Here is a 57671-nt window from a genome sequence, read left to right on the forward strand (position 1 = left end):
CAACCGGATCTCGCGCTGGCGCGACCCCGTCGCGGCCGTGCCCGGCGCACGCCTGGCCAACAGCTTCTACGATCTGGCCGATCCGCTGCACGGGGCCGGCACGCCTGCCGACGCAATGATGCTGGCCGACTTTGTCAGCTACCTGCCCGACGATCTGCTGTGCAAGGTTGACCGTACCTCGATGGCGGTAAGTCTGGAAGCACGCGCCCCGCTGCTGGACTGGCGTGTGGCCGAGTTCGCCTGGTCACTGCCGATGGCGTTCAAACGCGAGCATGAGACCAGCAAGGTGCTGCTCAAGCGCGTGCTCGGCCGCTATGTGCCGCAGGGCATGGTGCACCGGCCCAAGCGTGGTTTCGGTGCGCCGGTCAGCGACTGGCTCAAGGGCGATCTGCGGCCGTGGGCCGAAGACCTGCTGCAGCCGGCGCGGCTGGAGCGCGAAGGCGTGCTCTCGGCCGCCGCGGTGCAGCCCCTGTGGCGGCAGTTCATCGGGGGCCAGCGCAAGTGGCATACCCATCTGTGGAATGTGCTGATGTTCCAAGCCTGGCACGCACATTGGCGGGACGTCCGTGCCACAGTGGCCGGTTGACCTTCACTGCCTGCCACGCGCTGGTCGCCTAGGCTGATCCCTTCCCCCTGAAAGGAGAAGGTGATGGCGCAGTACACCATTGCAGTGCTGGTAGGCAGCCTGCGCAAGGGATCCTGCAACCGCAGGCTGGCCCGCGCGCTGGAAAAGCTCGCCGAGGGCAGGGCACGCTTCGACTATGTGGAGATCGGCGACCTGCCGCTGTACAACCAGGACAACGACGGCGACTACCCGGCCGAGGGCCTGCGGCTCAAGCAGCAGATCCGTGACGCCGACGCGGTGCTGTTTGCCACCCCCGAGTACAACCGCTCGGTGCCCGGCGTGCTCAAGAACGCCATTGACCTGGGGTCGCGTCCCTACGGCGACAGCGCCTTCGCCGGCAAGCCGGCGGCGGTGGTCGGCGCCTCGATCGGCGCCATCGGCAGCGCGCTGGCCCAGCAGCATCTGCGCAACATCCTGGCGTACCTGGACATGCAGGTACTGAGTCAACCGGAAGTGTTCATTCACTTCAAGGATGGCCTGATCGACGAGGACGGGAGCGTCTCCAACGCGGACACGGCAAAGTTCCTGCAGAGCTTTGTCGAGCGCTTCCTGGCGCTGATCAAGGTTTACGGCCAGCGGGACTGACCCGGGCAGGGCAGGGCGCCATCTGCGATAATCAGCCGGTGGCGCCTGCCGCCCCATGGCGTGAGCCGGCTCTGTTCCGGCCTGCATGGGCCTGCCTTACCTGTCAGGTGGGCTGGGCAGGCCATCGCCCGCTCCATCGCCCCAACCAGGAAACAGCGCAGCATGCCCGCCCGTTCCGGCTTCCGTTCCGACCGTAAAGACCGTGGTGACCGTGATCGTTTTGATCGCGACGAGGCGCGCATCGACCAGCTGCGCGTGCCGCCGCATTCGGTGGAAGCCGAGCAGGCCGTGCTTGGCGGCCTGATGCTGGCACCGGAGGCGTTCGACCGGGTCAACGACCAGCTCAACGACGTCGACTTCTACCGCCGCGATCACCAGATGATCTACCGGGCGATCCGCGAGCTGTCCGAGCGCGACCGTCCATTTGATGCGGTGACCCTCGGCGAGTGGTTCGAGTCGCAGGGGAAGCTGGAGCTGGTCGGCGACGGCGCCTATCTGATCGAACTGGCCAGTACCACGCCGTCGGCGGCCAATATCGTGGCCTACGCCGAGATCGTGCGTGACAAGGCTGTGCTGCGCCAGTTGATCCAGGTGGGCACGGACATCGTCAATGACGGTTTCCAGCCCGAAGGCCGAGAGAGCAGCGAACTGTTGTCGCTGGCCGAAAAGAGCGTGTTCGCCATTGCCGAGCAGGGCGCGCGCGGCCGCACGGACTTCGTGGCGATGCCCGGCGCGCTGAAGGACGCCTTTGAGGAGCTGCGCAACCGCTTCGAGAACGGCGGCAACATCACGGGGCTGCCAACCGGCTACAGCGATTTCGACGCGATGACCGCCGGGCTGCAGCCGACCGACCTGATCATCCTTGCCGCGCGCCCGGCGATGGGCAAGACCACCTTCGCCCTGAACATCGCCGAGTACGCTGCAATCAAGTCGAAGAAGGGCGTAGCGGTGTTCTCGATGGAAATGTCCGCCTCGCAGCTGGCCATGCGTCTGATTTCCTCCAACGGTCGCATCAATGCCTCGCGGCTGCGTACAGGCCAGCTGGAGGACGAGGACTGGAGCCGGGTGACCAGTGCGATCCGGATGCTCAAGGAGACCAAGATCTTCATTGACGACACCCCCGGTGTTTCGCCGGAGGTGTTGCGCTCCAAGTGTCGCCGCCTCAAGCGTGAGCACGACCTTGGCCTGATTGTCATCGACTACCTGCAGCTGATGAGCGTGCCGGGCAACAGCGAGAACCGCGCAACCGAAATCTCGGAGATCTCGCGTTCGCTCAAGGGTCTGGCCAAGGAACTGAACGTGCCGGTGATCGCGCTCTCCCAGCTCAACCGCTCGCTGGAGACGCGTACCGACAAACGGCCGGTGATGGCCGACCTTCGCGAATCGGGCGCTATCGAGCAGGATGCGGACATGATCGTGTTCATCTACCGCGACGACTATTACAACAAGGAAAACTCGCCGGACAAGGGTCTGGCGGAGATCATCATCGGCAAGCACCGTGGTGGCCCGACCGGCTCGTGCAAGCTGAAGTTCTTTGGTGAGTACACCCGGTTTGACAACCTGTCGCACGACTCGGTGGGCTCGTTCGAGTAAGCGGCATCGAGGCCGGCGTGCGCACCCGGCAGGTGACGACCGTTGCCTGGCCTTGGGTAGGTGACGACCGTTGGTCGTCACGCCGTTGCTCCGGCCTTGGGTAGGTGACGACCGTTGGTCGTCACGCCGTCGCCCCGGCCTTGGTAGGTGACGACCGTTGGTCGTCACGCCGTTGCTCCGGCCTTGGTAGGTGACGACCGTTGGTCGTCACGCTGTCGCCCCGGCCTTGGTAGGTGACGACCGTTGGTCGTCACGCTGTCGCTCGTGATCAAGAGCGGGACGACCAACGGTCGTCACCTACCGGAGCCAGTTGGGCAGCGCTCCTGGCACCAACAAAAAACCCCGCCGAAGCGGGGCTTTCTGCTGCAGCGCCTCTGCGATCAGTTCGCCTTGTGGATCGCGCGCTTGCTCACGGCCATTGCCGCGTCATGCACCACCTCGGACAGCGACGGATGCGCATGGCAGATGCGGGCCAGGTCGTCGGCCGAGCCGCTGAACTCCATGGTCAGCACGCCTTCGTGCACCAGCTCGGAGACGTTGGCGCCGACCAGGTGCATGCCCAGGATGCGATCGGTTTCGGCGTGTGCCAGTACCTTCACAAAACCGGTCGGCTCGATCATCGCTACTGCACGACCGTTGGCGGCGAACGGGAAGCTGCCAGCCTTGTACGGAATGCCCTCGGCCTTGAGCTGCGCTTCGGTCTTGCCGACCCAGGCCAGTTCCGGCTCGGTGTAGATCACCCACGGAATGGTGTCGAAGTTGACGTGACCCGGCAGGCCAGCAATCAGTTCGGCCACGGCGATGCCTTCCTCGAAACCCTTGTGCGCCAGCATCGGGCCGCGCACGCAGTCACCCACCGCCCAGACACCGTTGACCCCGGTGTGGCAGTGCGCATCGACCTCGATCTGGCCGCGCTCGTTGATCTTGACGCCGGTGCCTTCGGCCAGCAGGCCCTTGGTCGCGGCGCGACGGCCCACGGCCACCAGCAGCTTGTCCACCACCAGCGACTTCTCGCCTTCGCTGTCGGTGTAGGTCAGGGCAACTTCCTTCTTCTTGCCCTTGCCGGTCACTTCGGCCTTGGAGACCTTGGCGCCGAGCTGGATGTCCAGCCCCTGCTTCCTGAACTCCTTCAGCGCGACCTTGGACACCTCGGCGTCAGCGGCGGCCAGGAACTCCGGCATGGCTTCCAGGATCGTCACTTCCGCGCCCAGGCGCTTCCACACGCTGCCCAGTTCCAGACCGATGACACCGGCGCCGATCACGGCCAGACGCTTGGGCACTTCGGTGAAGTCCAGGCCGCCGACGTTGTCGACGATGGTCTCGCCGTCGAACTTTGCAAACGGCAGTTCGATCGAATCCGAACCGGCGGCGATGATGACATTGGTGCCCTTGAGCTGGACCACGCTGCCGTCATGCTGGGTGACCTTGACCACGTTCTCTGGCTGCAGTTCGCCGAAACCGTAGTAGGCGGCAACCTTGTTGGCCTTGAACAGCATGCCGATGCCACCGGTGAACTGCTTGACGATCTTGTCCTTGCGGCCAACCATCGCTTCGACGTCGATGTTGGCATCCTTGAAGCTGATGCCATGGTCGCCAAAGATGTGGCCCATGTTCCAGTACTGGCGCGAGGAATCCAGCAGCGCCTTGGACGGGATGCAGCCCACGCGCAGGCAGGTGCCGCCCAGGGCCGGCTTGCCATCCTTGCCGAGGGCGGCATCGATGCAGGCGGTCTTCAGGCCCAGCTGGGCAGCGCGGATGGCGGCGTGGTAACCGGCCGGGCCGGCACCGATGACGACGACGTCGAATTGTTCAGCCATTGAAATAGTCCTTAATGCAATACCAGAACCCCTCCGCGCAGGCGCGGAGGGGCGGGAGGTCTGTTACAGGCCGAACAGCATGCGGCCCGGGTTTTCCAGCTGGTTCTTGATGTCCACCAGGAACTGCACCGAGTCCTTGCCGTCGATGATGCGGTGGTCGTAGGACAGCGCCAGATACATCATCGGCGCGATCACGACCTGGCCGTTCTGGGCGATCGGACGCTCCTTGATGGCATGCATGCCCAGGATGGCGCTCTGCGGCGGGTTGATGATCGGGGTCGACAGCAGCGAGCCGAAGGTACCGCCGTTGGTCACGGTGAAGGTGCCGCCCTGCAGTTCGTCCAGACCCAGCTTGCCGTCACGGGCCTTCTTGGCGTACTCGGCGATGGTCTTTTCGATATCGGCGAAGGACATGCGCTCGACGTTGCGCAGCACCGGGGTCACCAGACCCTTTTCGGTCGAGACCGCGATGGAGACGTCGGCGTAACCGTGGTAGATGATGTCGTCGCCGTCGATGGAGGCGTTGACCAGCGGGAAGCGCTGCAGCGCGTTGGCGGCGGCCTTGACGAAGAAGCTCATGAAGCCGAGCTTGATGCCGTGCGCCTTGACGAACTCATCCTGCAGTTCCTTGCGCGCGGCCGAGACCTTGGACAGGTCGACTTCGTTGAAGGTGGTCAGCATGGCGGTCGAGTTCTTCGACTCCATCAGACGCTCGGCGATGCGCTTGCGGATGCGGGTCATCGGCACGCGTTCTTCCGGACGTGCGCCACCGGCCTTGCCGGCGCCGCCGTTGCGGGCGAAGTTGACAATGTCTTCCTTGGTCACCGCACCACGGCGGCCGGTGCCATCAACGTCGGCCGGGTTCACGCCTTCGGTGATGGCGGTGAAGCGGGCGCCCGGGGGCAGCGCGTCGGCCGACGATTTGGCGGCCGGGGCCGGCGCAGCAGCGGCAGCCGGCGCAGCCGCCGCGGCCGGAGCCGCAGCGGCTTCCTTCTTCTCTTCAGCAGCCGGTGCCGGGGCGTCGGCCACGGCGCCTTCTTCGATGATCGCCACGACCTGGCTGGAGGTCACGGTGTCGCCTTCCTTGAACTTCAGTTCCTTCAGCACGCCATCGACCGGCGAGGGCACTTCCAGAACGACCTTGTCGGTTTCCAGGTCAAGCAGGTTTTCATCGCGCTTGACGGCGTCGCCGACCTTCTTGTGCCAGGTGGCGATGGTGCCGTCAGCGACGGATTCGGGCAGTACCGGGGCTTTGACTTCGGTGGCCATGCAGAAGCTTCCTGATTTGTCTTTCTTGAATAGGGGGGGGAGTTATTCAGCGACCACGTCGTTGAACGGATTGACCAGCGCATCGGCAACCAGCTGCTGCTGCTCGCGGATGTGGTCAGCCATGTGTCCAGCGGCCGGCGATGCCGAACGTGCGCGACCGGCGTAGTGCAGGTTCTGGCCATCGGCCAGGCAGAACTGCAGATGGTGGCGGATCTGGTACCAGGCCCCCTGGTTCTGCGGTTCTTCCTGCGTCCACACCACGTCGGTGGCCTTGCCATACTTCTTCAGTTCGGCGGCCAGCAGCGCACGCGGGAACGGATACAGCTGCTCCACACGGATGATCGCCACGTCGTCCTGGCCACGCTTGGTCTGCTCTTCAAGCAGGTCGTAGTAGACCTTGCCCGAGCACAGCACCACGCGCTTGACCTTGCCGGCATCTGCGTTGGCATCACCGATCAGGTGCTGGAACTCACCGTTGGCCAGCTCGTCCAGGGTCGAGACGGCCAGCTTGTGGCGCAGCAGCGACTTGGGCGACATCACCACCAGCGGCTTGCGGGTGGTCAGGTGCTGCTGGCGGCGCAGCATGTGGAACGCCTGTGCGGGGGTGGAGGGCACCACTACCAGCATGTTCTCCAGCGCGCACAGCTGCAGGAAGCGCTCCAGACGCGCCGAGCTGTGTTCCGGGCCCTGGCCTTCGTAGCCATGCGGCAGCAGCAGGGTCAGACCGGAGATGCGGCCCCACTTGGCTTCGCCGGCGGCGATGAACTGGTCGATCACCACCTGTGCGCCGTTGGCGAAGTCGCCGAACTGACCCTCCCAGATGCACAGGGTGTTGGGGTCGGTGGTGGAGAAGCCGTACTCATAGGCCATCACCGCTTCTTCGCTGAGCAGCGAATCGATGACGGTGGCCTTCTCCGGCGAATCCACCAGCTGCCGCAGCGGCATGTAGTAGTTGTCGGTCTTCTGGTCGTGCAGGATCGCGTGACGGTGGGTGAACGTACCGCGGCCCACGTCCTGGCCGACCAGACGCAGCGCGCTGCCCTCATCGAGCAGGGTGGCGTAGGCCAGATTCTCGGCAAAACCCCAGTCGCCCGGGATCTCGCCGGCAGCCATGCGACGGCGGTCGTCGTACACCTTGGCCACGCGGGAATGCAGTTGCACTTCCTCGGGGATGGTGTTGATCAGCCTGGCCAGTTCGACCAGCTTGTCCTTGGGCACCTGGGTGGAGACCGGGTCGGACAGCTTGCCTTCCAGCAGCTTGGGCCAGTTGACGAACAGCGGGCTGTCCGGCGGGGTCTTCTCGACCTGGGCCAGTTCGGTGGTCACTTCGCCACCGTCGAGCTTTTCGCGGTACGCATCGACCATCGCCCGGCCAGCGCCGGCCTCGATGACACCGGCTTTTTCCAGCTGCTCGGCGTACATCTCACGGGTGGTCTGGTGCTTGCGGATGACCTGGTACATCAGCGGCTGGGTGATCGCCGGCTCGTCGGCCTCATTGTGGCCCCAGCGGCGGTAGCACATCAGGTCGATGACCACATCCTTGGCGAACTGCTGGCGGAACTCGAAGGCCAGCCGGGCAGCGAACACCACCGCTTCCGGATCGTCGCCGTTCACGTGCAGCACCGGAGCGGCAATCATCTTGGCCACGTCGGTGGCATAGCGCGTGGACCGCGTATCCAGCGGGTTGGAGGTGGTGAAACCGACCTGGTTGTTGACCACGATGTGCACGGTGCCGCCAACGGCGAAGCCGCGGGCCTGCGACATCTGGAACAGCTCCATCACCACGCCCTGGCCGGAGAAGGCCGCATCGCCGTGGATCAGAATCGGCATCACCTGCTTGCGCGCGGTGTCCTTGCGGCGCTCCTGGCGCGAACGCACGGAGCCGGCCACCACCGGGTCGGCGATTTCCAGGTGCGAGGGGTTGAAGGCCAGTGCCAGGTGCACCGGGCCGCCCTCGGTGGCTACGTCCGCCGAGAAGCCCATGTGATACTTCACGTCGCCGGCCGAGGCGTGCTCGTCGTGCTCGAACTTGCCTTCGAACTCGTCAAACAGCTTGCGCGGGTTCTTGCCCAGCGTGTTGACCAGCACGTTCAGACGGCCACGGTGGGCCATGCCGATCACCACGTCCTTGACGCCGTCCTTGCCGGCATCGCGGATGATGGTGTCCATCATCGGGATCAGCGAATCGCCGCCTTCCAGCGAGAAGCGCTTCTGGCCCACATACTTGGTATGCAGATAACGCTCCAGGCCTTCAGCGGCGGTCAGGCGCTCCAGGGTGCGGCGCTGGGTGGCCGCGTCCAGCTGGTAGTTGCCGCCGGCCGCTTCCAGACGCTTGTAGATCCACTGGCGCTGCTCGACCTCGGAGATGTGCATGAACTCCGCACCGATCGAACCGGTGTAGGTCGACTTCAGACGCGCCAGCAGGTCGCGCAGCTTCATGCGTGGCTGACCGCCCACGCCTCCGGTGCTGAACTCATCGTTCAGGTCACCCTCGGAGAGGCTGTGGAACGGCAGGCCCAGGTCCGGCGTTTCGACCGGCGGGGCCAGGCCCAGCGGGTCCAGGCGGGCGGCCAGGTGGCCGCGCGAGCGGTAGGCGGTGATCAAGCGACCGACATTGCGCTCGCGCTCGTCGCCCGCACCGTCGCCGGTGCCGGCCTTGAGCGCGCCCTTGGCGGCGTCGGCGATGTGCGCGATGACGGCCGAGTGCGGGATGTCGCCTGCTTCACGGCCCTTGAAGCCGTCGAAGTAGGTCTTCCATTTGGAATCGACACTGTCCGGAGAAACGAGGTACTGCTCGTACAGATCCTCGACGTAGGAGGCGTTGCCGCCGGCGAGTTGCGATGATTGCGCAAACTGCTTCAGTAGATTGTCCACGATGGAGAGTGTTATTCGCTTGTGGGGGTAGGTCTTCATGAAGGCCGCGCGACGTGAAGGATCGGGCCGCAGCGGGCGTGTTAAACACCTGAATTGTACCCCTAACCGGCGGCGAAGGGGCGCCGGGACGGGCATTGGGCGGCACCCGGGACCGGTTGTGGACAGGTTCGGCCGACCGGCGTGTTTACAGGCCGAGGGCACGCAGTTCGCTGCAATCGCGCGAACGGTCCCAGACGCGCTGCAATCCTGCGGTGAACGCCTGCGAACGTGGAGGCAGCGCGATGCCGGCGTTTCCGTCCAGGCGCTCGTGATGCATACGAAAGTAGTAGTCGCCGTTGTCATTGACAAAGCAGGCACTGGTCAGCGCACGGTCGGCCGGGTCGGCCACTTCACGCATGCGCACCACGCTGGGCAACCGCTGCATCAGGCCCAGCAATGGGCTGCCGGCCCGTGCGATGGCGGCCGCATCGTGCACCAGGACGCGCAGCAGGGTGTGCTGGCGCTGCGTGCAGAAGCGCCGCAGCGCCTGCTGCACCGGCGCGTGCTGCAGCAGGGCAGGGTCGAGCAGGGGGCTGTGCAGCCACAGCTGGCGGCGTGCACGATGGGCCACCGCCACGGTGATGGCCTGCGCGGCGGCCAAGCCGTTCACCGCAACGGGGCCCTGCAGGTCCAGGGCCATCTGCTGGTGAGCGATGTCCGCCTCGATGAATTCCGGACCTTCGGGCAGGAAGCCCTGGCGGGCGTAGAAGTCGCGCGCTGGCAGCTGTGCATGCAGCACCACCTGTGCGAGCCCGGCCGCGCGGGCGGCGCCGACCAGCGCCTCCAGCACTGCCTGGCCGACCTGCTGGTTGCGGGCCTCGGCCAGCACGGCCATGCGGCCGATGCGGCCTTCGGGTGTCAGCCGCCCGGTGCCGACCGGCCGACCCTGCTCACCCCACGCCAGCACGTGCGTGCAGGCCGGGTCGAGCGCATCGTGTTCCAGCTCGACCGGCACGCCCTGCTCGAGCACGAACACCGCGTCACGTACCGCGTGGATGGCGGCGTGCCACTGCGCGTAGGCGGCAGGCTCGACCCGGAGCGTCGGCATGCTCAGCCGCGGGCCTTGCCGACCGGCACCACCGGCGCAGCGGGCACCGCCCCGTCGCCCGCGTCCTGGTCCTCGTCCTCGTCGCGCTCGTCGTGCTCGAAGCTGACCACGACCTCGACGCCTTCCTCGTGCACGGTCACCTCATGGACGCCGTCGTCGAACGCATCGTCGATCTGCTGGACCTGATCCACGGCGGCGACCACCTCGACAGGGTCCTGCTCGTCCTCCGGCTCCTCGTAGTCCGGGTCGATCACCTGGTAGTAGCCCTGCTGCATGAGGGCGTGCAGGCCCTGCTGGCCCTTGGCCGAGAGCCCGCGCCAGGCGGCGGCATCAAGCCGCTCATGCGCGGCCAGGCGCTGGGCGTCCTTGACCGGCATGGCGATATCCAGGCCGCTGCAGTACAGGCGGGCACCGCGCGTGGCGCGGCGCCAGGCCAGACGGGCCCACGGATGCCGTTCGAGCAGCATGCCCTCGGCCAGGGCCGTGGTGATCTCTTCGGGCGAGGGCGCCGGGCCGCTGGGCATCACTTCACCGGCGGCACGGTAGGTGGTGATGAAGCGGCCGAACCAGTCACCCAGCCGGTCCGGGTCGTTCATGCGGATGGCGTTGAGCGCGGTGACCACACGGTTCATCGCCAGGGTGTCGATCTCATTGGGATCGGCCGGCAGCTTCAGGTCGGGGTCCTGATAACGGATGTTCTCGTCGGCGTCGACGATCAAAGCGTCCAGATAATCGCTGATCAGTTCGGCCGAGGAGGGCGCGCGCATGCCGAAGGAAAAGGTCAGGCAGGGATCTTCGGCCACGCCGTTGTGCGGCACGTTCGGTGGCAGGTACAGCATGTCACCCGGTGCCAGCACCCAGTCGTGGGTGGCCTTGAAGCGCTGCAGCAGCTTCAGTTCCACGTCGGGACGGAAGTCCAGCGGCGGGCGCTTGCCACGCACGGCTTCGCTGGCGTCGATCTGCCAGCGGCGGTGGCCATGGGCCTGCAGCAGGAATACATCGTACTGGTCGACATGGGCGCCGACCGAGCCGCCGGTGGCGGCGAAGCTGATCATCACATCGTCCATCCGCCAGCGCGGCAGGAAGTCGAAGTGACCGATCATTGCGCGTACGTCGGGGTCCCACTTGTCCACGTCCTGGACGAGCAGGGTCCAGTCATGGTCGGGCAGGCCGGGGAAGTCGCTTTCCTGGAACGGGCCGCTGCGCACGCTCCAGCCATCGGTGGCGCGGTCGTGGCGGATCAGGCGGGCGAGCACGCCGTTCTCGCATGCCAGTCCGGCCAGGTCGTCCGGCATCACCGGGGTCTGGAAGTCGGCGAAGGCATTGCGGATCAGCAGCGGACGCTTCTGCCAGTAGTCGCGCAGGAAGGCGGCCGGGGACATGCCGAGCGGTTTGCCGGGGCGGGCATGGACTTCGAGCGGAAAGGCAACGGGCTTGCGGGCGGCCATGGGGAATCCTTGCAGCGGGAATCTGGACAGATGGCGGTATTGTCCGCCGTTCGGCGCGGAATCGCACGTGGTGTGGTCTGCGGCCAACGGCAGGGCCCCTCGTGGCTGGTGCAACGCGGGGCTGTGCGGAGGTCGGGCGGGTTGGGTCTGCGGGGGACGCCGCAAGTACCCCACCGGGGACCGGCCCAGCCGCATAGCGGCTGTGCGTTCGGGCGCTTGCGAAGCTGTGCTTCGCAAGCAAAGCGCCCTCACCCATGTAGGCTTGTGTCCGCCCATCCAGGGCTCCCACACCCCCGCACTGGCGGCCAACGGCAGAGCCCCTCGTGGCAGGTGCACTGAGATCATGCGAAGGTCGGGCGGGTTGGGTCTGCGGGGGACGCCGCAAGTACGTCCATGTAGGCTTGTGTCCGCCCATCCAGGGCTCCCACACCCCCGCAGACCCAACCCGCCCGACCTGGGACAGTTTTCGTGCGCGCCAGCCACGGAAAAAGAAAAAAGTAGAGCGGGGCTCTGCCCCGCTCCCAAGCAAAAGCCGAAAACCCAAAGCCAAAACCCAAAGCCAAAAGCCAAAAGCCAAAAGCCAAAAGCTGTTAGATCCGTCCGTCCACCGGGACGTGTCGGGGGCGGGGCGGTGTGGGTTTGCGGGGGTGTCGAGCGCCAGGGATGGCGCGAAACAAGGCACGCAGGACGCAGTTTTTGCCGTCCCCCGCAGGCCCACACCGCCCCGCCAAGCGCAGGACAGCGCAGAGCCGATGCTCTACGCTGTTGCTGTTGCTGTTGCTGTTGCCCTTGCTGTTGGCTTGAAGCCCGCCGCAGGCGCGGGGGGCCGGGGCAGAGCCCCGGCCGTCAACCTCAGATCTGCCTGGCCAGGCGTTCGGCCAGTCCGGTGTAGCTGCCCGGGGTCATCTCTCGCAGCGACTGCTTCGCCTCGTCCGGCAGGTCCAGACCTTCAACGAACGCGTGCATCGACTCGGCGGTGATGCCCTGGCCGCGAGTCAGCGCCTTGAGCTGCTCGTAAGGGTTGGGCAGGCCGTGGCGACGCATCACCGTCTGCACTGCTTCGGCGAGCACTTCCCAGGCCGCATCCAGATCGGCATCCAGACGCTGCGGGTTGACCTCCAGTTTGCCGATGCCCTTGGCCAGCGAATCCAGCGCCACCTGGGTGTGGCCAAACGCGGTGCCCAGCGCGCGCAGCACGGTGGAGTCGGTCAGGTCGCGCTGCCAGCGGCTGATCGGCAGCTTGGCGCTGAAATGCTCGAACAGCGCATTGGCGATGCCGAAGTTGCCTTCGGCATTTTCAAAGTCGATCGGGTTGACCTTGTGCGGCATCGTCGACGAGCCGACTTCGCCTTCCTTGAGCTTCTGCTTGAAGTAGCCCAGCGAGATGTAGCCCCACACGTCGCGTGCCAGGTCGATCAGGATGGTGTTGGCGCGGCGTGCCGCATCGCCGATCTCGGCCACGTTGTCATGCGGCTCGATCTGCGTGGTGTACGGATTGAACACCAGCCCCAGGCTGGTGACGAAGCGTTCGGCGAATGCCGGCCAGTCCACATCCGGGTAGCTGGCCACGTGCGCGTTGTAGTTGCCCACTGCACCGTTGATCTTGCCGGTCAGTTCCACTGCGGCGATCTGCCGGCGCTGGCGCTCCAGCCGTGCCACCACGTTGGCCAGTTCCTTGCCCAGCGTGGTCGGCGAGGCGGTCTGGCCGTGGGTACGCGACAGCATCGGCTGGGCGGCCTGGGCATGGGCCAGAGCACGCAGGCTGGCGACGATGCCGTCCAGGCTGGGCAGCAGCACCTCGCGGCGGCCCTGCTCGAGCATCACACCGTAGCTGAGGTTGTTGATGTCCTCGCTGGTGCAGGCGAAATGCACGAACTCCAGTGCCGGTGCCAGCTCGGCATCATCCTTGAGCTGCTCCTTGATGAAGTACTCCACCGCCTTGACATCATGGTTGGTGGTGCGCTCGATCTCCTTGACCCGCGCGGCCTGTGCCGGGCTGAAGCCGTCGGCCAGCGCCCGCAGGCGCTGGGTGGCGCCGGCGGAAAACGCGGCCAGCTCGACAATGCCCGGCTCGGCGGCCAATGCCAGCAGCCATTCCACCTCGACCTTGATGCGGGCCTTGATCAGGCCGAACTCGGAAAAGATCGGTCGCAGGGCATCAACCTTGCTGGCATAACGGCCATCGAGCGGGGACAGGGCAAGCAGCGCGTATTCGGACATGTCGGCAGGGGCAGGCAGAAGCGGCGGGGACAACATTCTAACGCCGCGCAAGCGCAATCGCGCTTACGCCCCACGATTTGCTCTGCAAACTGCGGGTCTCGGCTCATGACCCTCCAGGCCCCCGCGCCTGTCTGAGCGCCCCCTTACCAAGGGGGGCTCTGCTTCGTCCAACAATGCTCATGCCGGATGGGCGAGCGTGACGACCAACGGTCGTCACCTGCCAGAAGCAAGAGCTGGGGCAGGGGCAGGGGCAGGGGCAGAGATGCTGGCCGTCCATGGGGAAGTGTCGAAGGCGGGGCGGGGCGGGGTTGTGGGGACGTCGAGCGCCTGGATGGCGCTCGCCGAGGCACGCAGGAGCAGCTCTTGCCGATCCCCACAACCGCGCACCGCCCCGCCCACCGCAAACCGATGCGCAGCCGACGCTTCGGCAGTTGCTGTGGCTGTGGCTTGCAGCCCGCCGCAGGCGCGGGTGCCGGGCAGCGCCCGGCAATAACGAGTATCGTGAGGGTCTGCCGCCAGCCCGGGAAGCGACACCCTGCCAGCCGCCGCTTCCCTTCCCAAACACGAAGTAGTGCGGAGTCGATGCAATGAGCAAAGCAGCAAGTGAAGGCGTCCGGATCGAACATGACAGCATGGGGGAACTGCAGGTGCCTGCCGGTGCCCTGTGGGGCGCACAGACCCAGCGTGCCGTTGAGAACTTCCCGGTCTCGGGCCAGCGCATGCCGCGCGGTTTCATCCGCGCTCTCGGTCTGGTCAAGGGCGCCGCCGCCGGCGTGAACGCCGAACTCGGCCACCTGCCCGGCAACATCGCCAAGGCCGTGCAGCGTGCTGCCGCCGAGGTCGCGCAGGGGCACTGGGACGATCAGTTCCCCATCGATGTCTACCAGACCGGCTCGGGCACGTCCTCGAACATGAATGCCAACGAGGTCATTGCCACGCTGGCAAACCGTGCTGGAAAAGCGGGGAAAACGCCAGTTCACCCCAACGATCATGTCAATCAGGGGCAAAGCTCCAACGATGTGATTCCCACGGCGCTGCGCGTGTCGGCCGCGCTCGCCGCGCATGAGCAGCTGCTGCCGGCACTGAAACACCTGCGCAAGGTCATCGACCGCAAGGGCCGCAGCCTGCGCAAGGTGGTCAAGACCGGCCGCACCCATCTGATGGACGCCATGCCGCTGACCTTCGAGCAGGAGTTCGGTGCCTGGTCGGCACAGCTGGCCTCGGCCCAGCAGCGCATCGAGGACAGCCTCAGGCGCCTGCAGCGCCTGCCACTGGGCGGCACCGCCATCGGCACCGGCATCAATGCCGACCCGCGCTTTGGCACGCGCGTGGCCAGATCGCTGAAGGCGCAGACCGGCGTGCGTTTTGAAAGTGCGGCCAACAAGTTCGAGGGGCTTGCCGCGCAGGACGATGCGGTGGAGATGTCCGGTCAGCTCAACGCGCTGGCCGTGGCATTGATCAAGATCGCCAATGATCTGCGCTGGATGAACGCCGGTCCGTTGGCCGGGCTCGGTGAAATCGAGCTTCCCGCGCTGCAGCCGGGAAGCTCGATCATGCCCGGCAAGGTCAATCCGGTGATCCCCGAGGCCACGGTGATGGCCTGTGCGCAGGTCATCGGCCACCACACCGCCATCACCGTTGCGGGCCAGACCGGCAACTTCCAGCTCAATGTGACCCTGCCGTTGATTGCCGTTAACCTGCTTGATGGCATCGGCCTGCTGGCCAATGTCTCGCGGTTGCTGGCCGACAGCGCCATCGCCGGCCTGAAGGTGCGCCACGACCGGGTGGCCGAAGCGCTGGCGCGCAATCCGATCCTGGTCACCGCGCTGAATCCGATCATCGGTTACGAGAAAGCGGCTGCCATCGCCAAGCGGGCCTACAAGGAGCAGCGCGCGGTGATCGAGGTAGCGATCGAGGACAGTGGCCTGAGCGAGGCCGAACTGCGCCGGCTGCTCGATCCGAAGGCGCTGACTGCCGGTGGCATTCAAGCCGGTGGCGGCGGTGCGGGCGGCTGACGCAGCGCTGCGACGCACCCCGTAGAGCGGGGCTCTGCCCCGCTGAAAGCGTGCCGCCGCCGCGTACATCCCGGCCCTGGACGCGCGTAAAAAAGAAGGCCCGCGGTCATCCGACCGCGGGCCTCCAGCGCTTGCAGGGCGAGGACACCCTGCTCACACCAACGCTTTACAACGTCATCGGCTTACCAGCCGAAGCCTGCGCCGAAACCGGCCGAGGCTTCGCTGCCGCTGAACGAACCACCCAGGGTAATGGTGGCGCGATCGCTCAGAGCACGCTGGTAGCCCACCGACAGCGCGGACTTGCCGTTCTGGAAGCCGACACCGGCACCTACGCGGTTGGTGGTGTGCACACCGGCGGCGCTGACCGCCATGTTGACCATGGCCGCGTTCATCGCACCCATGCGGTCCATGCGCTTGTCCACGGCCTGGAAGCGGCCGTTGGCCCAGTCACGCTCGGCGGCAAAACGGTCTTCCATCTGGCCCAGGTTCACCGCATCGGTCGGACGGGTGCCGCGGCCCACGTTGCTGACCACGCGCTCGTTGCCTTCCGAACCCACCGAGTACTCGTTGTCACGGTCTGCCGTGGAGCCCTTGCCGATGGCCACCGAATTGTCACCGGTCGCCGAAGCGCCGTCACCGATGGCCACCGAGCCGGCGCCGCCAGCGTCAGCGCCGTTGCCGATGCCGACCGCGCCGGTGCCGTCGGCTGCAGCGCCGTCGCCGATGGCGGTCGAACCGTCACCGACACCACGCCAGTCACCGCCGGTGCCCGGCAGGCCGCCACCCGGGCCGCCGATGCTGCCATCGGCGATGCCCTGCTCGATGGTGCCGACGCGGCCGTCCATCTGGTTCCACTTGGCTTCCCAGTCAGCGTTCATCTGCCACAGCTGACCACCGTTGACCGCTTCGCGGCTGCCAGCGGCAATCAGGCCGTTGCCCAGGTTGGCAATGACGGTGCCGTTGGTGCCGCCCAGGGTGGCACGGTCCAGCGACAGGTCGTCGTACACCAGTGCACCCAGGGCGCGGCCGGTGTTCGGATCAACCAGACCCGAGGCCTTGAGCTGGGCGATGGTGGCCACATCGGTGTCGGCCACGCCGTTGGCCACGCCGCCCAGGCGACGCGCACCGGCGGTGCCGCTCATGTTGACCACATCGCCGCCGACGTTGGCGCCGATGGCAACGCTGCCGGTGGCTGCGTCGTAGGTGACCATGCCGGCCGAACCGCTGCTCAGATCGTTGAACTGCTGGGTCAGGTTGCTGATGTCGCCTTCATTGACGGTCACGCGGCCATCGAGGTTGGCGATGCTGGTTTCATTGGCGCTCACGCGCTCATTGGTGGCGTTGAGCTGCGAGCCGTTGACAGCCTCGTCGCTGGTGGCCGAGACGTCACCGTCAGCCACGCCGGCGATGGTGCGGTTGCCGGCGGTTCCGGCCACATTGACCACGCTGCCCGCCTGGCCGGCGGCCACGTTGACGCTGCCTGCCACCGCATCATAGGTGACGATGCCGGCGGTGCCATTGCTCAGGTCGTTGAACTGCTGGGTCAGGTTGCTGATGTTGCCTTCGTTGACGGTCATGCGGCCGTCCAGGTTGGTCAGCGAGCCGTCGACTGCAGTGAACGCATCACCGGCGTTGTCATAGCTGGTGCCGCCGATGCTGTAGCTCGGCGCGGTGATGCTGCCGTCCGGGTTGACGGCAGCGCCGCCGCCCAGGCCGGCCACCACATCCTTGACCTGGCCGATGTTGGCCGCGTCGTTGTCGGCAGCGCCACGGGCCACGCCGGTCAGGGTACGGTCCACCGCGGTGCCGCTGGCGTCGATGCCGGCGAAGTTGACCGAGGTGCCGCCCTTGTCGCCGCCCACGGTGATTTCACCGGTGGTGGCGTCCTGCTGGACCAGACCGATGCTGCCGTTGCCGATCTGGTTCTGCAGGTCGGTGATGTTGGTTTCGGCGGTCGTCACACGGCCATCGAGGTTGGTGACCGAGGTGTTCAGGTTGGTCACATCGCCCTGCAGGTTGGTGATATCGGTCGTGTTGGCGGCCACGGCCTCGTTGGTGGCAAACAGCTGCGAGCCGTTGACGGCCTCGTCGCTGTCGGCGGCCAGGGTACCGTCGGCCACGCCACTCAGGGTGCGGTTGACGGCAGCGCCGCTGGCATCGACGCCGGCGAAGCTGACTTCGGTGCCTTCCTTGTCGCCGGCCACGGTGATGAGCTTGCTGGTGGCGTCCTGCTGGACCAGGCCGATGCTGCCGTTGCCGATCTGGTTCTGCAGGTTGGTGATGTTGCCTTCATTGACGGTCACGCGGCCGTCCAGGTTGGTGATGTCGGTCGTGTTGGCGGCCACGGCCTCGTTGGTGGCAAACAGCTGCGCGCCGTTGACGGCCTCGTCGCTGTTGGCGGCCAGGGTACCGTCGGCCACGCCGCTCAGGGTGCGGTTGACGGCAGCGCCGCTGGCATCGACGCCGGCGAAGCTGACTTCGGTGCCTTCCTTGTCCCCGGCCACAGTGATTTCACCGGTGCTCGCGTCCTGCTTCACCAGACCGATGCTGCCGTTGGCGATGTTGGTCTGCAGGTTGGTGATATCACCCTGCACGGTGGTCACGCGGCCATCCAGGTTGGTCAGGGCTGCGCCCACGGTGCGTACGGTGGTGCCACCGACGGTGAAGGTCGGGGCGCTGACCGCGCCGGTGGTAGCGTCCACGGTCTGGCCGCCGCCGATGCCGTCGAGAGTGGACTGCAGCTGGCTGACATTGACCGCGTCGGTACGCGCCGCGCCGGCACGCACGCCGGTCAGGATACGCGAGTCGCTGTTGGCATCGCGCAGGCTGACGCTGCCGCCGACGCTGCTGGCTGCCACAGTGATGTTGTTGGTGGTGGCGTCCTGCTGGACCAGGCCGGTGGTGCCGTTCTGCAGGTTGGTGATGGCGGTGGTGTTGCCGGCCACGTTGGTGGTCAGGGTGCTGATGTTGCCTTCAGCGGTGGTCAGCCGGCCATTGGTGGCAAACAGCTGCGAGCCGTTGACGGCTTCCTTGCTGGTGGCCGACAGGGCGCCATCGGCCATGTTGACGATCTTGCGCTGCAGGGTGCTGTTGCCGACGGAAACGGTGTTATCCACGTCAGCGACGGAGTTGGCACCAATGGCCACCGAGTCGGTGGCGCTTGCATTGCCACCATAGCCAATCACGGTAGCCCGAAGACCCGACGCCGAGGTGTCGGCACCAACCGACGTTGTTGCAGAGGAAGTCGCCTTGGCATTGTAGCCAAGCGCAGTTGCGATTGAACTGGTGGCTTTGGAGTTCACACCCACCGCAGTTGAGTAGCCGTTGCCTGCGCTGCCAGCCTCTGCGCTTCCGCCGATGGCGATCGTGTAATTTCCCGACGCGACAGCGGGTGTGTCAACGGTGGGGATTCCAAAGCCGCCGTAGCTGATGTAGCGCTGGTTCTGAACGTCGGTGGCCATCGTGCCAATGCCACCGGCCATGGGCGACATCGTCGAAGCGGAGGTCTCACAGCGCAGCCCATCAGCAGAAATGGTTTCGTTCACACCGCACTGCAGCGGGGCGTCGGCGGCCAGCGCGGCGCCGGCCGGCATGGCAAGGGCGATGGTCATCGCCGCAGCCAGGCGGGTGCGGCTCTTCTTGCCGCGGGCAGCGGCCAGTTCATGGGCCACGGCCCAGGTGCCGGTGGAGATATTGAAAATGAGTTTGTAGACAGCGTTCATGGTTACGTTTCCCTGTTGGTGTGATGTGCAAACGGGCCGGTTGTGTCCGGACGTGACCATGCTGATTGCGGCGATCAATACGAAATATCGGACATGGCTTAATCGATAGGCGAGGCATCCTGTGCGACACGGGTTTTCAGCTGCGGTTTGGCATGGTGTAAACCCAGCCAGCCGCCTGCACGCACGCTGAAACGAACAACGCCGCCCTTGTGGGGCGGCGTTTGGCAGCAGCGATAGGGGCAGATCAGCGCCGGTCAGCGACGATGTTGTTGAAGGTCGCTGTGTAATCCTTGAACTCGGGAATGGCCTGCACCAGGTCGGCCGGGATCGGGCTCATGCCGTCAGGCACGGCAATCTTCACCGGCTTCATGTCCGGATCGGCCGGCGCGTCGGCCAGCGTGTTCTGGCGCAGCACCTGCAGGTGGCCAAACATCTGTTGCAGCATCTGCTGCTGCTCCGGATGCAGCGGAATCAGCACTTCGTCGATCTTCATCTCGCCGCTGGGCAGGATGATGATGTTGGGCGCAGGCTGCCGACGCACGGTGACCAGCTCGTTGCTGACACTGATCTTGGGCTTGCCGCGCTCGGCGCGGTGCTCGCGGTACGTCTGATCGCAGCCGGCAAGGCCCAGGCAGAGCAGGGCGGCCAGCAGCAGGAACAGCTTCTTCATGGCAGTTCTGTACGGTGGGGAAACACCGCATTGTAAGCCGGGCCGCCCGCCGGGGCAGGGTGTGCGCTTTTGTCGCAGGGGCCGCGACCGCGTGCCGGTCAGCGACCGGCACGCGGCGAAGATCACGCGCCGCAACTGTCGATGTCGCTCTGGTCCATCGTGGCGTAAGGCGCGAAGGCTGGCAGCGTGGCGGCCAGTGCCTGCTGGCTGGCCATCAAGGCAGGCATGCGCTCGCACAGTTTGTTGGCTTCAGCCTTGAGCTTGTCGGCCTCGGCATTGACCCGCGCCTCGACGTCCGCCGTGTTGCCATTGAAGATCCCTCGGATGGCCTCACCCGCCGCCCGCGTGCCCAGGTTCGCACCTGCCACGCCGATCTCCATGCCGGCCTCGGCGACCGCCTGGATCTGCTGCCGGTAGGCCAGCAGCTGCGCGCGTTGCTCGGCGGTGGTGGCCACGTCCCTGCCGCTGATCAGCAGATGGCCGTCAGGGGTGATTTCCGCCTTTGGCTGGCCGCTCGCATTCAAGGCGAGGTTGCCGTCCAGCAGCGCTTTGCGCGCCTGGTCGGTGGCGGCCCGCACCGTCTTGCCGAGCGTGGTGTCCGGATTGGCATCGGCGGCCGGCGCGTCGGTATCGCGTCCGCCGCAGGCGGCCAGGGGAAGCGCCAGCAGCAGGGCCGGCAGCAGCATGCGCAGTTTCATCGTGCAGTTCCTTCATGCGTGAGGAAAGAAGACCGGGCGCGTGGCCCGGTGATGTCAGCGTTTGGGCAGGCTGACGGTGCCGGTCACGGCCTTGTGGCGGACGTCGCCGCTGCCGCTGCGGGCCACAGTGAGGTTGCCGCCTACGCCGTCGACGGTGATGTCGCCCGAGCCGTGGGCACGCACGTTGACGTTGCCGCTCACCGCCCGCAGCTTGACATCGCCCGAACCGACCACGCCGATCTCGGCGTTGCCGCGAACCGTACGCGCATCCAGCTCGCCTGAGCCCATCACATCCAGCTTGAGCGAGCCGCCGATGTCGGACAGCGTCACATCGCCCGACCCGATTGTGCCGATCTCCACGTTGCGGACGATGTTGCGGATCTGCGCATCACCCGAGCCCAGCGCCAGCAGCTGCACGCTCTCACCGCCGTCGATCTCCAGATCGCCCGAGCCGACCGTGGCGTGCAGCGTGCCACGCGTGCCGCTGGCCACCACATCGCCAGAACCGATGTCGATGCTCATCGAGGCAGCACCGCTGACCCGGGCATCGCCGGAGCCCACTTTCAGCTGCACCGGCACGTTGGCCGGGATGCTGCCGCTGACATCCAGCCACGCATAGTGCTGGCCAAGGTTGATGCCCGGCTGGGTGTCGCGGCGCAGGGTGACGATCAGCTTGTCGCCCTGGCGGCGCTGGGTGAGGCTGAGCTGGGCAAGCAGGGCCTCGCTGGAGGCGCAGGCGCGGCCGCCGAGTCGTGCTGCACTGCCGTCGGCGCGCACGTCCAAATCGTGCTGGTTGACTTCCAGCACCACCGCGCGGGCGTCGCCGACCTGCAGTGGCAGGTCCAGTGTCCTGGTAAACCGGCAGGGTGCATCGTTGGCCAGCGCGGACAGCGGCAACAGCAGCAGGGCAGAACAGAGGATCAGTGAACGCATGGTGGTCTCTCCTTGAGTCAGATTTCGCCGGCGCGGCGGCGCAGTGCGATGGCCAGGACAATCATCACCGCGCCGGCCAGCACGCCAAACCACAGTTCCGGCGTTGCCAGCGTGGCAAGGCGGGTCGAGGGGCCCAGCAGTTCGGCGATGCTGGAAGTCTGCTGGCCAAGCTGCATCAGGTTCTCCCGGTACAGCGCGTCGATGCCCGGCACAGTGCCCAGCAGGGCGCGGCCCACCACATGCTTCCAGAACCAGCCGGCGCTGCCGCCGAACAGACTCAGAACCTTGGTGGTGCTGAGCACCGCACCGGCAAACACCGGCAGCAGCACCGCCCACAGGAACGGCTTGTTGCGCGCCCAGGCCGAGCACAGCATCAGCCAGCCGACGGTAGGCAGCGACCACAGTGCATACACCGGAATCCAGGACAGGTAACCGGCGACCACTTTCAGCGGGCTCGACGGGCCCCATACCGTGGCCATCGGGTCGGCGCCGTGGAACATCGCCACCAGGCCCAGCAGCAGCAGGCAGGCCAGCAGGGTCAGCAGGGCAGCGGCGGTAGCGATCACCGGGGCCAGCAGGGTAGCGCTCAGTACCTTGGACAGCACGGTCTGGGTGTCCGACAGCGGCAGCGACTTCCAGAACAGGATGCTGCGGTCGCGACGATCATCGTACAGCGCGCCCAGGCAGTAGAAGAACACCACGAAGGCCAGCACCACGAACGGCCAGGAGGAGGTGATGATGGCCACCCCGTCGATGCCGTTGGCCAGGTCGGCGCGACCAGCGGCATCCAGGTTGCCGACCAGCAGGTTCAGGTCCAGCCCGTTGACGCTGATCTTCTCGTTGGCCACGTGCAGGTTGCCGCTCTCGGCGGCACGACGCAGGGCGAACAGGCTCAGCACCAGACCGATGCCGGTCATCAGCAGCGAGACCAGCCCGGCGATGACCGGGGCGAGGAAGAAACCGCCGCGGTTTTCCCAGTATTCGCGCTTGATCAGCCAGCGCAGGGTGCCCAGCGGGCTGACCGGATGAGTGAGGGCGTTCATGCGTAGGTTCCCTTCATGATGGCGACAAACAGGTCGGCAAGGCCCGGGCTGCGGGTCTCACCCAGGGCGGCCAGCTGCTCTGGCGCGGCGTTGTCATACAGCAGCACGCTCTTGCCGAACGGCAGCGCGCGTTCGTCGATCGGCCGCAGGGCACGGGCGTTGTCCAGCTGGTCGGCGTTGACCAGCACCTCGGTGTAGCGCTGGCCCAGGTTCTCCATGTCGGCGGTGAGTACCACCTTGCCGTCACGGATGAACATCACATCGGTGAGGATGTGCTCGACTTCCTCCACCTGGTGGGTGGTGATGATGATGGTCTTCTGCTCGTCGAAATAATCCTCCAGCAGGCGCTGGTAGAACTCCTTGCGATACAGGATGTCCAGGCCGAGAGTGGGTTCGTCCAGCACCAGGATGCGCGCATCGATGGCCATCACCAGCGCCAGGTGCAGCTGTACGATCATGCCCTTGGACATCTCTCGCACACGCTGCTTGGGCTGCAGTTTCGTGGAGGCCAGGAAGCGCTCGCAGCGGGCACGGTCGAATCGCGGGTGCACGCCGGCGACGAAGTTGATGGCATCGCGCACCTTCAGCCAGCGCGGCAGGACTGCCACGTCGGCGATGAAGCAGATGTCATTCATCAGCGCATCGCGATGCCGGCGCGGGTCCTGGCCAAGCACGCTCAGCTCGCCTTCCACGGAGCTCAGGCCGAGCACGGCCTTGAGCGCGGTGGTCTTGCCAGCGCCATTGGGGCCGATCAGGCCGACAATGCGGCCTGCTGGAATGCTGAAGCTGGCATCGTCCAGCGCGAGGCTCTTCTTGTAGGCCTTGCGCAGGCCGCGGGCGGTGATCACATCCGAGCTGACGGCGTTCATTCGGTCTTCCCCTTGGGCAGCAGGTCGTGGAGGTCCAGGCCCAGCCGTGCGATCCGCTCCAGCACGGCCGGCCATTCTTCATTGAGGAACCGGTCACGCTCGCTGCTGCGCAGCTGGCTGGCGGCCTGTTCGGTCATGAACATGCCCAGGCCGCGGCGCTTCTCCACCAGGCCCTCGTCGGCGAGTTCCTGGTAGGCGCGTGATACGGTGATCGGGTTGAGCTGGTAGTCGGCGGCCACCTGGCGCACCGAGGGCAGGGCGTCGCCCGGTTTGAGGATGCCGTCGAGCATCATGGCAATGACACGCTCTTTGAGTTGGCGGTAGATTGGAGCGCCGTCGCTCCATTGAATATCGCTCATGGTCAGCTCCGGGAATTCAGCGACTGTGCGAATGAGAAGTACGGCATAGACAGGGAGCTGTTCAGCCGACGCGGGGGGGAGGGTGCCGTTGGGGCGCGTCCTGCTTCCGGCGATGAAGCGTCCTGCACCTGGGCGGCGTCGGGTGCGTTTGCGGCCTGCGAGGCCAGACGCATCATTGCCGTTGCCATGCAACCGGCCAGCAGCAGCAGGGCCGCCGCCGTCATGGCAGGGCTTGCATGGCGAGAGTGAATCGCGATCATCTGCTGCCTCTGTTCCGGGTTGCTGGTGTTGTATGCAACTATAACACCGACACGCCTCGATGCAACATCTGATTTACCCAACTGATGGCAGGGGCCGGGCCGGGCCCCGTAGAAGCGGACCGCTGCGGCCATCGGCGGGAGCCGACCCTTGTCGCATATGGCTCCGGCGGTCTCTGGCGCCGGTGCTATAGTTCGCGCCGATGCCCGCGAGGGGCGACCTCCCGATCAGGAACCCGCCATGTTCAAGCGTTTCTCCGCCCGCCTACTGCTTGCCGCCGGGGTGCTGCTGGCGGTGCCGGCCTTCGCGACCGATCTGCTCGACGTTTCCTACCGTCCGCTGGCCGGCAAGGAGCCGGTGAACCTGGAGCAGCGTTACCGCGGCCAGGTGCTGCTGGTTGTCAACACCGCCAGCAAGTGTGGCTTCACCCCGCAGTACGAAGGGCTGGAGAAGCTGAACCAGGACCTGAAAAACCGTGGCTTTGCCGTACTGGGCTTCCCCTCCAACGACTTCAAGGGCCAGGACCCGGGCAGCGAGCAGGAGATCCAGGAGTTCTGCACGCTGACCTACGGGGTCAAGTTCCCCATGTTCGAGAAGGTCCATGTCATCGGCGCGCAGGCCACCCCGCTGTACCAGCGCCTGACCGCAGCCAGCGGCGTGGCGCCGGCATGGAACTTCCACAAGTATCTGATCGGCCGCGATGGCCGCTTGATCGCCCAGTTCCCGAGCCGGGTCACGCCCGATGATCCGCAGCTCAAGGCCGCCATCGAGCGTGCGCTGGCCGCGCCCCGTTCTTGAAACCGGGCAGGCATGCCTCGACATCCATGGCATGCGTGCGACAATGAACGCTTTCACGCCGACGTCGGCGAACAGTCACTTCCAGGAATGCACGAATGAAGATGGGAATGCGTAAGGCCGCGGCGTCGGTTCTGATTCTGGCGATGGGCACCAGCGGTGTGGCCCTGTCGCAACAACCGGCCGCTGCACCCGCAGCTGCCGCCAAGGAGAAAGCAACGTTGGATTCCAAGCAGAAGCTGGGTTACGCGATCGGTACCGACGTGGCCAAATCGCTGGAGCAGATCAAGTCGCACATCGATCTGGCCGCCATGCAGCAGGCCGTGCAGGCTGTTTTTGAAGGCAAGACCCCGCTGATCACCCAGGAAAAGGCCCAGAAGGTCGATGGCGATCTGCGCAAGGTGATGGCCGTGGCCGCAGGTCAGCAGGTCCCGGGCATGGCGCCGGGCAGCGCGCCGCCGGCGGTGGACAAGAAGGACGTCGGCCTGATGCTGGGCAGCTACATGGTGGGCCCGTCGCTGGCGCAGCTGAAGGACGACATCGACCTGGCTTCGCTGTTCGACGCTGTTGGCGTTGCCTTCAATGGTGGCCAGCCGAAGATGAGCGAACAGGAAGCCGCCTCGACGCTGCAGGCCTTCATGGGCCGCAAGCAGGCCGAGATGCAGGAAAAGGCCGCCAAGGCCGCGCAGACCAACCGCGAGGAAGGCAATGCATTCCTGGCCGCCAACAAGACCAGGCCGGGTGTGGTGACCACTGCCTCGGGCCTGCAGTACCAGGTGATCCGCCCGGGCAGCGGCGAGCGCCCGATGCCGACCAGCAAGGTCAAGGTCAACTACGAAGGCAAGCTGCTGGACGGCACCGTCTTCGACAGCAGCTACCAGCGCGGCCAGCCGGTCGAGTTCGGTCTGAACCAGGTCATCGCCGGATGGACTGAAGGCGTGGCGCTGATGCCGGTCGGTTCCAAGTACCGCTTCTGGATCCCGGGCAATCTGGCCTACGGCGAGAATGGAACTCCCGGTGGCCCGATCGGCCCGAACGCCACCCTGACGTTCGACGTTGAACTGATGAGCTTCACGCCGTAAACGACGCAGGAGCCCACTGCATGCGCGTTGCAATCTTCGGGACCGGGTACGTCGGTCTGGTGACGGGGACCTGTCTGGCCGATGTCGGCCACCAGGTCACCTGTGTGGACATCGATCAGGCCAAGGTCGATGGCTTGAACAAGGGCGTCATCCCGATCTACGAGCCGGGCCTGGAGCCGATGGTCAAGGCCAACCATCAGGCCCGCCGTCTTCAGTTCACCACCGACGCGGCCGAGGCCATCGGCCAGTGCCCGGTGGTGTTCATCGCCGTGGGCACGCCCCCGGACGAAGATGGCAGCGCGGACCTGCAGTATGTGCTGGCCGTGGCGCGCACCATCGGCCAGCACATGCAGGTGCCCACCGTGGTGGTGAACAAGTCGACGGTGCCGGTCGGCACCGGCGACAAGGTGCGCCAGGCCGTGGCTGCTGAACTGGCCGCGCGTGGTGTACAGCTCGACTTCGATGTGGTCTCCAACCCGGAGTTCCTCAAGGAAGGCGACGCCGTGGCCGACTGCATGCGCCCGGACCGCATCATCGTGGGGTCCTCCAACGCCGACTCGGTGGCACTGATGCGGCGGCTGTACGCGCCGTTCAACCGCAACCACGACCGCGTGGTGGAAATGGATCTGCGGTCGGCCGAGCTGACCAAGTACGCCGCCAATGCGATGCTGGCCACCAAGATTTCGTTCATGAACGAAATCGCCAACATTGCCGAGCATGTGGGGGCTGATGTGGAGAAGGTCCGCCAGGGCATCGGCTCGGACCCGCGCATTGGCTGGCACTTCATCTATCCCGGCGCCGGCTACGGCGGCTCGTGCTTCCCCAAGGACGTGCAGGCGCTGGCCCGGATCGCCCAGCAGAACGGCGTGGAGCCGCGTCTGCTGGATGCGGTGGAAGCGGTCAATGCGGCGCAGAAAGGCCACCTGTTCGAGCTGGTCGGCCGCCACTACCAGCATGACGCGGCGGCAGTGCGTGGCAAGACCTTTGCGGTGTGGGGCCTGGCCTTCAAACCCAATACCGATGACATGCGCGAGGCCTCCAGCCGGCGTCTGCTGCAGCAGCTGTGGGATGCCGGTGCCAAGGTACGCGCCTACGATCCAGAGGCCCATCACGAAGCCCAGCGCATCTTCGGCCAGCGCGATGATCTGGTGCTGTGCGATGACGCGTGGCAGGCCCTGGACGGTGCCGACGCGCTGATCGTGGTGACCGAGTGGAAGCAGTTCCGCAGCCCGGATTTCGCCCGCCTGCACACCGCGCTGGCAGACAAGGTCGTCTTCGACGGCCGCAACCTTTATGACCCGGCCGAGATCGAATCCTGCGGTCTGGCCTATTACGGCATCGGCCGTGGACGATCCCTGCATGCATGAGGCCGCACCGACCGAGCGCGAGCTCGCACTCGAAGCACGCATGGTCGAGCTGGAGATGCGCGTGTCCTTCCAGGAACATGCGCTGGCCGAGCTGAGCGATGCGCTGGCCGAAGCACGCATGGAAGGCAGCCGCAACGCCAACCTGATGCGCGTCCTGCTGGAAGACCTGGGCAAGGTCCGCAACGCGCTGAATTCTTCCGACCCGGTGGACGAGCCGCCACCGCCGCACTATTGAACGCACTGTCATGAGCGATACTCTGCGCGACCAGTTGCTGGGCCTGGGCTTCAAGTCCGCGCCCCAGCCCGAACGCAAACCCGAAGCGCGCCGTGATGGCCGCGGTGGACCTCGCCCGGGTGGCAAGCCAGCCGGCAAGCCCGGCAGCGGCAGGTCCGAGCAGCGACCGTCGCAGGGCCGACAAGGGCAGGGTCAGGCCCAGCCGACGGGCGGCAACCGCCGTGGGCAGGCGCCGCGCAAACCGCGCAGCAGCGAGGAAATGGATCTGGCCAAGGCCTACGCCATCCGCGCCCAGCGTGAGAAGGAAGAGCGCCTGCAGGCTGAGCGTGCCAAGCAGGAGGAAGCCCGCCTGCGCCGTGAAGCCAAGGCCAAGCTTGATGAGCTGCTCAAGGACAAGGCGCTCAACGATGACGCCGCCGAGATAGCCCGGCACTTCCCGTATGGCGGCAAGATCAAGCGCATTTATGTAACGGCCGAACAGCTCAAGGCGCTCAACGCTGGCGAGCTGGGCGTGGTGCAGCAGGGCGGTCGCTACGTGCTGGTGAGCGCGCAGGTGCTGGCCGAGGCTGAAGCGATCTTCGCCCCGGCGATCGCGCTGAAGGTCGACCCCGATGCACCGGCAGCCGACGACCCGTACGCCGATCCCCGGTACCAGGTGCCTGACGATCTGGTCTGGTAACCCAAGCCCGGTAGGTGACGACCGTTGGTCGCCACGCTGCCTGCTTCGGTAGGTGACGACCGTTGGTCGTCAAGGTTGTGCGGCGCAGCCGTGCTTTCCCGTTTGGCCGGGCGCCGCGCCGGCAGCAACAGCGTGACGACCAACGGTCGTCACCTACCGGCTTCATCGCGCGCTTGTGGATGCCCGCCTGGCCCCGGCCTTGGGTAGGTGACGACCGTTGGTCGTCACGCTGCCGCGGCGCGTGCGCGCAGCAGCGGCAGGCTCAACGCGAAGAAGCACAGCACCGCGCCGATGCCGGCAAACCCACTGCCGACCAGAAACGCAGTGCGGCCTTGATCGATACCCCATAGCTGCCCGGCGATCAGCGCACCGAGCACACCACCCAGCCCTGAGGAAAAACCGTAGAACAATCCCTGTGCATGGCCGTTGAGCCGGCCTGGGAAATACGTGGCCAGCATCTGCATCGCCGCGGCGAAAAATGCCGCAAATCCCAGTGCATGCAGGCTCTGCACCACCAGCATCACCGGCAGGTTCTGCGGGTAAAGCGCGGTGACCGACCAGCGCACCGTCGAGCTGAGCAGGGCGATCAGCAGCATCCAGCTGGCATCGTAGCGACGGAAGAACCGCCCGATGGTGAAAAACACGCCGACCTCGAACACCACACCTACCGTCCACAGCACGCCGAGCATTGAAGTGCGGTAACCATGATGGTCCATGTAGACCGAGAAAAACGTGTAATAGGGCCCGAACGAGAGCTGCTCCATGAACGCGGCGAGGAAGAAGACCAGTACCGCCGGCCTGCGCACCACCTGCCAGAAGCCCTGGCCGTCGGCACTGCTCCTGCTGATGTCGCGGGCGTATCGGTTGTTGAGCGCCGATACCAGCATCAACGCAAAAAGCGGCAGCATCATCCACGGCAGCTGGCCGGCGCGGCTGCTGCCATCCTCGCGTTCCAGCAGCCAGCCAAACAGCGTGACCACGGCAATGAAGCCGAGCGAGCCCCACACCCGGATCAGCCCGTAGCGATGGCTGTCGTTGCCAAGGTGGGTCAGGGTGATCGACTCGAACTGCGGCATCACCGCGTTGTAGAAGAAGCAGAACGCCACCATCGCCGGATACATCCACACGTGCGGCAGCGGCAGCAGAAACACGGCGAAGGTCAGCAGGGTCAGCAGGCAGCCTGCGCGCAGCCATACGATCGGCCGCGACGAGGCACCGGCCAGCGTGGTCCAGCTGCTGGGTGCCACCACGCGGGTGGCATACCACAGGCTCATCATCACGCTGATCGCGGTCACGCTCATGCCGCGCGAGGACAGAAACAGGCTCCAGTAGGGCGTGAACGCGCCGAGCGCGGCGTAGTAGAACAGGTAGAAGCTGGACAGGCGGACGACCGGGACGCGGTCGCGGACAGACACGGTCATTCGGGGTCGTAGTCGAGATTGGAGGCCAGCCAGCGTTCGGCCTGGGCGCGCTCCACACCCTTGCGCCGGGCGTAGTCGCTCACCTGCTCCCGGCTGAGGCGGCCGACCACGAAGTACTGGCTCTGCGGGTGGCTGAAGTAATAGCCGGAAACCGCTGCCGTGGGCAGCATCGCAAAGCTCTCGGTCAGGGACATGCCGGCAAGGCGCGGTGCGTCCAGCAGCTTGAACAGGGTGGCCTTTTCGCTGTGCTCAGGGCACGCGGGGTAGCCCGGCGCCGGGCGGATGCCGCGGTAGGCTTCGGCGATCAGCGCCTCGTTGTCCAGCTGCTCAGCGGCGGCAAATCCCCAGAATCCGGTGCGCACGCGCTGGTGCAGACGTTCGGCCAGGGCCTCGGCCAGGCGGTCGGCCAGGGCCTTGAGCAGGATGGCGTTGTAGTCATCGTGCTCGGCCTCCATGCGCGCGACATGCGCGTCTATGCCGATGCCGGCGGTGACAGCGAACGCGCCGATCCAGTCCTGCCGGCCACTGTCGGCCGGGGCGATGAAATCGGCCAGACAGAAGTCCGGACGCTCGGCCGGCTTGTCGACCTGCTGGCGCAGGAAGTGCAGCATGACCTCGCCGTTGGGGTGCTGTACACGCACGTCGTCGCCGTCGCTGCATGCCGGCCACAGGCCGAACACTGCCTTTGCCTGCAGCCAGCGCTCCTGCACGATGCGCGCCAGCATCGCGCGGGCATCGCGGTACAGTTCGCTGGCCTGGCGGCCGACGATCTCATCGTCGAGAATGGCGGGGAACTTGCCGGCCAGCTCCCACGCCTGGAAGAACGGCGTCCAGTCGATGTAGTCGACCAGTTCGGCCAGTGGATAGTCGTCGAACACGTGCAGCCCCGGCTGGCGTGGCGCAGGCGGCTCGTACGCCTGCCAGCCACCGTCAAACCGCTGCGCGCGCGCGTGGGCCAGGCTGACCAGCCGCTTGGCATCACCGCGGTTGCGATGGCGCTGGCGGATCTCGGCGTACTCGGCCTCGGTGCTGGCCACGAAGCCATCGCGCAGGTCGCGCGAGATCAGCGACTGGGCGACGCCGACCGCGCGCGAGGCATCCTTCACCCACACCGTGGGCGCCTGGTAATGCGGGTCGATCTTCAGCGCGGTGTGCGCGCGCGAGGTGGTCGCACCGCCGATCATGAGTGGCAGCGTGAAACCCTGGCGCTGCAGTTCGCGCGCCACGTGGCTCATTTCCTCCAGCGACGGGGTGATCAGCCCGGACAGTCCGATGATGTCGGCGTTCTCGGCGCGGGCGGCGTCCAGGATCTTCTGCGCCGGCACCATCACGCCAAGATCGATGACCTCGAAGTTGTTGCAGGCCAACACCACCCCGACGATGTTCTTGCCGATGTCGTGCACATCGCCCTTGACCGTGGCCATGATGATGCGTCCGTTGCTGCGCGCGCTCTCGCCGGTACGGGCCTTCTCCGCTTCGATGTAGGGCAGCAGGTAGGCCACCGCCTTTTTCATCACCCGCGCCGACTTGACGACCTGCGGCAGGAACATCTTGCCGGCACCGAACAGATCGCCGACCACGTTCATGCCGTCCATCAGCGGACCTTCAATGACGTCCAGTGGGCGGATGGCCGCCTGGCGGGCCTGTTCGGTGTCTTCTTCGACCCAGGCATCCAGACCGTGGACCAGCGCATGCGCCAGCCGCTCGTTGACCGGGCGCGTGCGCCAGGCGGTGTCTTCCACCTTCGCCGCGCCTTTCTTCCCCTTGTAGCGTTCGGCGATATCCAGCAGCCGCTCGGTGCCATCAGCGCGGCGGTTGAGAACGACATCTTCGACCCGCTCGCGCAGCTCGGGGTCGAGCTCATCGTAGATAGGCATCGCACCGGCATTGACAATGCCCATGTCCATGCCTGCGGCGATGGCGTGGTACAGGAACACCGAGTGGATGGCCTGACGCACGGTTTCGTTGCCACGGAACGAGAACGACACGTTGGAAACACCGCCGGAAACATGGCAGTGGGGCAGGGTCGCCTTGATGATGCGGGTGGCCTGGATGAAGTCCACTGCATAGTTGTCGTGCGCTTCGATGCCCGTGGCAACGGCGAAGATGTTCGGATCGAAAATGATGTCTTCCGGCGCAAAGCCGAGCTCGTCCACCAGGATGTGATAGGCCCGCGTGCAGATCTCCACCTTGCGCGCGCAGGTGTCAGCCTGGCCGACCTCGTCGAAGGCCATCACCACGGCCGCGGCGCCGTAGCGCATCACCTTGCGCGCCTGTTCCTTGAATGCGGCCTCGCCTTCCTTGAGCGATATCGAATTGACCACGCTCTTGCCCTGCAGGCATTTGAGTCCGGCCTCGATCACACTCCATCTGGAGGAATCGACCATCACCGGAATGCGTGCGATGTCCGGCTCGGACATGATCAGGTTGAGGAAGCGGGTCATCGCCGCTTCGGAGTCGATCAGGCCCTCGTCCATGTTGACATCGAGGATCTGCGCGCCACTGGCCACCTGCTGCCGCGCCACCTCCACCGCCTCTTCGTAGCGTTGCTCCTTGATCAGCTTGCGGAACTGGGCGCTGCCGGTGACATTGGTGCGCTCACCGACATTGACGAACAGCAGGTCCGGGCTGATGACCAGCGGCTCCAGGCCGGACAGGCGGGTGGGGCGGGCAACCGAGGCGGGGGTGTGCATCACCAGACCTTGAACACCTGACCGTTGCCGATGCCTTCGACGCTGCGCTGGTAGGCCAGCGCGGCGCGCGCAGCATCAACCGGCTCGAAGCCGGGGAAGAACGGACCGTAGCTGTCCAGGGCTTCGGTCAGCACGCTGGGGCTGACCGCGTTGATGCGCAGGCCGTTGCGCAGCTCCAGCGCGGCTGCGCGCACGAAGCCTTCCACGGCCGCGTTGACGGCGGTGGCGCTGGCGCCCTGCGCGATGGGCTGTTCGGTCAGGATGCCGGTGGTCAGCGTGATCGAGCCGCCGGCATTGAGATGATGCTGGCCGAGCAGGGCCAGCCGCACCTGGCCGAGCAGCTTGTCCTGCAGGCCGACGTCGAACTGGGCCGCATCCATCTCCGGCAGCGGGCCGAAGTGCACCTTGCCGGTGGTGGCGATGATTGCATCGAGCGGGCCCAGCCGGCCCAGCAGGGTCGACACGCTGTCGTCGCTGCGCAGGTCGATCGGGTGCGCAGGGTCGTTGCGCGAGGCGCCGATCACCTCGTGGCCGCGCTGGCGCAGGTGCTGGGCAACGGCCTGGCCCAGAGTGCCGCCGGCGCCGACGAGCAGGATCTTCTTGGGGGACGTGGACATCGGGAGTACCTCCGGTTTTATACGGTTTCAGATTCGGTTTCGTACGACGCAGCGACCACGGTGGTCGCAGCGGTGCGGGGCAGTGCGCGCGGCGGCAGCCCGGCCACCGCATCGGCGATGGCCCGGATGTGCGCTGGGGTGGTGCCACAGCAGCCGCCCACCAGATTGAGCAGGCCTGCCGTGGCGAACTCATGCAGCGTGGCGGCCATTTCCTCGGGCGTCTCGTCGTATTCGCCAAAGGCGTTGGGCAGCCCGGCATTGGGATGTGCGCTGACATGACACTCGGCGATCTGGGCCAGGGTTTCCACGTGCGGTCGCATGTCGCTGGCGCCCAGCGCGCAGTTCAGCCCAATCGACAGCGGGCGCGCGTGGGCCAGCGAGGCGTGGAAGGCTTCAGCGGTCTGGCCGGACAAGGTGCGCCCGGAGGCATCGGTGATGGTGCCGGAGATCATCACCGGCAGCCGCCCCCCGCGCGCCTCGAACGCTTCTTCCACGGCGAACAGGGCGGCCTTGGCATTGAGCGTGTCGAAGATGGTCTCCACCATGATGGTGTCAGCGCCACCGTCGATCAGGCCGTCGACCGCCTCCCGATAGGTCTGGCGCAGCGCATCGAAACTGGTGTTGCGGAATCCCGGGTCGTTGACGTCCGGACTGATCGAGGCGGTGCGGCTGGTGGGACCCAGCACGCCGATGACAAAGCGGGGTCTGTCCGGCGTGGTCGCCTCGACGGCCTCGCAGCAGCCTCGCGCCACGGCGGCGCCGGCCTTGTTGAGCTCGTAGACCACATGCTCGAGGTGGTAGTCGGCCTGGCTGATCGCGGTGGCATTGAACGTGTTGGTCTCCACCAGGTCCGCGCCGGCTTCCAGATAGGCGGTGTGGATCTGCGCGATGATCTCCGGCCGGGTAAGCAGCAGCAGGTCATTGTTGCCTTTCAGATCATGGCCCTGCGGGGCGCCGTGGTCGCAGCCGGCGCCATGCGCATGCGGGCCGCGCTCGGCGTCGAATCCGGCAGCGAAGCGCTCGCCCCGGTAGTCCTGTTCCTGCAGTCCGTGTCGCTGGATCATCGTACCCATCGCCCCGTCGATGATCAGGATGCGCCGCGCGAGCGCGTCCAGCAGAGCCTGGGTACGGGCCGGGTGCAGCCAGGGCAGGGGAGCGGACATCGTCGACCTCAGGGTTTGTTGGCGATAAGTGATATCACTTCAAAGTGCGGCGGGCGCTTTTCGCGTGTCACGGTTTCCAGGCTGGAGACGTGGAGGCCCGCCTTGTCGACAAAACGCCGCAGCTCTTTGTCGGAGAATCCGAGATTGACGTGGCCATAAGCGTCAACTGCCGCCTTGTGCTCGTGCCGTGCAAGGCTGCACAGCAGCAGACGACCGCCAGGCCGGAGCACGCGCGCAGCCTCAGTGACCGCCTGGGCAGGCTTGCTGGCATAGGTCAGTGCATGCATCAGCACCACCAGGTCGAAACTCTGTTCGGGGAAGGGCAGGGCGTGCATGTCACCCTCGCGCACTTCCACATTGGGCAGCCGTCGCAGGCGCTCGCTCGCTGCTGCCACCACCCGTGCGCTGGTGTCGATGCAGACGTAGCGCCGGGCGTGCGGTGCCACCAGCTCTGCCAACACGCCATCGCCGGAGGCGATATCCAGCACGTCGCCGGTTTCCAGCAGGGGCAGAGCGGTGCGGGCCAGTGCTTCCCAGGTGCGGCCGGGCGAGTAGTGCCGTTCCATGTCACCGGCCACGCTGTCGGCCCAGTTCTGGTCGGCGGCGCGGCTGGCCATCACCGCGGCAACGCGCTCGGCGTCCTGACGCAGCAGCGGATCATCGCTGCCGGTGCTCAAGGCATGCCACAATGCACGCTGTGCCGGGTCGAGCTGGGCTTCGTCGAAGCGGTAGTAGGCCGACACGCCGGCACGACGGTCGCGTACCAGGCCGGCTTCCTTGAGGCGCGCCAGATGGGTCGAGACGCGCGGCTGGGCCAGCCGGGTGATCGCCGACAGCTCGGCCACGGTGAGTTCCTCCTGCTCCAGCAGCGCCAGCAGGCGCACCCGGGTGGCGTCGGCAAACACTTTGAGCCGGGTCGACCAGTCCTCGAGATCCATAAAATATCCACCTATCGCGATAGAGCGATATTTTCCGCGTGCGCTGCGCCGGGGTCAAGCGCGGGCCGGCCGCGTGGTCAGCCTGCGCACACGCTTGCCCGCTACAATCGGGGTTTACGAGCCCGGGAGGGGTGTTGTGGATTTCAGCTTTACCGAAGAGCAGTTGATGCTGCAGGACGTGGCGCGGCGCATCGCGCAGGAAAAGATCGCCCCCAGTGCCGAGCACCATGACCGCAGCGGCGAGTTTCCGCTGGAGAACATCCGCCTGCTGGGTGAAAACGGCCTGATGGGCATCGAAGTACCCGCCGAGTACGGCGGGGCGGGCATGGATCCGATCGCGTACGTGCTGGCGATGGTGGAGGTCGCCGCCGGTGATGCTGCGCACTCGACGATCATGTCGGTCAACAATTCGCTGTTCTGCAACGGCATTCTGACCCATGGCAACGAAGCGCAGAAGCAGAAGTACGTGCGCGCCATCGCCGAGGGCGAGGCCATCGGTGCGTTCGCGCTGACCGAGCCGCAGTCCGGTTCCGATGCCACCGCGATGCGCTGCCGTGCGGTCAAACAGGCCGATGGCCGCTATGTGATCAACGGCAAGAAGAGCTGGATCACCTCCGGCCCGGTGGCGCGCTACATCGTCCTGTTCGCGATGAGCGAGCCGGACAAGGGCGCGCGCGGTATCACCGCTTTCCTGGTCGATACTGAAAAGTCGGGCTTCGGTCGCGGCAAGACCGAGCCCAAGCTCGGCATCCGCGCTTCGGCGACCTGCGAAATCGAGTTCACCGACTACGTTGCCGAGGCAGAGGACGTGCTCGGCCAGGAGGGTGAGGGCTTCAAGATCGCCATGGGTGTGCTTGACGCCGGCCGCATTGGCATCGCTTCGCAGGCCATCGGCATTGCCCGTGCGGCCTATGAGGCCACGCTGGAGTACGTGAAGGAGCGCAAGGCGTTCGGCGCGGCGATCGGCACGTTCCAGATGACCCAGGCCAAGATCGCTGACATGAAGTGCAAGCTGGACGCAGCGCTGCTGCTGACCCTGCGTGCGGCGTGGGTGAAGGGGCAGGGCAGGCGTTTCAGCAATGAAGCGGCCATCGCCAAGCTGACCGCCTCCGAGGCAGCCATGTGGATCACCCACCAGGCCGTGCAGATCCACGGCGGTATGGGGTACTCCAAGGAAATGCCGCTGGAGCGGTACTTCCGCGATGCCAAGATCACCGAGATCTACGAGGGGACCTCGGAGATCCAGCGCCTGGTGATCGCGCGAAACGAGACCGGCCTGCGCTGAGGGTGACGGGCGGGGACTGGGCCCCGACCGTGAGCCATCCGGTCCGCGGCAGGTGACGACCGTTGGTCGTCACGCTGAAGTCACGGCTGGCCGATTCCTTTCCGGCCTGCCGAGCCGCTCAGCTGCTGCGTTCTGGATCAGGCTTAATGGATGACAACGCCCGGAACCCGCCCAATTGGCCGGGCTCGTCAGGGGGCGGGCGGGCCGGTGGTACACATTCGTCACGCGCCGACAGCTCTGCCTCCTGCCGGCACGGCATCTGCCGGGCACACTGGCGCCTCCTTCACCCTTGGAGACATTCCGCATGCGTAATCACCTCATCCTGAGTTCGAGTCTGGCTGTGGCCATAGCCTGTGCGATCGCCCTGCCTGCCAGTGCAGCAACGTGGCAGTGCGATTACGTGTACGACGGCGACGTGGCCGAGCGGCGCAACGTGGAGGCCGATTCAGAGGCCGAGGCGCAGGCGAAGCTGGACGCACTTGCGATCTCCGAAGGCTGGTCCATCGATTTCCACCTGGGCTGCACCGAGCTCTGAACGGTCACCACGCACTGCGCTTACGCAGCGAAGCGGCGGCCGCTTTACCTTGCCGCCTTCCAGCCTGACCACGAAAAAAGGCCCCGGATCGCTCCGGGGCCTTCTCTGTCACCGGTTACGCTGGATCAGCGGTCCGGGCGGTGCGCACCTTCGCCTTCGCGCTGACGCGCGATGTAGTCCTGCGACGGTTCGTCCAGCTTGTCACCGAGCATGCGGCGGACGACCACGAAGAACACCGGGATCATCAGCAGGCCGAGCAGGGTGGCAAACACCATGCCGCCGATGACGCCGGTGCCGATCGCATGACGCGAGTTGGCGCCGGCGCCGGTGGAAATCGCCATCGGCACCACACCCATGATGAACGCAAACGAGGTCATCAGGATCGGACGGAAGCGCAGACGCGCCGCCTCGATGGTCGCCTCGCGCAGGGTACGACCCGCTGCCCGCTGCTCTACCGCGAACTCGACGATCAGGATCGCGTTCTTGGCTGCCAGACCGATGACGGTGATCATGCCGATCTTGAAGAAGATGTCGTTGGGCAGGCCGCGCAGCATGGAGAACCCGATGGCACCCAGCACACCCAGCGGCACCACCAGCAGCACAGCCACCGGAATCGACCAGCTCTCATACAGCGCCGCAAGGCAGAGGAACACCACCACCACCGAGAGCACCAGCAGCAGGGTCGCCGCGTTGCCGGCGAGGATTTCCTGGTAGCTCATGCCCGACCAGTCATAGCCGTAACCGGCCGGCAGGTCGTTGTCGACGATGTCCTCCATGGTGCTCATCGCTTCGCCCGAGCTGGTGCCCGGTGCCTGCGAGCCGACGATGTTGACCGCCGAATAGCCGTTGTAGCGGCTCAACGATGGTGGTGCGGATACCCACTCGGACTTCACCACACTGCTCAGCGGAATCATCGTGCGGGTGCCGTCGCTGTTCTCGCTCAGGGTCGACGGGCTGTAGAAGCTCTTCAGCGAGGCTTCGCCGGTGCGGTAGGGCGCATCGGCCTGCATGGTCACGCGCTTGATGCGGCCTTCGGAGAAGAAGTCGTTCACATACACCGGGGCCAGCATCAGCTGGATGGTGCTGTAGACATCAGACACCGACATGCCCATGGCCTGGGCCTGCACCCGGTCCACGTGCAGCGCCAGCTGCGGGGCATTCTCCAGGCCGTTGGGACGCACGCCCACCAGTTTGTCGGGCATGCCGGCAGCAGCGCCCAGCAGCTGGTTGCGGGCCTGGGTCAGCTGCTCAAAGCCCGCACCTGCTCGATCCTGCAGCCACATGTCAAAGCCGCCGAACTGGCCCAGGCCCTGCACGGTAGGCAGGTTGACCACGAAGATCTGCGCTTCCTTGATGCCGTAGAACGCGCCGTTCATGTTCTGGATGAACTCGGGCACGGTGATCTTGCGGTCGGCCCAGGGCTTGAGGCGGATGAAGCCCATGCCCACGTTCTCGCCCGAACCGACGAAGCTGAAGCCGGCGATCTGCATCAGGCCTTCATAGCCTTCCTGCTTCTCCAGGATGCCGCGCATCTGGGCGAAGACCTCGTTGGTCTGGCCCTTGGTCGAACCCGGGGGCAGCTGCACGATGGCGATCGCATAGCCCTGGTCTTCTTCCGGCAGGAAGCTGCCCGGCATGCGGGTGAACAGGAAGCCGCACAGCACCATCAGCACCACCGCCAGGATCATCCAGCGCGGGGCATGCTTCACCGCCGAGGTGATGTGTCCCACATAGGTGCCGCTGACCTTGTCGTAATACTTGTTGAAGGTGCGGTAGACGATGTTCGGGTTGTCGTTGTGGGTCGGCTTGAGGAAGGTCGCGCACAGCGCCGGGGTGAAGCCCAGTGCCAGGAACGCGGAGAAGCCCATCGAAATGGCAATGGTCAGCGCGAACTGTTTGTAGATCTCGCCAGCCGCACCACCCTGCAGTGCCGACGGGATGAACACCGCCGCCAGCACCACGGTGATGGCCACCACCGCGCCGGTGATCTGGGTCATCGCCTTCTGGGTTGCCGGCTTGGGCGCCAGCTTCTCCTCGGTCATGATGCGCTCGACGTTCTCGATCACCACGATCGCGTCATCGACCACGATGCCGATGGCCAGCACCATCGCGAACAGGGTCAGCTGGTTGATCGTGAAGCCGATCATCCACATGCCCAGGAACGTACCCAGCAGGGCCACCGGAATGACCAGGGTGGGGATGATGGTGGCGCGGAAGTTCTGCAGGAAGATCAGCATCACCAGGAACACCAGCAACACTGCCTCGAACAGGGTCTTGACCACTTCCTCGATGGAAATCTTGACGAAGGTGGTGCTGTCGTAGGGCGAGAACCAGGTCACCCCGGCCGGGAAGCTGGGCTGCAGCTCATCCATCTTGGCACGTACCGCATCGGCTACGTTCAGGGCGTTGGCACCCGGCAGCAGCTGGATCGCGAACGCGCCGGTAGGGGCGCCGTTGTACTGGGTATCAAAGCCGTAGTTGTTGGCGCCAAAGGCGATGCGCGCGATGTCCTTGAGCAGCACGCGCGAGCCATCGGCACTGGAGCGCAGGATGATGTTCTCGAACTCTTCGGGCGTGCTGAAGCGGCCCTCGGCTGATACGGTGGCGGTGAAGTGTCCGTCCGGCGACGGGTCCGAGCCCAGTGCACCGGCCGCGAACTGCACGTTCTGTGCGCGGACGGCAGAGAGCACCTCGCTGGCCGACAGGCCATAGCCCTGCATCTTTTCCGGGTTGAGCCAGATGTTCATGGCGTACTCGGAACCGAACTGCTGGGTGCTGCCGACGCCGGGGATGCGCGAGATCTGGTCGAGCACACGCGAGCCGACGATGTCGTTGAGCGCGTCGCGGGTGATCGAGGCGTTCTCGGTGCGCAGGCCCACCACCATCAGGAAGCCGGCGTTGGCCTTGGCCACCACCACACCCTGCTGGGTGACCTCCGACGGCAGACGCGGCGTGGCCAGCGAGACCTTGTTCTGCACCTGCACCTGGGCGATGTCCGCGTCGGTACCGGTTTCAAAGGTCAGGGTGATCTGCGCCCGGCCATTGGATGAGGACGACGAACTGAAATACAGCAGGTGATCGATGCCGGTCAGCTGCTGCTCGATCACCTGGGTGACCGACTTTTCGGTGGTGTCGGCGCTGGCACCGGGGTAGGTGGCCGACACGGTGACCTGTGGCGGCGCGATGTTGGGATAGGACTCGACGCCCAGGTTGAGGATCGCGATCACGCCGCTGAGCGAGATCAGGATCGCCACCACCCAGGCGAATACCGGGTGTTCAATGAAAAATTTAGGCATGGCAGGCGCTTCCCGTTACTGCTTGTTCGAGTCGTTGGCCGGCGCGGCCTGCGCGTCGTCCGCAGCCGGTGCTGCGGCCGCCGGCTGTGCGGGTGCGGCGGCATCGGCATTGGCAGGGGCGCTGCCGGCGGCCGGTGCAGCCGGGCCGGCGTCGCTGCCGGGCGTCCACGGCTTGGCCGAGGCAGGTGCGCCTTCCTTGACCTTCTGCACGCCGGCCACGATGACCTTGTCGCCAGCCTGCAGCCCACCGGTCACCAGCCAGTTGCCGCCCTGGGTGCCTTCGGTGGTGACATTGCGACGCACCACATTGCCGTCGCCGCCGACCACCATCAGATAGCCGCCGGTGGCGTCACGCTGCAGTGCCTGCTGCGGCACCAGATAGGCGTTGTTGCGCTCGCCGAGGGTCGCCTGGAAGCTGACAAAGGCGCCCGGCAGCAGAATGCGGTCGGGATTGGGCAGCACGGCGCGCAGCGACACCGCGCCGGTAGCCGGATCGACCGTGGTCGAGGAGAAATCAAGCGTGCCGCTCTGGCCATAGCTGCTGCCATCGGCCAGCTGCACCTGCACGCTGGCCTTGCCGTCGCCGGACAGGGCCAGGCTGCCCTTGGCCTGTGCAGCACGCAGCTGCGACAGCTCGTCCACGCTCAGCGAGAAATTCACATACAGCGGGTCGAGCTGGTCCACGGTGGTCAGCAGGGTCACATCGCCCTGGCCGACCAGTGCACCTTCGGTGACCTGCTGCTTGCCGGCAACGCCACTGATCGGCGCGGTGACCTGCGCGTAGCCCAGGCTGATGCGCGAGCTGCTGACACTGGCTTCGGCCTGGCGCACGGCGGCCTGCGCGGTGCGCTCGGCGGCTTCGGCCGCATCCAGGTCGGCCTTGGAGACATAGGCCTGCGGAGCCAGCGAGCGGGCACGGTCAGCGGCGACCTTGGCATTGGCATAGGACGCGCGCGCCGAAGCGAGCTGTGCCTCGGAGGCATTCAGACTGGCCTGTAGTGGTGCCGGGTCGATCAGGAACAGCACCTGGCCCTGCTTGACCTCGCTGCCTTCCTGGTAGACGCGCTTGAGCAGCACGCCCGGCACGCGGGCGCGCACGTCGGCGCTGCGGTAGGGCGACAGACGGCCGACCAGCTCGCGCTGCAGCGGCAGGGTCTGCGGCTTGGCCTCGATGACGCCCACTTCCGGCGGCGGGGGCGTCTGCTGTTCCGGCTTGCTGCAGGCCGCCAGCGCAACGGCGATGGCGCACGTCAGGGCAAGAGTGCGGAGTGGGGCGATCATCAGGAAAAACTCCGGAGTTGGTTTGAAGTGGGGGCGGTTGGCAACGCCGGCGCGAAGGCACGCAGGAAGCTGTCAACGGAAAATTCGGCCCAGCGGCGCCGACGCAGGGCGTCGTCGCGATGGGGTATGAAAAAGCGCTGGCGGTCGAAATCGAGCCCCGCGATCATGCTCATTAGCAGCTCGGCCATGAAGTGCGGGTCGTCATGGCGCAGGTGTCCCTGCGCGCAGGCCGACTCGATCCATTCAGCCAGGTGAAGATGGAGGCTGCCGGAACCGTCGCGGTAGAGCATGCGCGCCTCGTCAGGGAACTGCGCGCTGTCGGCATTGATCATCCGGCAGGCCTGGGCGACGTGAGGCTGGTTGAAGTGCTCCAGGTAATCGACCGCGAACTGCAGCAGGCTGGCGCGGACATCGCCGTCACCTACACTGCGCAGTCCGGCAGTGGCGCGGCAGACATAGCGCTGCACCACCTGCCGCAGCAGCGATTCCTTGTTGCCGTAGCGCGAGTACAGCGTCTGCTTCGAGCATCCGGCCCGCTGTGCAACGGCGTCCATGCTCAGCTGCATGCCCTGTCGCGCCAGCAGCTCACGCACGGCGTCGAACACGCGCTGGTCGCGCGCGGGCAGGGCGCCTGCGGGATCGGGGGTGGATTTCACGCGTGGACTATACCGTCCAGTTCAGAATTGTGGAATCGATGCGATGTGACGATGGATGTCGGTATGGGGGTGGCTTTGCCGATGCTGGCTGCCCGACCTTGTCGTGGTCGGCCCGGATCGATCCCCCTGCCGGTTGAGGATGAATAGGCGTTTAAACGCTACGTAACGCGAATGGCCAGATTCCGTCCTGCAGCAAGGCCTTTTGATCGCCAGGGGCTACACTTTCATTTTCCCAACTGAGCATTACGCATCGCTCTGCCATGAAACCGCAAAAGACCGCAGCCAAATCCGTGAAAAACAAGCCCAAACCAGCGCCGGCCCCGAAAGTGTCGACGGCCGGTTTCTCCCTGGAACCGGTGTACGCGGCCCTGCGCAAGCGTTACCCGGCGGCGGGTCAGGCCGAAGCAGTGGCATTCGCAGCGGACTTCTACAAGCGCATGGAGGCGGACGAGTACCCGCACCACAGCGCCGAGGAGTGGGCGGCACTGGCCGCGGAGACGCTGGAGTTCGCGCGTGCCCGCAAGGCCGGCAAAGCGAACGTGCGCGTGTTCAATCCCACGGCCAAGGCGCAGGGGTGGGAGTCGCCGCACACGGTGCTGCAGGTCGTCAATGACGACATGCCATTCCTGGTCGACACCGTCACCATGGCGCTGTCCGAACAGGGCATCGGCGTGCACGTGCTGGGGCATCCGGTCATTCGTTTCAGCCGTGACAGGGCCGGCAAGCTGACCCAGGTCGGTGAAGGTGACGCCGAATCGGTGATGCTGCTGGAGATCGACCGCCAGCCGGCAGAAAGCCTGGCCGGCATCGAAAAGGCGATCGGCAAGGCTCTGGATGAAGTACGCGCCATCGTGCGCGACTGGGAGCCGATGCGCGCCAAGGCGCTGGCCCTTGCCGAAGACCTCGGCACGCGCACGCTGCCGGTGGATGATGCATCGCGCGCCGAAGCGCAGGAGTTCCTGCGCTGGGCCGCCGACAACCACTTCACCTTCTTCGGCTACCGCGAGTACCGCGTGGAGAAGCAGGGCAAGGAAGATGTGCTGGCACCGTTGAACGACACCGGTCTGGGCCTGATGCGTGGCCAGGACAAGTCGGCCGCGCGTCCGGTCAGCACCCTGGCCGCTCAGGGTCTGAACACCAGCCAGGGTCTGACCGATGCGCTGATCCTGACCAAGACCAATGCCCGCTCGCGCGTGCACCGCGCCGGCTACATGGACTACATCGGCGTGCTGGCGTTCGATGCCAAGGGCCGCATCATCGGCGAGCAGCGCTTCCTCGGCCTGTTCACCTCCAGCGCCTACAACCGCCGCCCGTGGGAGATCCCGCTGGTGCGCAAGCGCCACGAATACGTGATGGAGCAGTCCGGTCTGGCACCGGCCAGCCACAGCGGTAAAGCGCTGCGCCATATACTTGAAACGCTGCCGCGCGAGGAACTGTTCCAGAGCAGCGAGGAAGAGCTGTACCGTACCGCCATCGGTGTGCTGGGCCTGCAGGAGCGCGTGCGCAGCCGACTGTTCCTGCGCCGCGACAAGTACAGCCGCTTCATTTCCGCGCTGGTGTACCTGCCGCGTGAACGCTTCAACACGGATGTGCGCCTGCGCATCGAAGCGATGCTCAAGGATGCTCTGCAGGGCGAGCACGTGGACAGCTCGGTAGTGCTCGGTGATTCTCCGCTGGCCCAGGTCCACCTCATCGTGCGTCCCAAGCCCGGCCAGGTGCTGGACGTGGACACCGCCGCGCTGGAGCAGCAGCTGGCCAAGGTGCTGCGCAACTGGCAGGACGACCTGCGCGAAGCGCTGGTCAGTGCCCACGGCGAGACCGAAGGGCTTCGTATTGCCGCGCGTATCGGCAAGGCATTGCCGGCTGGCTACATCGAAGACAACAGCACCGAGATCGCGGCCCATGACGTGGCCCAGCTGGACGCGCTGACCGGCCCGGACGATCTGCGTCTGAGCCTGCAGGCGGTGGGCGAAGGCCTGCGCCTGAAGCTGTACCGCCAGCTGGATGACATCCCGCTGTCGGACGCGTTGCCGATGATGGAAAACATGGGGCTGCGCGTGATTTCCGAGCGCCCGTACCGGCTTTCGGTGGACAACGCACCGGTCTACGTGCAGGACTTCGAGGTCGAATCGACCGCTGGCGCGATCGATGCGGCCAGTGTCGATGCTGCGTTCGGCGAGACCTTCGCCCGTGTCTGGAACAACGACGCGGAGAACGACGGCTTCAACCGTCTGGTGCTGGCCGCTGGTCTGCACTGGCGCCAGGTCGCGATGCTGCGTGGTTACTGCAAGTACCTGCTGCAGACCGGTGTGCCGTTCTCGCAGGCCTATGTGGAAGGCACCTTCACCCGTTACCCGCTGCTGGCGCGCCTGCTGGTGGAACTGTTCGAAGCGCGCTTCGATCCGGCCACCGGCAACGAAAGCAAGGCCGACATTGCCGCCGGCCAGGCCGATCTCAAGGCGCACCTGGCGGTGCTGGCCGCCGGTGACGAGGCCACGCTGAAGGTGCTGCAGGGTGTGGTCGATGCCCGCAGCGGCAGCCGCGACGTGCAGATGCAGGCCGCGCGCGACGCGCTGCTCAAGCTGATGGACCGCGTGTCCAGCCTGGATGAAGACCGCATCCTGCGTTCATTCATGGGCGTCATCGACGCGACCCTGCGCACCAGCTACTACCAGACCGACGCCCAGGGCCAGCCGGGCCACGTCATCAGCTTCAAGTTCGATTCGGCGCTGGTGCCCGATCTGCCCAAGCCGCGTCCGTACCGCGAGATCTTCGTCTACGGCCCGCGCGTGGAAGGCACGCATCTGCGCTTCGGCGCGGTTGCCCGTGGCGGCCTGCGCTGGTCGGACCGTCGCGAGGACTTCCGCACCGAGGTGCTGGGTCTGGTCAAGGCGCAGATGGTCAAGAACACGGTCATCGTGCCGGTTGGCGCCAAGGGCGGTTTCTTCGCCAAGCTGCCGCCGGTCAATGGTGACCGCGACGCGGTATTCGCCAACGGCGTTGCCTGCTACAAGCTGTTCATCCAGGGCCTGCTGGACATCACCGACAACATCGTCAACGACAGGATCGTGCCGCCGGTAGACGTGGTGCGTCATGACATGGACGACCCGTATCTGGTGGTGGCAGCTGACAAGGGCACTGCCACCTTCTCCGACATCGCCAACGGCCTGGCCGTGGCGCACGGCTTCTGGATGGGCGATGCGTTTGCCTCCGGTGGTTCGGTGGGCTACGACCACAAGGGCATGGGCATCACCGCACGCGGCGCCTGGGAATCGGTCAAGCGCCACTTCCGCGCGCTGGGCGTGGACTGCCAGAGCCAGGATTTCACCGCGGTTGGCGTCGGCGACATGTCCGGCGACGTGTTCGGCAACGGCATGCTGCTGTCACGCCACATCCGGCTGGTGGCCGCGTTCGATCACCGGCACATCTTCCTCGATCCGAACCCGGACTCGGCCAGTTCGTTCATCGAACGCGAGCGCATGTTCGGCCTGCCGCGGTCAAGCTGGGCCGACTACGATGCCAAGCTGATCAGCAAGGGCGGCGGCATCTACCCGCGCACGCTCAAGTCGATCGAGATCACCCCGCAGGTCCGCGAAGCGCTGGGCCTGGCAGAGGGTGTCAAGGCGCTGTCGCCCAACGATCTGATGAGCGCCATCCTCAAGGCACCGGTGGATCTGCTGTGGAACGGCGGCATCGGCACCTACGTCAAGGCGGCCAGCGAGCAGCACAGCGATGTGGGCGACCGCGCCAACAACGCGCTGCGCGTCAATGGTGGCGAGCTGCGTTGCAAGGTGGTGGGTGAGGGCGGCAACCTCGGCATGACCCAGCTGGGCCGCATCGAGGCGGGCCAGGCCGGCGTACTGCTCAACACCGACTTCATCGATAATTCGGCCGGTGTGGATACCTCTGACCACGAAGTCAACATCAAGATCCTGCTCAACGATGTGGTGCGTGCAAAGAAGCTCACGGTGGAACAGCGCAACAAGCTGCTGGCCTCGATGACCGACGAAGTGGCCGCTCTGGTGCTCAACGACAACTACCGCCAGAACCAGGCCATCAGCCTGATGGAGCGGATGGCGATCAAGCGTCTGGGTTCCAAGCAGCACTTCATCCGCACGCTGGAACAGCAGGGTCTGCTCGACCGTCAGATCGAGTTCCTGCCTTCCGATGCCGAGCTGTCCCAGCGCAAGGCACGCGGCCAGGGCCTGACCCGGCCGGAACTGTCGGTGCTGCTGTCCTACTCCAAGCTGGTGGCATTCGCGCAGCTGCTTGAGTCGGACATTCCGGAAGACCCGTACCTGTCCAAGGAACTGCAGCGCTACTTCCCCACACCGCTGCAGAAGAAGTACGCCGATGCCATGGAGCGTCACCGCCTCAAGCGCGAGATCATCGCCACGGCCGTGACCAACCAGACCATCAACCGGATGGGCGCGACCTTCCTGATGCGCATGCAGGAGGACACCGGCCGTTCCATCGCCGAGGTTGCCAAGGCCTACACCATCAGCCGCGAGACGCTGGACGCCCGCGCGCTGTGGGCACAGATCGACGCTCTCGACGGCACGCTGCCCGAGTCGGTGCAGATCGACGCGCTGGAAGTGATCTGGAAGCTGCAGCGCTCGTTCGTGCGATGGCTGCTCTCGCGCCCCGGCCCGATGCCGGGCATCACCGAGGCGGTCAACCGCTATCAGGGGCCGTTCAACGATATCCGCGTGGCTTCCGGCGTGCTGCCTGATTCGCAGCGACCGACCTACGAAGCGCTTGTTGCCGAGTGGAAGGAGAAGGGGCTGCCGCCGTCGCTGGCACAGCAGCTGGCCGAGCTGCACTTCCTGGAGCCGGCTTTCGACATCATCGAACTGGCTCGGACGCGCAAGCTCAAGCCGGTGGACGTGTCCAAGGTCCACTTCCGGCTGGGCGATGCGCTGCAGCTGCCCTGGCTGTTCGAGCAGATCGATGGCCTGGAGGTCAACGGTCGCTGGCATGCGGTCGCCCGCGGCGTCCTGCGTGACGAGCTCGCCGCGCACCACCGCACGCTTGCCGGCCAGGTGCTGGCAATGAAGGGCACCGGCGCCGAAGCCAAGGTGGCTGCCTGGATGGCACGTGACGACAGCAGCCTGCGGTTCACCCTGGCGATGCTGGCCGAGCTGGCCGAGCAGAAGACGCTGGATTACCCGACCGTCTCGGTCGCGGTGCAGCGCCTGGGTCAGCTGGCCGCGCACGGCGCGTAAGGCGTATCTGATCCGCTGCTGGTAATGCAAACGGCCCCGCATCTGCGGGGCCGTTTTTTCATGCGCATGGCGCGTGGCCTGCATTAGGTGCGGTTCCGGTATGCTCTTGCCACGCCTTTCCCGGATGCACCGATGAGCGACACCCCCCGCATCGCGTTCCTGGCCAGCAGCACCGAACCGGCGCGCAACGCGCGCGCCGCGATGGTGTCCCGCTATGGCGAGCATGCCCCTGACCAGGCTGACGTGCTGTGCCCGCTCGGCGGCGACGGTTTCATGCTGCAGACCCTGCATCGCCATGGTCACCTCGGCAGGCCGGTGTTCGGCATGAAACTGGGCACGGTGGGGTTCCTGATGAACCAGTACCACGGCGACGATGACGTGCATGCCCGCATCGCCCGGGCTGAGCCGGCCAATCTGCGCCCGTTGGAAATGACCGCGCTGAGTGAATCCGGTGCAAGCAGCAGTCTGTTGGCGTTCAACGACGTGTCGCTGCTGCGGCAGACACGGCAGGCCGCGCACATCGGCATCGATCTCAATGGCCAGGAGCGGGTCAACGAGCTGATTGGCGACGGCGTACTGGTGGCCACCCCGGCCGGCAGCACCGCCTACAACTATTCCGCCCACGGTCCGGTGCTGCCGCTGGGCTCGCACACCATCGCGCTGACGCCGCTGGCGCCTTATCGGCCCAGGCGCTGGCGCGGCGCCATTCTCAAGGCCGACACGGAGGTGCGCTTCCGGGTGCTCGACCCGTACAAGCGGCCGGTCAGTGTGACCGCCGATTCGCATGAGATCCGTGACGTGGTCGAGGTCACCATCCGCGAATCGCGCGACCGGCGTGTGACCCTGCTGTTTGACCCGGAGCACAACCTGGAAGATCGCATCCTCAGCGAACAGTTCGTGTTCTGAAGATCAATCCGCGCGACAATAGGCCGCCGCCGCCACAGGAGCCATCATGGGCGACAATACCCCCCGTCTGCTGACCGTCGCGGTTACCTCGCGCGCGCTGTTCGACCTTGAAGAAAGCCATGCGCTGTTCGAGAGCGACGGCGTGGAGGCCTACGCCGAGTACCAGCGTCAACACGAGGACGACATTCTCGGCCCCGGTGTTGCCTTCCCGGTGGTGCGCAAGCTGCTGGCGTTGAACCAGGGGGCCGGGCCGGAGAATCCGCGTGTGGAGGTCATTCTGCTTTCGCGCAATTCAGCCGACACCGGCCTGCGGATCTTCAACTCGATCGAGCACTACGGGTTGGGCATCATCCGCGCCACGTTCACTGCCGGCGAGCCGACCTGGCCCTACGTCAAGCCGTTCGGCACCGATCTGTTCCTGTCGGCCAACCCCGAGTCGGTGCGCAGCGCGCTGCGCCACGGCATCGCCGCGGCCACCATCCTGCCCAAACCGCCGGGCGAGACCGCGGCGGCGGCGGTGGACCAGGTGGTTGCCAGCGAGCGTGATGCCGGTCAGCTGCGTATTGCGTTCGATGGCGATGCAGTGATCTTTGGCGATGAGAGCGAGCGCATCTCGCGCGAGCAGGGCGTGGAAGCGTTCGGCCGTCATGAGCGGGAGCGCGCGCGTGAGCCGCTCAGTGGCGGCCCATTCCGTGGCTTCCTTTCAGCGTTGCATACGCTGCAGCAGGTATTCCCGGCTGGCGAGGATGCACCGATCCGTACCGCGCTGGTGACCGCGCGCTCCGCGCCGGCGCATGAGCGGGTGATCCGCACGCTGCGCGAGTGGGGAGTGCGCCTGGATGAAGCCCTGTTCCTGGGTGGCCGCCACAAGGGGCCGTTCCTGCAGGCCTTCGGTGCCGACATCTTCTTTGATGATTCCCAGCACAACATCGACAGCGCCCGTGCGCACGTGGCTGCCGGTCACGTCCCGCACGGCGTCGCCAACGAGACTTAGCGCCGGGCTCTGCCCGGCGGCTCTGCTGTCAGATCGCCAGCATCCCGGTAGGTGACGACCGTTGGTCGTCACGGCGTTGCCTCGGCACGGGACGTCTCGCCACCAGCACGGCTGCGCCGCTGAAGCGTGACGACCGACGGTCGTCACCTACCGAGGCGGAGCCGAGAGGCCCAGGCGCAGGTCCACCACCTTCCAGCGCAGGCCCTGCGGCTCCAGCACCACCTGCAGGGGCGGTTCACCAGGCTCGCGCTCGACATCCACCACGAAACGATCGAGCCGTTCGAAACGGTGCTTCGCCTCACGCAGCGGACGCGCCGGCTCCGGCGCGGCCCAGCTGTCGCCGCCCTGCAGTTCGTTGCGGCCGCGTTTCCACAGCTGATGTCCCTGCAGCATCGCACCGATCCCCATCGGGGTGATCAGCGTGTCCACAGCCGCACCGCCCAGTTGCCGACCGAGGCCCTGCAGCAGCCCGCCGAACGGGCTGGCTGCCACGTCCACGCCGGCCTGGCGCAGCAGATGGTCGCTCAACTGCGCGCGCAGGCTCGCACGCACGCGCGGAAAGTCCACATAGCGCTCCAGACGCGCGGTATCGCGCTCTTCGATCGCGGTGGAAATGCTGTGCACGGCCAGATAGGGGCCACTGAACCACCAGGCGCTGATGGCCAGCGAAAGCAGGACGATTACCGCACCGAGCTTCTTCATGGGACGTCCGTCATCGGGGAGGAGTCGCCATGGTGCAGCACCAGAACCCAACGGGGGTGAACGCCAGCGGCGGGCTAGACGCTTGGTGAACCCCGTCCGTCGCCGAACACGGCGACCAGACGTGCACGGTCCGCTGCGTCCAGCAGGCAGGGATCGGTGGCCAGGATCTGCAGCAGGCTCTCGGTGCGCGTTGTGCCGACGATGCCGGCGGCAATGCCTGGATGCTGCAGCACGTAGGCGAACGCGGTCTGCGCCGGCGCCTGTGAGGCGATCGAGGCGACCGCGCGGCGCATCTTCGAGGCACTGCGCATGAGCCGGCGACTGCTGGGCTTGAGCCAGGCACGGGCGAGGTACCAGGCGTCGCTCAATGCCGGCAGGCGGGGCCGGTAGGGCAGCAGATGGCCCTGCGCCAGCACCGTGCCGGCCAGTACGCCCATGCCGGCCTCGTGCAGCTGCGCCACATGCGCGGCGCGGTCCTGCTGCAGCAGGTTGTAGTCCAGCAGTACCACGTCGAATACGGTCGGGTTCGCGGCCAGCCAGTCCAGCGTGCCGCGCGAATGGGTATTGATGCCGAGGTGGCGGAACAGGCCGCGCTCGCGCAGGCGCTGCAGCGTGCCCAGCAGTTCATCGGTGATCTGGTGCTCACCGATGCCATGCAGCTGGTAGATGTCCAGATACTCCAGCCGAAGGTTGCGCAGCGATGCCTCGCAGCTTGCGGTGATCGCCGCTGGCGAGAAATCCCGTTGCTCGGTGCCGCCTAGGCCGGCCTGGCCGGTCAGGGTGCCGCCCTTGCTGGATATCACCAGCTGCTCGCGTGGGCAGGTGGCCAGCAGCGGTGCGAGCAGCCGACCCAGCCGGGGTTCGGCGTTGAAACCGGAATAGTTGTGGCCGGTATCGAGCAGATTGACGCCCTGTTCCAGCGCCGTCGCCAGCACGCGACCGGCCGCGCCCTCGGCGAACCGCCGGTGGCCCCAGAAGCCGGAGCAGCCCAGCCCGATCGGCGACACCTGCAGCCCGGTACGGCCCAGCGTGCGGCGCTGGCGCGGCAGCGGCAGGGTCATCGGTTCAGAACTCCAGGTCGAGCGCGGCGCACAGATAATCAACGAACGGCCCCAGCGCCGCCAGATCCTTGCCCAGCGTGGACAGCAGGCGCGGGCCGGTCATGGCGGCATCGTCCAGCGAGCGCCACATCACCCAGTTGCGGTGCTTGAGGTCGTCGATGAACTCGAAGTCGGCCGGGAAGCCGCGCGGCGGACGCACCAGTTTCTCGCTCTGCTCGAACGCGTAACGCCTGCGCAGTGCAGGCGCATGCGCGGCCGCTTTCCAGCTGCCGGGATTGTCCAGGATGAAATGGCGGATGCGCCGCTGGGTGTCCGGATCGGGGTGCCACAGGCCGGCGCCGACAAAGCTGGCACCGGGCTGTAGGTGCACGTAGAAGGAGGGGGCGGGCACTTCGCGGCGGCGCTCATGGAACAGCCGTGCACCCTGCCACAGCTTGTAGGGCGATTTGTCGTGCGAGAAGCGCGCATCGCGGTGGATGCGGAACAGTGAGCCACCGACACCGCGCGGATCGGCGCGGAACTTCGGGCTCACTTCGGCCAATGCCGGCTGCAGGTCACCGATCAGCCGCAGAAAGGGCTGACGGACGTGATCCTCATACTGTTGCCGGTGCTCGTTGAACCAGCTCTTGTTGTTGTGCAGAGCCAGACTGCTCAGAAAGCGCAGGCTGGCATCACTGAAATAAGTCGTCATAAGGTTTCCTGCAGGTGTTGGCCCCAGTCGCGCAGCGCCCGCAGCAGGGCAGGCCGGCGTGCATCGTCGCTGGCTTCGGCCTCCAGCGCATCGATCTGCTGGTCGTACTGGGCAAGATTGAGCTCCCCAAGCCGGTCATCGCCGAGCAGACGCTGCTGACGATACAGCTGCCAGCGCTGGCGGTCGGCAGCGTCCAGGCTGTCGGGATGGTTGCGGGCGCGGTAGCGGAACAGCAGCTCGGGCAGGCGTGGATCATTGAACTCTGCTTCGAGCGCCGCCAGCGCAGCCGGTGCCGTGGTACGCACGCGGGACAACAGGGGTTTGTCGCCGGCACCCAGGAAGCCATCGTAGATCGAGCCGTCCACATCCGAGACACTGGCCTCGCGACTGCCGGCATACACCTGGCGGGCTTTCTCGGCGAGCATGGGCGCCTGGGTACGCAGCAGTTCCAGCTTGGACGCGATCGCGGCCACATCCAGCCCGAGACGCTGATGATCTTCGGCACGCAGGTGGTTCCAGGCTACCAGTGCCGGCACCTTGTTCAACGTCACTTCCTTCAGCGGCACCCGTGTGGCACCTTCGGGCAGCTCGCTGGCGCGCAGGTACAGGCGGCGCGCGATCTCCTCGGCAGGCAGCTCCAGCAGCGGTGCGATATCACCTTCCAGATCGAACACGATGACCCGGTTGCTGATGTAAGGATGCATGGCCAGCGGCAGAACCGGGGCGGCGCACAGGCGGCTGGCCGGGTAGCGCATCGAGATGTGCAGCACCGGCTGCAGCGCGGCCACGTCGAGCAGACCGGCGACGAAACGTTTGTCGCGCAGGCGCAGCGCGTAGTTCCAGAGCCGTGGCTGGTGCTGTTTGAACAACCGGGCCATGCCGATCGTGGCGTGCACGTCGGAGAGCGCTTCGTGCGCGTCTCCCTGCCGCACGCCGTTGGCAAGGGCCAGGTGCTCAAGCTTGAACGACGTGGCGCCATCGTCGCGGGTCGGCCAGGTAATGCCTTCCGGACGCAGGGCACGCATCAGCCGCAGCATGTCCAGCAGGTCCCAGCGGGAATTGCCGTTTCGCCACTCGCGTTCATAGGGGTCATGGAAGTTGCGGAAAAGACCGTGCCGGATGAACTCATCGTCAAAGCGCAGCGTGTTGTAGCCCAGCGTGCAGGTGCCGGGCACGCTCATCAGCTCGTTGATCCGGGCAAACGCCTCTGCCTCGCTGATGCCTTCGGCCAGTGCGTGCTGCGGCGTGATGCCGGTGACCAGTGTGGCGAACGGCGAGGGCAGCAGATCATCGGCCGGACGCACGTAGAAGGAGCTGGGCTCGCCGATCGGATTGAGATCGCCGTCGGTGCGGATCGCAGCGAACTGGGCCACACGGGTACGCCGCGGGTCCTGTCCGAAGGTCTCCAGGTCGTAGAACAGGAAACTGTCGGCCATCAGTGCGCACCCTCCAGCACCGGCAGCTTGGCATGTACTTCGGTCTCCAGTGCGGACCAGTCGATATGCGACAGGGTGGCATGGCCGGCCGTGGCCTGCTGCAGTATGCGACGCTGGATGCGTGTGCGTTCCAGTGCCAGAGCGTAGGGCGTGTGCAGGAAAGTGACCATGGTGTAGTGTGGCACGAAGCGTGTCGGCCACCGCTGCTGCAGCGCCTGTTCAAGATCGCGCTGCAGCAGGAACGCCGGGTCAGCCACCTGGTCGCGCATTTCGATGTAGTTTTCCAGCGCCATCTGCTGGATCGCCCAGGCATTGGGTGCACGCTCGATCTCGAAGGCCGCATAGGCCTGCTGCAGGTCGCTGCTGTGCTGAAGGTGGCGGGCCAACGCCACGCAGTCCTCGAAGGCGCAGTTCATGCCCTGGCCGTGGAACGGCACCATGGCGTGTGCGGCGTCGCCCAGCAGCACCGCGCGGCCGTCGCTGTGCCAGCGCTCCAGGTACAACGTGCCCAGCAGTCCGGGCGGATGGGCATCCCAGTCCGCGCGCAGGTTCGGAATCAACGGCAGCGCGTCGGCGAACTCACGTTCGAACAACGCCTGCGCCTGCGCACCATCGGTGACGGTGGCAAAGCTGGTCTCCCCCTTGTTGGGCAGGAACAGGGTGACGGTGAAGGTGCCTTCATGGTTGGGCAGGGCAATGCACATGTAGCGACCACGCGGCCAGATGTGCAGCGCGTTGCGCTCGATGCGTGCGCTGCCATCGGCGGCCGGGGGGATTTCCAGTTCCTTGTAGGAGTGGTCAAGGAACTCGATGCGCTCGCCCAGCGGGGCACGACGGTTCATTGCCGCGCGCAGCGCCGAGCCGGCGCCGTCGGCGCCGATCAGGCTGTCAAAGCGCACATCGCGCGGTGTGTCGGTACGGTCGTCGATGAAACGTGCATGGCCGGCGTCGAAGTCCACGGTGTGCAGACGCTGATGGAAGTGAACCTGGGCGCCGGCGTCCTCGGCCAGCTGCAGCAGGGTGATGTTGAGCTCGCGCCGGTGGATCGACCAGATCACTTCGCTGTCATCGCGGCCGTAACGCTGCAGAACGGGATGGCCGTAGCGAGGGTGCACCATGCGGCCGCGCATCATGACCGCGTGCGCCATCACCGCCTCCTCCACGCCGGGCCCCGCTTGCCGCAGTGCGTTGCGCCCGCGCTCGGCCAGCGCAAGGTTGATCGAGCGGCCGCGTTCGTAATCGCTGATGCGCGGGTCGCCACGCCGCTCGTGCACGGTGATGTTCCAGCCCTGCCGCGCCAGCAGGATGGCCAGCAGCGAGCCGGCCAGGCCGGCGCCGACGATGTTCAACGCGCGTGTTGCACTGTGAGTCACGTAGCGATGTCCCGTGCAGTTACAGGCCGGCCCAGGCTTCAACTTCGTCGACGAAGTGATGCAGGTCCTGGTACCGGTTGTAGAGCGGGGTGGGCGAGATGCGGATCACGTCGGGCTCGCGCCAGTCGCCGAGCACGCCCACCGAGTGCAGGTGTTCGAACAGGGCCCGGCCACGTGCGCGACCGCCGCTGACCCGCAGCGACAGCTGACAGCCTCGCTGCGCAGGGTCGGCAGGCGTGATCACCTCCAGCACCTGCGGCACGCGCGTGTTGACCAGCGCCTCAAGCATGCCGGTCAGGCGCAGCGACTTGGCACGCAGCGCCTCCATGCCGGCCTGCTCGAACAGCGCCAGCGAAGCCCGCAGCGGGGCGAGGCCGAGGATCGGCGGGTTGCTCAGCTGCCAGCCCTCGGCGCCGGCGGCGGGTACGAACTGCGGCGCCATCTGGAAGCGGGTGGACTCTTCATGGCCCCACCAGCCGGCGAAGCGCGGCAGGCCCGCGTCGCGATGATGGCGCTCGTGAACGAATGCACCGGCCACCGCGCCCGGGCCGCTGTTGAGGTACTTGTAGTGGCACCATACGGCGAAATCAGGCGCCCAGTCGTGCAGCTGCAGTGGCATGTTGCCGACCGAGTGGGCGAGGTCGAAGCCGACCCGCGCACCTTTGCCGCGCGCCAGGGCGGCGATGGACTGCAGGTCGAAGGCCTGGCCGGTGCGGTACTGCACGCCGGGCCACAGCACCAGCGCCAGCCGCGGGCCGTGTGCCTGGATCGCCGCCTCGATGGCAGCCATCGAGATCGTGCCGTTGGGCTCGTCCGGCTGCACTTCCACCAGGCACTGCGCCGGGTCATGACCGTGGAAGCGGATCTGCGCTTCGACCGCATGGCGGTCGGTGGGGAAGGCGCCGGCCTCCATCAGGATCACCGGTCGCTCCGGCGTGGGCCGGTAGAAGCTCACCATCATCAGGTGCAGGTTCACGCTCAGAGTGTTCATCGCCACCACTTCCGACGACTGCGCGCCGACCACCTCGGCCAGCTGCGTGCTGACCAGGCGGTGGTAGTTCAGCCACCGGGTCGGGCCGGTGAAGTGACCTTCGACCGCGAGCTCGGCCCACTGCTGCATGACCTCCTTCACCATGTCCTGTGCGCCACGCGGCTGCAGGCCCAGCGAATTGCCGACAAAGTAGGTCTGCTCGCCGCTGCCGTGGCGGGGAATCAGAAACTGGCGACGCAGCGCACGCAGCGGATCGGCTGCGTCGAGGGCGAGGGCGTGATCACGGCTGAGAATCTCGGACATGGAAAGACAGCACCTTCAGAGGATACTGCCAGTGTAGCGCCGGCAACGTCGCGCGTGCCCGCTGCGCGCTGACCGCCGTGCGCCGACCGCCGTGCGGACGAGCACACACGATTGCGGCCGCGTGGTCAGCCAGGCGTCGGCAGCGGGTCCAGGTGCCCGCAGTTGTCGCAGGTGCGCAGCGCCTCGCTGGCCTGGTACCGGGCAAACAGCGCCGGCAGATCGGTCTCGATGTTCTGCAGGTGGAAGAACTGCTCGTGCAGCTTGTGGTTGCAGCGCTCGCAGTGCCAGACCACGCCGTCGCGTTCGTGTGGCAGACGCCGCCGCTCCACCACCAGTCCCACGCCGCCGGCCGGGCGCCGCGGCGAATGGGGGACACCACCGGGCAGCAGGAAGATCTCGCCGGCGCGGATCGTGATGTCCTGCACTGCACCCTCGTGCTGGACCTTCAGCACCATCTCGCCCTCAAGCTGGTAGAACCACTCCGGGCCTTCATCGATGTGGTAGTCGGTGCGGGCATTGGGCCCGCCAACCACCATCACGATGAAATCGCCGTTCTCGATCATTTTGTTGCCGACCGGCGGCTTGAGCAGGTGCCGGTTTTCCTCGATCCAGGCCTGCAGGTTCAGTGGTGTGGCGAGCATGTGCAATGCCCGGCTCAGTCGCGCTTGCCGTGCCGCGGCACGTAGGACAGGGCGTTCTCGTAGGCCTGCTTCAGCTCGTCGGCGCCGCCGACATCGATGCCCATTTCGCGCACGCGGCCGTCCTTGAGGCTGTAGACCCAGCCGTGCACCATCAGCTTCTGGCCACGGCCCCAGGCGTCCTGCACGATGGTCGAGCGGCACAGGTTGGCGACCTGCTCGATGACGTTCAGCTCACACAGCCGGGCATGGCGCAGTTCATCGTTTTCCAGTGCGTCGAGGATGCCGGCATGCTTCTGCGCGACGTCGCCGACATGACGCAGCCAGTTGTCGGCCAGGCCAACGCGGGTATTGTGCAGGCACGCGTGCACGCCGCCGCAGCCGTAATGACCGACGATCAGGATGTGCTTGACCTTGAGCTGGTCCACGGCGTATTGCACCACGCTCAGGCAGTTCAGGTCGGTGTGCGCCACCACGTTGGCCACGTTGCGGTGCACGAAGACTTCGCCCGGTGCCATGCCGATGATCTGGTTGGCCGGTACACGCGAATCAGAGCAGCCGATCCACAGGTACTCCGGATGCTGCTGCTTGGCCAGCTGGTGGAAGAACTCGGGATCTTCCTTCTCGATGCGGTCGGCCCACTGGCGGTTGTTCTGCAGCAGCTTGTGGATGTCTTTCATGATGGCAGGGTCCGTAACGGAGGGTGGCCTCGGCAGCGGCGGGGGGCGCGCTGAAACCGGTGAGGGGATTCAGGCGCGGCTTCCCAGCGACTGCACCATGCGGCCGCGCAGGCCGTCATCGCTGCCGGCCTGCGGTGGCTGCACTTCGTGCAGGCTGAAGCCGCGGACCAGCGCATCTTCTTCGTCCAGCCCGTCGTACTCGACGAACTCGGCATCGAACAGCTGCGCACGCGCCGTGTCTTCGCTGTCGTAGCTCAGCGTATTGCCATCGCTGTCCAGCACCTCGGCGGTGCCGGCGGGGCGGACCCGCAGGCGGGCCCAGATCAGGGTGTTGCCGAGGCTGGCCAGCCACCAGCTGTCGCGCGAAGCGGAAATGTCATTCATGGAAGTCACCAGAGCGAAACCAGCCAGAGCAGGGCAGCCATGCCGAGACCGGCCAGCAGAGTCAGCAGGGAGATCCAGGCCGGCGTGGCCAGGCCGGACAGCGAACGGTCCGGTTCGGCGCGATAATCACGCCGCAGCAGCCAGCCCAGGGCCTCGGGC

General features: G+C 66.2%; 44 protein-coding genes and 1 pseudogene (2 of these 45 only partly in view). 14 read left to right on the forward strand and 31 right to left on the reverse strand.

Going from position 1 to position 57671, the window contains the following annotated elements; all coding sequences use genetic code 11:
- The 3 genes from asnB to RZA67_RS06300 all read left to right on the forward strand — a co-directional run.
- Positions 1-586, forward strand: the 3' end of a protein-coding gene (gene asnB / locus RZA67_RS06290) for an asparagine synthase (glutamine-hydrolyzing) (RefSeq protein WP_317211783.1). It extends 1355 nt beyond the left edge of the window; 586 of the gene's 1941 nt are visible here — the last part of the coding sequence; its start codon lies beyond the left edge, outside the window; it ends in the stop codon at positions 584-586.
- Between the two features lie 63 nt (positions 587-649).
- Positions 650-1210, forward strand: coding sequence for an NAD(P)H-dependent oxidoreductase (locus RZA67_RS06295; protein ID WP_317211784.1), 561 nt, complete (start codon positions 650-652; stop codon positions 1208-1210).
- A 162-nt stretch (positions 1211-1372) separates the two neighbouring features.
- The gene (locus RZA67_RS06300) at positions 1373-2803 is read left to right on the forward strand and encodes a replicative DNA helicase (protein WP_317211785.1); all 1431 of its coding nucleotides are present in this window, start codon (positions 1373-1375) and stop codon (positions 2801-2803) included.
- 380 nt (positions 2804-3183) lie between these two features.
- Here the strand turns inward: RZA67_RS06300 and lpdA are convergent, their stop codons facing one another.
- The 6 genes from lpdA to purB form a co-directional block, all read right to left on the reverse strand.
- Positions 3184-4620 (reverse strand): dihydrolipoyl dehydrogenase, encoded by a 1437-nt coding sequence (gene lpdA / locus RZA67_RS06305; protein ID WP_317211786.1) that lies wholly within the window; start codon positions 4618-4620, stop codon positions 3184-3186.
- A gap of 63 nt (positions 4621-4683) precedes the next feature.
- The gene (gene sucB, locus RZA67_RS06310; RefSeq protein WP_317211787.1) at positions 4684-5889 is read right to left on the reverse strand and encodes a dihydrolipoyllysine-residue succinyltransferase; all 1206 of its coding nucleotides are present in this window, start codon (positions 5887-5889) and stop codon (positions 4684-4686) included.
- A 42-nt stretch (positions 5890-5931) separates the two neighbouring features.
- Positions 5932-8802: a 2-oxoglutarate dehydrogenase E1 component gene (locus RZA67_RS06315; RefSeq protein WP_317211788.1), complete on the reverse strand. Its 2871-nt coding sequence runs from the start codon at positions 8800-8802 to the stop codon at positions 5932-5934.
- 145 nt (positions 8803-8947) lie between these two features.
- A complete protein-coding gene (locus tag RZA67_RS06320) occupies positions 8948-9850 on the reverse strand; it encodes a GNAT family N-acetyltransferase (RefSeq protein WP_317211789.1) in 903 nt (300 codons plus the stop codon).
- Between the two features lie 2 nt (positions 9851-9852).
- Positions 9853-11298: a cupin domain-containing protein gene (locus tag RZA67_RS06325; RefSeq protein ID WP_317211790.1), complete on the reverse strand. Its 1446-nt coding sequence runs from the start codon at positions 11296-11298 to the stop codon at positions 9853-9855.
- A gap of 852 nt (positions 11299-12150) precedes the next feature.
- Entirely contained in the window at positions 12151-13518 is a 1368-nt protein-coding gene (gene purB / locus RZA67_RS06330) for an adenylosuccinate lyase (protein WP_317211791.1), read from the reverse strand.
- Between the two features lie 587 nt (positions 13519-14105).
- Between purB and RZA67_RS06335 the strand changes: the two genes are divergently transcribed.
- Positions 14106-15533, forward strand: a complete 1428-nt coding sequence (locus tag RZA67_RS06335; RefSeq protein WP_317211793.1) for a class II fumarate hydratase — start codon at positions 14106-14108, stop codon at positions 15531-15533.
- A 182-nt stretch (positions 15534-15715) separates the two neighbouring features.
- On the opposite strand, the gene RZA67_RS06340 is transcribed toward RZA67_RS06335, so the two are convergent.
- The 7 genes from RZA67_RS06340 to RZA67_RS06370 form a co-directional block, all read right to left on the reverse strand.
- The gene (locus tag RZA67_RS06340) at positions 15716-19255 is read right to left on the reverse strand and encodes an ESPR-type extended signal peptide-containing protein (RefSeq protein WP_317211794.1); all 3540 of its coding nucleotides are present in this window, start codon (positions 19253-19255) and stop codon (positions 15716-15718) included.
- A 244-nt stretch (positions 19256-19499) separates the two neighbouring features.
- Positions 19500-19925: a hypothetical protein gene (locus tag RZA67_RS06345; protein WP_317211795.1), complete on the reverse strand. Its 426-nt coding sequence runs from the start codon at positions 19923-19925 to the stop codon at positions 19500-19502.
- A gap of 122 nt (positions 19926-20047) precedes the next feature.
- Positions 20048-20623: a hypothetical protein gene (locus RZA67_RS06350; protein ID WP_317211796.1), complete on the reverse strand. Its 576-nt coding sequence runs from the start codon at positions 20621-20623 to the stop codon at positions 20048-20050.
- Between the two features lie 54 nt (positions 20624-20677).
- Positions 20678-21556, reverse strand: a complete 879-nt coding sequence (locus tag RZA67_RS06355; protein ID WP_317211797.1) for a DUF2807 domain-containing protein — start codon at positions 21554-21556, stop codon at positions 20678-20680.
- A 17-nt stretch (positions 21557-21573) separates the two neighbouring features.
- Positions 21574-22599 (reverse strand): hypothetical protein, encoded by a 1026-nt coding sequence (locus RZA67_RS06360; protein ID WP_317211798.1) that lies wholly within the window; start codon positions 22597-22599, stop codon positions 21574-21576.
- Complete coding sequence (locus tag RZA67_RS06365) at positions 22596-23468, reverse strand: ABC transporter ATP-binding protein (protein ID WP_317211799.1); 873 nt, start codon at positions 23466-23468, stop codon at positions 22596-22598. The genes RZA67_RS06360 and RZA67_RS06365 overlap by 4 nt, the downstream gene beginning before the upstream one ends.
- On the reverse strand, positions 23465-23827 hold the full coding sequence (locus RZA67_RS06370; protein ID WP_317211800.1) for a GntR family transcriptional regulator: 363 nt from the start codon (positions 23825-23827) through the stop codon (positions 23465-23467). Before RZA67_RS06370 ends, RZA67_RS06365 begins: the two co-directional genes overlap by 4 nt.
- Positions 23828-24325: 498 nt before the next feature.
- Here RZA67_RS06370 and RZA67_RS06375 point away from each other — a divergent pair, with 498 nt between their 5' ends.
- From RZA67_RS06375 to RZA67_RS06395, 5 genes are all read left to right on the forward strand, one after another.
- Positions 24326-24883: a glutathione peroxidase gene (locus tag RZA67_RS06375; protein ID WP_317211801.1), complete on the forward strand. Its 558-nt coding sequence runs from the start codon at positions 24326-24328 to the stop codon at positions 24881-24883.
- A 95-nt stretch (positions 24884-24978) separates the two neighbouring features.
- Positions 24979-25962, forward strand: a complete 984-nt coding sequence (locus RZA67_RS06380) for an FKBP-type peptidyl-prolyl cis-trans isomerase (RefSeq protein WP_317211802.1) — start codon at positions 24979-24981, stop codon at positions 25960-25962.
- A gap of 20 nt (positions 25963-25982) precedes the next feature.
- Positions 25983-27329, forward strand: coding sequence for a UDP-glucose/GDP-mannose dehydrogenase family protein (locus RZA67_RS06385; RefSeq protein ID WP_317211803.1), 1347 nt, complete (start codon positions 25983-25985; stop codon positions 27327-27329).
- Positions 27322-27564 carry a SlyX family protein gene (locus RZA67_RS06390; RefSeq protein ID WP_317211804.1) on the forward strand — a complete coding sequence of 81 codons (243 nt, stop codon included), beginning with the start codon at positions 27322-27324 and terminating at the stop codon, positions 27562-27564. The genes RZA67_RS06385 and RZA67_RS06390 overlap by 8 nt, the downstream gene beginning before the upstream one ends.
- Positions 27565-27574: 10 nt before the next feature.
- Positions 27575-28243 (forward strand): DUF2058 family protein, encoded by a 669-nt coding sequence (locus tag RZA67_RS06395; protein WP_317211806.1) that lies wholly within the window; start codon positions 27575-27577, stop codon positions 28241-28243.
- Positions 28244-28467: 224 nt separating this feature from the next.
- Here the strand turns inward: RZA67_RS06395 and RZA67_RS06400 are convergent, their stop codons facing one another.
- The 5 genes from RZA67_RS06400 to RZA67_RS06420 are packed head-to-tail and all read right to left on the reverse strand — an operon-like array spanning position 28468 to position 35075.
- A complete protein-coding gene (locus tag RZA67_RS06400; protein WP_317211807.1) occupies positions 28468-29664 on the reverse strand; it encodes an MFS transporter in 1197 nt (398 codons plus the stop codon).
- Positions 29661-32357 (reverse strand): methionine synthase, encoded by a 2697-nt coding sequence (gene metH, locus RZA67_RS06405; protein WP_317211808.1) that lies wholly within the window; start codon positions 32355-32357, stop codon positions 29661-29663. The genes RZA67_RS06400 and metH overlap by 4 nt, the downstream gene beginning before the upstream one ends.
- Complete coding sequence (locus tag RZA67_RS06410; RefSeq protein ID WP_317211811.1) at positions 32357-32974, reverse strand: short chain dehydrogenase; 618 nt, start codon at positions 32972-32974, stop codon at positions 32357-32359. Before RZA67_RS06410 ends, metH begins: the two co-directional genes overlap by 1 nt.
- A 17-nt stretch (positions 32975-32991) precedes the next feature.
- Positions 32992-34137 (reverse strand): homocysteine S-methyltransferase family protein, encoded by a 1146-nt coding sequence (locus RZA67_RS06415; RefSeq protein ID WP_317211813.1) that lies wholly within the window; start codon positions 34135-34137, stop codon positions 32992-32994.
- Positions 34138-34145: 8 nt separating this feature from the next.
- Positions 34146-35075: a metalloregulator ArsR/SmtB family transcription factor gene (locus RZA67_RS06420; protein WP_317211816.1), complete on the reverse strand. Its 930-nt coding sequence runs from the start codon at positions 35073-35075 to the stop codon at positions 34146-34148.
- Positions 35076-35211: 136 nt separating this feature from the next.
- Here RZA67_RS06420 and RZA67_RS06425 point away from each other — a divergent pair, with 136 nt between their 5' ends.
- The gene (locus RZA67_RS06425; protein WP_317211818.1) at positions 35212-36360 is read left to right on the forward strand and encodes an acyl-CoA dehydrogenase family protein; all 1149 of its coding nucleotides are present in this window, start codon (positions 35212-35214) and stop codon (positions 36358-36360) included.
- Positions 36361-36664: 304 nt separating this feature from the next.
- Positions 36665-36895, forward strand: coding sequence for a hypothetical protein (locus tag RZA67_RS06430; protein ID WP_317211819.1), 231 nt, complete (start codon positions 36665-36667; stop codon positions 36893-36895).
- 125 nt (positions 36896-37020) lie between these two features.
- Here RZA67_RS06430 and RZA67_RS06435 read toward each other — a convergent pair whose 3' ends face one another.
- Genes RZA67_RS06435 through RZA67_RS06445 form a run of 3 tightly spaced genes read right to left on the reverse strand, consistent with a single transcriptional unit; the run spans position 37021 to position 42038 of the window.
- Positions 37021-40191, reverse strand: a complete 3171-nt coding sequence (locus tag RZA67_RS06435; protein WP_317211820.1) for a multidrug efflux RND transporter permease subunit — start codon at positions 40189-40191, stop codon at positions 37021-37023.
- 15 nt (positions 40192-40206) lie between these two features.
- Positions 40207-41472, reverse strand: coding sequence for an efflux RND transporter periplasmic adaptor subunit (locus RZA67_RS06440; RefSeq protein ID WP_317211822.1), 1266 nt, complete (start codon positions 41470-41472; stop codon positions 40207-40209).
- Complete coding sequence (locus RZA67_RS06445) at positions 41472-42038, reverse strand: TetR/AcrR family transcriptional regulator (protein WP_317213926.1); 567 nt, start codon at positions 42036-42038, stop codon at positions 41472-41474. Before RZA67_RS06445 ends, RZA67_RS06440 begins: the two co-directional genes overlap by 1 nt.
- Before the next feature lie 434 nt (positions 42039-42472).
- On the opposite strand from RZA67_RS06445, the pseudogene RZA67_RS06450 reads away from it, so the two are divergent.
- From RZA67_RS06450 to RZA67_RS06460, 3 genes and pseudogenes are all read left to right on the forward strand, one after another.
- Positions 42473-47353: pseudogene (locus RZA67_RS06450) on the forward strand (NAD-glutamate dehydrogenase domain-containing protein); the annotation flags it as partial.
- Between the two features lie 132 nt (positions 47354-47485).
- Complete coding sequence (locus RZA67_RS06455) at positions 47486-48259, forward strand: NAD kinase (protein WP_317211824.1); 774 nt, start codon at positions 47486-47488, stop codon at positions 48257-48259.
- A 46-nt stretch (positions 48260-48305) separates the two neighbouring features.
- Positions 48306-49253, forward strand: a complete 948-nt coding sequence (locus RZA67_RS06460; protein WP_317211825.1) for a 5'-nucleotidase — start codon at positions 48306-48308, stop codon at positions 49251-49253.
- Between the two features lie 147 nt (positions 49254-49400).
- On the opposite strand, the gene RZA67_RS06465 is transcribed toward RZA67_RS06460, so the two are convergent.
- From RZA67_RS06465 to RZA67_RS06510, 10 genes are all read right to left on the reverse strand, one after another.
- The gene (locus RZA67_RS06465; protein WP_317211826.1) at positions 49401-49955 is read right to left on the reverse strand and encodes a DUF2939 domain-containing protein; all 555 of its coding nucleotides are present in this window, start codon (positions 49953-49955) and stop codon (positions 49401-49403) included.
- 74 nt (positions 49956-50029) lie between these two features.
- Positions 50030-51016, reverse strand: coding sequence for an aldo/keto reductase (locus RZA67_RS06470; protein ID WP_317211827.1), 987 nt, complete (start codon positions 51014-51016; stop codon positions 50030-50032).
- Positions 51017-51020: 4 nt separating this feature from the next.
- The gene (locus RZA67_RS06475; protein ID WP_317211829.1) at positions 51021-51707 is read right to left on the reverse strand and encodes a DUF2461 domain-containing protein; all 687 of its coding nucleotides are present in this window, start codon (positions 51705-51707) and stop codon (positions 51021-51023) included.
- The gene (gene sbcB / locus RZA67_RS06480) at positions 51704-53143 is read right to left on the reverse strand and encodes an exodeoxyribonuclease I (RefSeq protein ID WP_317211832.1); all 1440 of its coding nucleotides are present in this window, start codon (positions 53141-53143) and stop codon (positions 51704-51706) included. Before sbcB ends, RZA67_RS06475 begins: the two co-directional genes overlap by 4 nt.
- Positions 53143-54516 (reverse strand): NAD(P)/FAD-dependent oxidoreductase, encoded by a 1374-nt coding sequence (locus RZA67_RS06485; RefSeq protein ID WP_317211835.1) that lies wholly within the window; start codon positions 54514-54516, stop codon positions 53143-53145. Before RZA67_RS06485 ends, sbcB begins: the two co-directional genes overlap by 1 nt.
- A 19-nt stretch (positions 54517-54535) precedes the next feature.
- Positions 54536-55810: a kynureninase gene (gene kynU, locus RZA67_RS06490; RefSeq protein WP_317211838.1), complete on the reverse strand. Its 1275-nt coding sequence runs from the start codon at positions 55808-55810 to the stop codon at positions 54536-54538.
- Positions 55811-55935: 125 nt separating this feature from the next.
- Complete coding sequence (locus RZA67_RS06495; RefSeq protein ID WP_317211841.1) at positions 55936-56451, reverse strand: 3-hydroxyanthranilate 3,4-dioxygenase; 516 nt, start codon at positions 56449-56451, stop codon at positions 55936-55938.
- Between the two features lie 14 nt (positions 56452-56465).
- Positions 56466-57128: a carbonate dehydratase gene (gene can / locus RZA67_RS06500; RefSeq protein ID WP_317211843.1), complete on the reverse strand. Its 663-nt coding sequence runs from the start codon at positions 57126-57128 to the stop codon at positions 56466-56468.
- Positions 57129-57197: 69 nt separating this feature from the next.
- Positions 57198-57512: a hypothetical protein gene (locus tag RZA67_RS06505; protein ID WP_317211844.1), complete on the reverse strand. Its 315-nt coding sequence runs from the start codon at positions 57510-57512 to the stop codon at positions 57198-57200.
- 5 nt (positions 57513-57517) lie between these two features.
- A protein-coding gene (locus tag RZA67_RS06510) for a hypothetical protein (RefSeq protein WP_317211847.1) crosses the window boundary here: on the reverse strand, positions 57518-57671 show its 3' portion. It continues 146 nt past the right edge of the window; 154 of the gene's 300 nt are visible here — the last part of the coding sequence; its start codon lies off the right edge, out of view; the stop codon is at positions 57518-57520.

The organism is Stenotrophomonas sp. C3(2023) (assembly GCF_032911385.1).
In the GTDB taxonomy this organism is placed as follows: Bacteria; Pseudomonadota; Gammaproteobacteria; order Xanthomonadales; family Xanthomonadaceae; genus Stenotrophomonas.

Bases quoted from the DNA above. Each gene is read 5' to 3' on its own strand.
- RZA67_RS06315 (WP_317211788.1), bottom strand. From the start codon at position 8,802: ATGAAGACCTACCCCCACAAGCGAATAACACTCTCCATCGTGGACAAT.
- sucB (WP_317211787.1), bottom strand. From the start codon at position 5,889: ATGGCCACCGAAGTCAAAGCCCCGGTACTGCCCGAATCCGTCGCTGAC.
- can (WP_317211843.1), bottom strand. From the start codon at position 57,128: ATGAAAGACATCCACAAGCTGCTGCAGAACAACCGCCAGTGGGCCGAC.
- RZA67_RS06445 (WP_317213926.1), bottom strand. From the start codon at position 42,038: ATGCAGCTGAGCATGGACGCCGTTGCACAGCGGGCCGGATGCTCGAAG.
- kynU (WP_317211838.1), bottom strand. From the start codon at position 55,810: ATGTCCGAGATTCTCAGCCGTGATCACGCCCTCGCCCTCGACGCAGCC.
- RZA67_RS06470 (WP_317211827.1), bottom strand. From the start codon at position 51,016: ATGACCCTGCCGCTGCCGCGCCAGCGCCGCACGCTGGGCCGTACCGGG.
- RZA67_RS06375 (WP_317211801.1), top strand. From the start codon at position 24,326: ATGTTCAAGCGTTTCTCCGCCCGCCTACTGCTTGCCGCCGGGGTGCTG.
- RZA67_RS06455 (WP_317211824.1), top strand. From the start codon at position 47,486: ATGAGCGACACCCCCCGCATCGCGTTCCTGGCCAGCAGCACCGAACCG.
- metH (WP_317211808.1), bottom strand. From the start codon at position 32,357: ATGCACACCCCCGCCTCGGTTGCCCGCCCCACCCGCCTGTCCGGCCTG.
- RZA67_RS06320 (WP_317211789.1), bottom strand. From the start codon at position 9,850: ATGCCGACGCTCCGGGTCGAGCCTGCCGCCTACGCGCAGTGGCACGCC.
- RZA67_RS06400 (WP_317211807.1), bottom strand. From the start codon at position 29,664: ATGACCGTGTCTGTCCGCGACCGCGTCCCGGTCGTCCGCCTGTCCAGC.
- RZA67_RS06420 (WP_317211816.1), bottom strand. From the start codon at position 35,075: ATGGATCTCGAGGACTGGTCGACCCGGCTCAAAGTGTTTGCCGACGCC.
- RZA67_RS06495 (WP_317211841.1), bottom strand. From the start codon at position 56,451: ATGCTCGCCACACCACTGAACCTGCAGGCCTGGATCGAGGAAAACCGG.
- RZA67_RS06350 (WP_317211796.1), bottom strand. From the start codon at position 20,623: ATGAAACTGCGCATGCTGCTGCCGGCCCTGCTGCTGGCGCTTCCCCTG.
- RZA67_RS06340 (WP_317211794.1), bottom strand. From the start codon at position 19,255: ATGAACGCTGTCTACAAACTCATTTTCAATATCTCCACCGGCACCTGG.
- RZA67_RS06385 (WP_317211803.1), top strand. From the start codon at position 25,983: ATGCGCGTTGCAATCTTCGGGACCGGGTACGTCGGTCTGGTGACGGGG.
- RZA67_RS06370 (WP_317211800.1), bottom strand. From the start codon at position 23,827: ATGAGCGATATTCAATGGAGCGACGGCGCTCCAATCTACCGCCAACTC.
- RZA67_RS06390 (WP_317211804.1), top strand. From the start codon at position 27,322: ATGCATGAGGCCGCACCGACCGAGCGCGAGCTCGCACTCGAAGCACGC.
- RZA67_RS06435 (WP_317211820.1), bottom strand. From the start codon at position 40,191: ATGCCTAAATTTTTCATTGAACACCCGGTATTCGCCTGGGTGGTGGCG.
- RZA67_RS06395 (WP_317211806.1), top strand. From the start codon at position 27,575: ATGAGCGATACTCTGCGCGACCAGTTGCTGGGCCTGGGCTTCAAGTCC.
- RZA67_RS06345 (WP_317211795.1), bottom strand. From the start codon at position 19,925: ATGAAGAAGCTGTTCCTGCTGCTGGCCGCCCTGCTCTGCCTGGGCCTT.
- RZA67_RS06360 (WP_317211798.1), bottom strand. From the start codon at position 22,599: ATGAACGCCCTCACTCATCCGGTCAGCCCGCTGGGCACCCTGCGCTGG.
- RZA67_RS06440 (WP_317211822.1), bottom strand. From the start codon at position 41,472: ATGATCGCCCCACTCCGCACTCTTGCCCTGACGTGCGCCATCGCCGTT.
- RZA67_RS06465 (WP_317211826.1), bottom strand. From the start codon at position 49,955: ATGAAGAAGCTCGGTGCGGTAATCGTCCTGCTTTCGCTGGCCATCAGC.
- RZA67_RS06460 (WP_317211825.1), top strand. From the start codon at position 48,306: ATGGGCGACAATACCCCCCGTCTGCTGACCGTCGCGGTTACCTCGCGC.
- purB (WP_317211791.1), bottom strand. From the start codon at position 13,518: ATGTCCGAATACGCGCTGCTTGCCCTGTCCCCGCTCGATGGCCGTTAT.
- RZA67_RS06335 (WP_317211793.1), top strand. From the start codon at position 14,106: ATGAGCAAAGCAGCAAGTGAAGGCGTCCGGATCGAACATGACAGCATG.
- RZA67_RS06295 (WP_317211784.1), top strand. From the start codon at position 650: ATGGCGCAGTACACCATTGCAGTGCTGGTAGGCAGCCTGCGCAAGGGA.
- RZA67_RS06415 (WP_317211813.1), bottom strand. From the start codon at position 34,137: ATGTCCGCTCCCCTGCCCTGGCTGCACCCGGCCCGTACCCAGGCTCTG.
- RZA67_RS06365 (WP_317211799.1), bottom strand. From the start codon at position 23,468: ATGAACGCCGTCAGCTCGGATGTGATCACCGCCCGCGGCCTGCGCAAG.
- RZA67_RS06325 (WP_317211790.1), bottom strand. From the start codon at position 11,298: ATGGCCGCCCGCAAGCCCGTTGCCTTTCCGCTCGAAGTCCATGCCCGC.
- RZA67_RS06355 (WP_317211797.1), bottom strand. From the start codon at position 21,556: ATGCGTTCACTGATCCTCTGTTCTGCCCTGCTGCTGTTGCCGCTGTCC.
- RZA67_RS06475 (WP_317211829.1), bottom strand. From the start codon at position 51,707: ATGACGACTTATTTCAGTGATGCCAGCCTGCGCTTTCTGAGCAGTCTG.
- RZA67_RS06410 (WP_317211811.1), bottom strand. From the start codon at position 32,974: ATGTCCACGTCCCCCAAGAAGATCCTGCTCGTCGGCGCCGGCGGCACT.
- RZA67_RS06505 (WP_317211844.1), bottom strand. From the start codon at position 57,512: ATGAATGACATTTCCGCTTCGCGCGACAGCTGGTGGCTGGCCAGCCTC.
- lpdA (WP_317211786.1), bottom strand. From the start codon at position 4,620: ATGGCTGAACAATTCGACGTCGTCGTCATCGGTGCCGGCCCGGCCGGT.
- RZA67_RS06300 (WP_317211785.1), top strand. From the start codon at position 1,373: ATGCCCGCCCGTTCCGGCTTCCGTTCCGACCGTAAAGACCGTGGTGAC.
- RZA67_RS06430 (WP_317211819.1), top strand. From the start codon at position 36,665: ATGCGTAATCACCTCATCCTGAGTTCGAGTCTGGCTGTGGCCATAGCC.
- sbcB (WP_317211832.1), bottom strand. From the start codon at position 53,143: ATGGCCGACAGTTTCCTGTTCTACGACCTGGAGACCTTCGGACAGGAC.
- RZA67_RS06380 (WP_317211802.1), top strand. From the start codon at position 24,979: ATGAAGATGGGAATGCGTAAGGCCGCGGCGTCGGTTCTGATTCTGGCG.